47 protein-coding genes and 4 pseudogenes (1 of these 51 running past the window's edge) are annotated in these 57,335 nt (G+C 65.6%); 17 read left to right on the top strand and 34 right to left on the bottom strand.

Annotation, left to right across the window (positions count from 1 at the left end; all coding sequences use genetic code 11):
- The 3 genes from FZ983_RS11305 to FZ983_RS11295 all read left to right on the top strand — a co-directional run.
- Window positions 1-2,223, top strand: partial view of a PAS domain S-box protein gene (locus tag FZ983_RS11305; protein ID WP_149223670.1) — the 3' portion only. It extends 393 nt beyond the left edge of the window; 2,223 of the gene's 2,616 nt are visible here — the last part of the coding sequence; its start codon lies off the left edge, out of view; it ends in the stop codon at window positions 2,221-2,223.
- Between the two features lie 53 nt (window positions 2,224-2,276).
- Window positions 2,277-2,669, top strand: coding sequence for a response regulator (locus tag FZ983_RS11300; protein ID WP_149223669.1), 393 nt, complete (start codon window positions 2,277-2,279; stop codon window positions 2,667-2,669).
- A gap of 278 nt (window positions 2,670-2,947) precedes the next feature.
- The gene (locus tag FZ983_RS11295; protein ID WP_149223668.1) at window positions 2,948-4,960 is read left to right on the top strand and encodes a methyl-accepting chemotaxis protein; all 2,013 of its coding nucleotides are present in this window, start codon (window positions 2,948-2,950) and stop codon (window positions 4,958-4,960) included.
- Between the two features lie 46 nt (window positions 4,961-5,006).
- Here FZ983_RS11295 and FZ983_RS11290 read toward each other — a convergent pair whose 3' ends face one another.
- From FZ983_RS11290 to FZ983_RS11280, 3 genes and pseudogenes are all read right to left on the bottom strand, one after another.
- Window positions 5,007-5,279, bottom strand: a complete 273-nt coding sequence (locus FZ983_RS11290; RefSeq protein WP_149223667.1) for a hypothetical protein — start codon at window positions 5,277-5,279, stop codon at window positions 5,007-5,009.
- 306 nt (window positions 5,280-5,585) lie between these two features.
- Window positions 5,586-6,318: pseudogene (gene istA, locus FZ983_RS11285) on the bottom strand (IS21 family transposase); the annotation flags it as partial.
- Window positions 6,319-6,408: 90 nt separating this feature from the next.
- On the bottom strand, window positions 6,409-9,660 hold the full coding sequence (locus FZ983_RS11280) for an ATP-binding protein (protein ID WP_149223666.1): 3,252 nt from the start codon (window positions 9,658-9,660) through the stop codon (window positions 6,409-6,411).
- A 379-nt stretch (window positions 9,661-10,039) separates the two neighbouring features.
- Between FZ983_RS11280 and FZ983_RS11275 the strand changes: the two are divergent.
- Together FZ983_RS11275 and FZ983_RS11270 are read left to right on the top strand one after the other, a co-directional pair.
- A pseudogene (locus FZ983_RS11275) lies at window positions 10,040-10,559 on the top strand (IS5/IS1182 family transposase); the annotation flags it as partial.
- A 304-nt stretch (window positions 10,560-10,863) separates the two neighbouring features.
- Entirely contained in the window at window positions 10,864-12,108 is a 1,245-nt protein-coding gene (locus FZ983_RS11270) for an AAA family ATPase (protein ID WP_149223665.1), read from the top strand.
- A gap of 47 nt (window positions 12,109-12,155) precedes the next feature.
- Here the strand turns inward: FZ983_RS11270 and FZ983_RS11265 are convergent, their stop codons facing one another.
- The 7 genes from FZ983_RS11265 to FZ983_RS11235 all read right to left on the bottom strand — a co-directional run bounded on the left by FZ983_RS11265 (window position 12,156) and on the right by FZ983_RS11235 (window position 17,618).
- Window positions 12,156-12,518, bottom strand: a complete 363-nt coding sequence (locus FZ983_RS11265; protein ID WP_149223664.1) for a hypothetical protein — start codon at window positions 12,516-12,518, stop codon at window positions 12,156-12,158.
- Window positions 12,519-12,583: 65 nt separating this feature from the next.
- A complete protein-coding gene (locus FZ983_RS11260; RefSeq protein ID WP_149223663.1) occupies window positions 12,584-13,780 on the bottom strand; it encodes a S8 family serine peptidase in 1,197 nt (398 codons plus the stop codon).
- A protein-coding gene (locus tag FZ983_RS11255) for an IS5 family transposase (RefSeq protein ID WP_109095184.1) occupies window positions 13,737-14,494 on the bottom strand; the annotation gives its coding sequence in 2 pieces (ribosomal slippage) (window positions 13,737-14,161 and window positions 14,161-14,494; 759 coding nt in all). The genes FZ983_RS11260 and FZ983_RS11255 overlap by 44 nt, the downstream gene beginning before the upstream one ends.
- 70 nt (window positions 14,495-14,564) lie before the next feature.
- Window positions 14,565-15,659, bottom strand: a complete 1,095-nt coding sequence (locus FZ983_RS11250) for a hypothetical protein (RefSeq protein ID WP_149223662.1) — start codon at window positions 15,657-15,659, stop codon at window positions 14,565-14,567.
- Window positions 15,592-16,818 carry an AAA family ATPase gene (locus tag FZ983_RS11245; RefSeq protein WP_149223661.1) on the bottom strand — a complete coding sequence of 409 codons (1,227 nt, stop codon included), beginning with the start codon at window positions 16,816-16,818 and terminating at the stop codon, window positions 15,592-15,594. The genes FZ983_RS11250 and FZ983_RS11245 overlap by 68 nt, the downstream gene beginning before the upstream one ends.
- A 103-nt stretch (window positions 16,819-16,921) precedes the next feature.
- Window positions 16,922-17,230, bottom strand: a complete 309-nt coding sequence (locus FZ983_RS11240; RefSeq protein WP_149223660.1) for a hypothetical protein — start codon at window positions 17,228-17,230, stop codon at window positions 16,922-16,924.
- A gap of 79 nt (window positions 17,231-17,309) precedes the next feature.
- Entirely contained in the window at window positions 17,310-17,618 is a 309-nt protein-coding gene (locus FZ983_RS11235; protein WP_149223659.1) for a ribbon-helix-helix domain-containing protein, read from the bottom strand.
- A 442-nt stretch (window positions 17,619-18,060) separates the two neighbouring features.
- Here FZ983_RS11235 and FZ983_RS11230 point away from each other — a divergent pair, with 442 nt between their 5' ends.
- Window positions 18,061-19,962, top strand: a complete 1,902-nt coding sequence (locus tag FZ983_RS11230; protein ID WP_188092293.1) for a hypothetical protein — start codon at window positions 18,061-18,063, stop codon at window positions 19,960-19,962.
- Window positions 19,963-20,463: 501 nt separating this feature from the next.
- On the opposite strand, the gene FZ983_RS11225 is transcribed toward FZ983_RS11230, so the two are convergent.
- Entirely contained in the window at window positions 20,464-20,787 is a 324-nt protein-coding gene (locus FZ983_RS11225; protein ID WP_188092292.1) for a helix-turn-helix transcriptional regulator, read from the bottom strand.
- Window positions 20,788-20,877: 90 nt separating this feature from the next.
- Here FZ983_RS11225 and FZ983_RS11220 point away from each other — a divergent pair, with 90 nt between their 5' ends.
- Window positions 20,878-21,309: a hypothetical protein gene (locus tag FZ983_RS11220; protein WP_149223656.1), complete on the top strand. Its 432-nt coding sequence runs from the start codon at window positions 20,878-20,880 to the stop codon at window positions 21,307-21,309.
- A 3-nt stretch (window positions 21,310-21,312) separates the two neighbouring features.
- Here the strand turns inward: FZ983_RS11220 and FZ983_RS11215 are convergent, their stop codons facing one another.
- Genes FZ983_RS11215 through FZ983_RS11200 form a run of 4 tightly spaced genes read right to left on the bottom strand, consistent with a single transcriptional unit; the run spans window position 21,313 to window position 25,878 of the window.
- Entirely contained in the window at window positions 21,313-22,434 is a 1,122-nt protein-coding gene (locus FZ983_RS11215; protein WP_149223655.1) for a TniQ family protein, read from the bottom strand.
- Entirely contained in the window at window positions 22,431-23,345 is a 915-nt protein-coding gene (locus FZ983_RS11210; protein WP_149223654.1) for a TniB family NTP-binding protein, read from the bottom strand. Before FZ983_RS11210 ends, FZ983_RS11215 begins: the two co-directional genes overlap by 4 nt.
- Entirely contained in the window at window positions 23,345-25,249 is a 1,905-nt protein-coding gene (locus FZ983_RS11205) for a Mu transposase C-terminal domain-containing protein (RefSeq protein WP_149223653.1), read from the bottom strand. Before FZ983_RS11205 ends, FZ983_RS11210 begins: the two co-directional genes overlap by 1 nt.
- A complete protein-coding gene (locus tag FZ983_RS11200) occupies window positions 25,246-25,878 on the bottom strand; it encodes a TnsA endonuclease N-terminal domain-containing protein (RefSeq protein WP_149223652.1) in 633 nt (210 codons plus the stop codon). Before FZ983_RS11200 ends, FZ983_RS11205 begins: the two co-directional genes overlap by 4 nt.
- A gap of 559 nt (window positions 25,879-26,437) precedes the next feature.
- Here FZ983_RS11200 and FZ983_RS11195 point away from each other — a divergent pair.
- Window positions 26,438-27,463: a P63C domain-containing protein gene (locus tag FZ983_RS11195; RefSeq protein WP_188092291.1), complete on the top strand. Its 1,026-nt coding sequence runs from the start codon at window positions 26,438-26,440 to the stop codon at window positions 27,461-27,463.
- A gap of 78 nt (window positions 27,464-27,541) precedes the next feature.
- Here the strand turns inward: FZ983_RS11195 and FZ983_RS11190 are convergent, their stop codons facing one another.
- The 5 genes and pseudogenes from FZ983_RS11190 to FZ983_RS11170 all read right to left on the bottom strand — a co-directional run bounded on the left by FZ983_RS11190 (window position 27,542) and on the right by FZ983_RS11170 (window position 33,644).
- Window positions 27,542-28,534: an IS481 family transposase gene (locus FZ983_RS11190; protein ID WP_149223650.1), complete on the bottom strand. Its 993-nt coding sequence runs from the start codon at window positions 28,532-28,534 to the stop codon at window positions 27,542-27,544.
- Window positions 28,535-28,827: 293 nt separating this feature from the next.
- Window positions 28,828-29,928, bottom strand: a pseudogene (locus FZ983_RS11185) (IS701 family transposase); the annotation flags it as partial.
- Between the two features lie 137 nt (window positions 29,929-30,065).
- Window positions 30,066-30,902 (bottom strand): E2 domain-containing protein, encoded by an 837-nt coding sequence (locus FZ983_RS11180; RefSeq protein WP_149223648.1) that lies wholly within the window; start codon window positions 30,900-30,902, stop codon window positions 30,066-30,068.
- Window positions 30,903-30,908: 6 nt separating this feature from the next.
- Window positions 30,909-32,435, bottom strand: coding sequence for an adenylate/guanylate cyclase domain-containing protein (locus FZ983_RS11175; protein WP_149223647.1), 1,527 nt, complete (start codon window positions 32,433-32,435; stop codon window positions 30,909-30,911).
- Window positions 32,436-32,462: 27 nt separating this feature from the next.
- On the bottom strand, window positions 32,463-33,644 hold the full coding sequence (locus tag FZ983_RS11170) for an adenylate/guanylate cyclase domain-containing protein (RefSeq protein ID WP_149223646.1): 1,182 nt from the start codon (window positions 33,642-33,644) through the stop codon (window positions 32,463-32,465).
- Between the two features lie 832 nt (window positions 33,645-34,476).
- Here FZ983_RS11170 and FZ983_RS11165 point away from each other — a divergent pair.
- Window positions 34,477-34,860: pseudogene (locus FZ983_RS11165) on the top strand (ATP-binding protein); the annotation flags it as partial.
- A 190-nt stretch (window positions 34,861-35,050) separates the two neighbouring features.
- Here FZ983_RS11165 and FZ983_RS11160 read toward each other — a convergent pair.
- Window positions 35,051-36,589, bottom strand: coding sequence for an alpha/beta fold hydrolase (locus tag FZ983_RS11160; RefSeq protein WP_247883716.1), 1,539 nt, complete (start codon window positions 36,587-36,589; stop codon window positions 35,051-35,053).
- Between the two features lie 941 nt (window positions 36,590-37,530).
- Here FZ983_RS11160 and FZ983_RS11155 point away from each other — a divergent pair.
- The gene (locus FZ983_RS11155; RefSeq protein WP_149223645.1) at window positions 37,531-37,905 is read left to right on the top strand and encodes a MarR family transcriptional regulator; all 375 of its coding nucleotides are present in this window, start codon (window positions 37,531-37,533) and stop codon (window positions 37,903-37,905) included.
- A gap of 9 nt (window positions 37,906-37,914) precedes the next feature.
- On the opposite strand, the gene FZ983_RS11150 is transcribed toward FZ983_RS11155, so the two are convergent.
- From FZ983_RS11150 to rsmI, 6 genes are all read right to left on the bottom strand, one after another.
- Window positions 37,915-38,574 (bottom strand): pyrrolidone-carboxylate peptidase, encoded by a 660-nt coding sequence (locus tag FZ983_RS11150; protein WP_149223644.1) that lies wholly within the window; start codon window positions 38,572-38,574, stop codon window positions 37,915-37,917.
- 13 nt (window positions 38,575-38,587) lie between these two features.
- Complete coding sequence (trpS, locus tag FZ983_RS11145; protein WP_149223643.1) at window positions 38,588-39,586, bottom strand: tryptophan--tRNA ligase; 999 nt, start codon at window positions 39,584-39,586, stop codon at window positions 38,588-38,590.
- 433 nt (window positions 39,587-40,019) lie between these two features.
- Window positions 40,020-40,967 carry a glutathione synthase gene (gene gshB, locus FZ983_RS11140; protein ID WP_149223642.1) on the bottom strand — a complete coding sequence of 316 codons (948 nt, stop codon included), beginning with the start codon at window positions 40,965-40,967 and terminating at the stop codon, window positions 40,020-40,022.
- A 22-nt stretch (window positions 40,968-40,989) separates the two neighbouring features.
- On the bottom strand, window positions 40,990-41,832 hold the full coding sequence (locus tag FZ983_RS11135; protein WP_149223641.1) for a transglutaminase-like domain-containing protein: 843 nt from the start codon (window positions 41,830-41,832) through the stop codon (window positions 40,990-40,992).
- Window positions 41,833-41,859: 27 nt separating this feature from the next.
- Entirely contained in the window at window positions 41,860-42,228 is a 369-nt protein-coding gene (locus FZ983_RS11130; protein ID WP_149223640.1) for a YraN family protein, read from the bottom strand.
- Complete coding sequence (rsmI, locus tag FZ983_RS11125) at window positions 42,225-43,115, bottom strand: 16S rRNA (cytidine(1402)-2'-O)-methyltransferase (RefSeq protein WP_149223639.1); 891 nt, start codon at window positions 43,113-43,115, stop codon at window positions 42,225-42,227. The genes FZ983_RS11130 and rsmI overlap by 4 nt, the downstream gene beginning before the upstream one ends.
- Before the next feature lie 104 nt (window positions 43,116-43,219).
- Between rsmI and FZ983_RS11120 the strand changes: the two genes are divergently transcribed.
- Window positions 43,220-44,377 carry a penicillin-binding protein activator gene (locus FZ983_RS11120; protein WP_149223638.1) on the top strand — a complete coding sequence of 386 codons (1,158 nt, stop codon included), beginning with the start codon at window positions 43,220-43,222 and terminating at the stop codon, window positions 44,375-44,377.
- Window positions 44,378-44,590: 213 nt separating this feature from the next.
- Here FZ983_RS11120 and FZ983_RS11115 read toward each other — a convergent pair whose 3' ends face one another.
- The 5 genes from FZ983_RS11115 to FZ983_RS11095 form a co-directional block, all read right to left on the bottom strand.
- The gene (locus FZ983_RS11115) at window positions 44,591-45,280 is read right to left on the bottom strand and encodes an ABC transporter permease (RefSeq protein ID WP_149223637.1); all 690 of its coding nucleotides are present in this window, start codon (window positions 45,278-45,280) and stop codon (window positions 44,591-44,593) included.
- A 4-nt stretch (window positions 45,281-45,284) separates the two neighbouring features.
- Window positions 45,285-45,989, bottom strand: coding sequence for an ABC transporter permease (locus FZ983_RS11110; RefSeq protein ID WP_149223636.1), 705 nt, complete (start codon window positions 45,987-45,989; stop codon window positions 45,285-45,287).
- Window positions 45,990-46,149: 160 nt separating this feature from the next.
- Window positions 46,150-47,001, bottom strand: a complete 852-nt coding sequence (locus FZ983_RS11105; RefSeq protein WP_247883715.1) for a lysine/arginine/ornithine ABC transporter substrate-binding protein — start codon at window positions 46,999-47,001, stop codon at window positions 46,150-46,152.
- Window positions 47,002-47,087: 86 nt separating this feature from the next.
- Window positions 47,088-47,894 carry an ATP-binding cassette domain-containing protein gene (locus tag FZ983_RS11100; RefSeq protein WP_149223634.1) on the bottom strand — a complete coding sequence of 269 codons (807 nt, stop codon included), beginning with the start codon at window positions 47,892-47,894 and terminating at the stop codon, window positions 47,088-47,090.
- 137 nt (window positions 47,895-48,031) lie between these two features.
- Window positions 48,032-49,723: a putative transporter gene (locus FZ983_RS11095; protein WP_149223633.1), complete on the bottom strand. Its 1,692-nt coding sequence runs from the start codon at window positions 49,721-49,723 to the stop codon at window positions 48,032-48,034.
- A gap of 550 nt (window positions 49,724-50,273) precedes the next feature.
- Here FZ983_RS11095 and ccmA point away from each other — a divergent pair.
- A complete protein-coding gene (ccmA, locus tag FZ983_RS11090) occupies window positions 50,274-50,957 on the top strand; it encodes a heme ABC exporter ATP-binding protein CcmA (RefSeq protein ID WP_149223632.1) in 684 nt (227 codons plus the stop codon).
- Window positions 50,954-51,619 (top strand): heme exporter protein CcmB, encoded by a 666-nt coding sequence (gene ccmB, locus FZ983_RS11085; protein ID WP_014249273.1) that lies wholly within the window; start codon window positions 50,954-50,956, stop codon window positions 51,617-51,619. Before ccmA ends, ccmB begins: the two co-directional genes overlap by 4 nt.
- Before the next feature lie 25 nt (window positions 51,620-51,644).
- Here the strand turns inward: ccmB and FZ983_RS11080 are convergent, their stop codons facing one another.
- A complete protein-coding gene (locus FZ983_RS11080; RefSeq protein WP_149223631.1) occupies window positions 51,645-52,244 on the bottom strand; it encodes a glutathione peroxidase in 600 nt (199 codons plus the stop codon).
- Between the two features lie 417 nt (window positions 52,245-52,661).
- Here FZ983_RS11080 and FZ983_RS11075 point away from each other — a divergent pair, with 417 nt between their 5' ends.
- From FZ983_RS11075 to FZ983_RS34025, 4 genes are all read left to right on the top strand, one after another.
- Window positions 52,662-53,045: a hypothetical protein gene (locus FZ983_RS11075; protein WP_149223630.1), complete on the top strand. Its 384-nt coding sequence runs from the start codon at window positions 52,662-52,664 to the stop codon at window positions 53,043-53,045.
- Window positions 53,046-53,386: 341 nt separating this feature from the next.
- A complete protein-coding gene (motA, locus tag FZ983_RS11070) occupies window positions 53,387-54,247 on the top strand; it encodes a flagellar motor stator protein MotA (protein ID WP_014249276.1) in 861 nt (286 codons plus the stop codon).
- 29 nt (window positions 54,248-54,276) lie between these two features.
- A complete protein-coding gene (locus FZ983_RS11065; RefSeq protein ID WP_149223629.1) occupies window positions 54,277-55,236 on the top strand; it encodes a GNAT family N-acetyltransferase in 960 nt (319 codons plus the stop codon).
- A gap of 104 nt (window positions 55,237-55,340) precedes the next feature.
- The gene (locus FZ983_RS34025; protein ID WP_188092290.1) at window positions 55,341-55,517 is read left to right on the top strand and encodes a hypothetical protein; all 177 of its coding nucleotides are present in this window, start codon (window positions 55,341-55,343) and stop codon (window positions 55,515-55,517) included.
- Window positions 55,518-55,579: 62 nt separating this feature from the next.
- On the opposite strand, the gene FZ983_RS11060 is transcribed toward FZ983_RS34025, so the two are convergent.
- On the bottom strand, window positions 55,580-56,977 hold the full coding sequence (locus FZ983_RS11060) for a peptidoglycan DD-metalloendopeptidase family protein (protein ID WP_149223628.1): 1,398 nt from the start codon (window positions 56,975-56,977) through the stop codon (window positions 55,580-55,582).
- Between the last annotated feature and the right edge of the window lie 358 nt (window positions 56,978-57,335).

Here is a 57,335-nt window from a genome sequence, read left to right as displayed (position 1 = left end):
GTGGTTGCCTTCATGCGCGACATCACCGACCGGACGGCGATCCGGGCGCAACTGCAGGCCAGCGAGGCCAAGTTCCAGGCCATCGTCGACTCCATCGACCAAATGATCTGGTCGACACGGCCTGACGGGCACCACGACTATTTCAACCAGCGTTGGTACGGGTTCACCGGCGCGCCGGACGGGGCAACCGAAGGCGAGGCGTGGAACGACATGTTCCACCCCGATGATCGTGACCGCGCCTGGAGTGTGTGGCGTCGGTCGCTCGCCACCGGTGAACCCTACCACATCGAATACCGGCTCCGTCATCGCAGCGGTCGGTACCGTTGGGTTATCGGTCGGGCCCAGCCGGTTCGCGATGCGGCGGGGCGGATTGTCCGTTGGTACGGCACCTGCACCGACGTGCACGATCTGAAGGTGGCCCAGGAGGCGCTCCGCGCCAGCGAGGAGCGCTTCCGCTTTGCGCTCGATGCCGCTGGAGGCATTGGGACTTGGAGTTGGGATGTCCGGACGGACATCGTGACCGTCGACGCCACCTTTGCCACCCTGTTCGGTGTCGAGCCGGAACGGGCGGCGGACGGCCTGCCGATCGCAACCTATGTGGCGGCCATCCATCCGGATGACCGCGGTGCGGTTGCTGCAGAAATCGCGCGCGCTGTGGACGGAGGAGACGATTATCTGGCGGAGTACCGGGTGACCGGGTTGGACGGCAAGACTCGTTGGGTCCTGGCGCGGGGCCGTTGCGCCCGGAACGCCCAGGGCCTCCCGGCGAGGTTTCCGGGTGTCGTGATCGACATCACCGACCGCAAGTCGACCGAAGAAGCCCTGCGCATCGCGGTCGAGCGCATCGACCTTGCCTTGAACAGCGGAGCCATCGTCGGAACCTGGGTCTGGGACATCCCTGCCGACCGTTTTACCGTCGATGAGCGCTTTGCCCGCTCCTTTGCTCTGTCGCCGCAGCAATGCCAGCAAGGTTTGTCCCTGGGGCTTCTGATGGCATCCATTCATCCGGAGGACTGGTCGCACGTCAGGCAGGCGGTTGCGTCCGTGATGGAGACAGGAGGACCTTACAGCGCCGAGTACCGTGTGCGCCAATTCGACGGCACCTACCGCTGGGTCGAGGCGAATGGGCATTGCAGTCTCGATGCCGCGGGAAAGCCGCTCCGCTTTCCGGGCGTGCTGATCGACATCGACAGGCGCAAGCAGGTTGAAGAGGAGTTGCGGCGGAAGGAGGCGGAGGCCACCGAAGCCACCCGCATCCTCAGAACCGTCATCGAATCGGTTCCCGCCCTGATTTATGTGAAAGACATCGATGGCCGCATGCGCATTGCCAACGGTCCGGTGATGGAGCTGATCGGCAAGCCCTGGAGCGAGGTCGAGGGGCGTACCGATCTGGAATTCCTCGACGACAAGGAGCAAGGCCGGCGGATCATGGAAACCGACCGGCGGATCATGGAAAGCGGCACGACCGAGGAATTGGAAGAGGTCGTCGGGCAGGACGAACGGGGGCCGCGGATTTGGCTTTCCCACAAGACGGCGTTCCGCGACGGGACCGGACAGGTGGTTGGCCTTGTCGGCACGTCGGTCGACCTCACCAGCCGGAAGCGGGCAGAGGAAGATCGCCAGCTGCTGGTGCGTGAGCTCAACCACCGGGTCAAGAACCTGTTCGCCGTCGCCGTCGGGATGGTCGCCATGACGGCGCGCACCTCCGCCGGGGTGCGGGACATGGCCGATGCCCTCACCGGTCGCCTTCTGGCGTTGGCGCGGGCTCATGACTTGATCCGCCCGGCGGTGACCGGGGAAGCCGCCGCCACGGACGGTACCACCCTGGTGGAGCTGATGCAGGCGGTGATCGTTCCCCACCTCGCGCCGGGGACTGACAGTCTCCACCTCGAGGGCCCGCAGGTTCATGCCGGCCCGACGGCGGCGACCAGCCTGGCCTTGACGCTTCACGAGCTGGCGACGAACGCCGCCAAGTACGGAGCTCTGTCGTCCACGCAAGGAACGCTGACGGTGTCCTGGCAAACCGAGGGCGATACGCTCATCCTGCTGTGGCGCGAGAGCGGAGGACCGGTGGTTCGGACGCCTCCCGCACGGCGTGGTTTCGGCTCGCAGCTGATACAAATGAGCATCGGCAGTCAACTCGGTGGCCGCATCAGCCAGGAGTGGTGCCAAGCCGGCCTGCGCGTCACCCTGATCATTCCTTTTGGAAAATTGAGCCAGTGAACTCAGAGCCGGCAGTCGTACAACAGGCAATCCCCCGCACGATCCGTGACATCATGGTCCACACAGTCTCGTCCAGAACCCAGCCCGATCTCGGCAGCGCGCATGTTCTCGTCGTCGAGGATGAGCCGTTCATCGCCTATGACCTCATCCTTGCCGTCGAGGATGCCCACGGGTTGCCCGTCGGTCCTGCGGCAACGGTGCTGGAGGCACTCGATCTGATCGGCTCCCATAAAATCGACGCCGCCATCCTGGACGTGACGCTGTCCGACGGGACGGTCGGTCCGGTCCTTGAAGCGCTGGAAAAAACAGGAGTTCCGATCGTCCTCCACACCGCGACCCCGCAGTCGTCCGGCCTGTCGGACCGGTTCCCGCAGGTCGCGGTCTATACCAAGCCGACTGCGGTTGCGGTCCTCACACGACACCTGGCCAAGCAACTCCAGCGCTGAGTGCAGTCAGCGTCCGGCAATTGGCTTCGCTGGAGGGAACGCCCCCGCTTGCGGCGCGGAGGGGCCGGGTGATCATGCTCGCATTTTGCATCACATTTTACAAAAATATCGCATTTTGAGCGGTGGCGATGTCACGAGAGTGCCGAGAACGGGGCAATTCAGGGAGCGTTGCCGAGCGTGCCTCGAGAAAATACACGGATCGGATCATCAAGTCCGGCGCGAAATTTGCACCGCTTTGAGTGGGTGATCGACCCACTCGTTCAAATCGGGGGCAAGGGATGCGCGACAATGGACCGGTGACCGGCAGGGAAGTTCTCCTAAGCGACGACCAGCTTCTGGTCTCACGAACAGACATCACGGGCCGGATTGTCTTCGTCAATAAAGCATTCACGGACATCAGCGGCTTCACCGAAGCCGAATTGACCGGCGCTCCCCACAACATCGTGCGTCACCCGCACATGCCGAAGGACGCGTTCGCAAATCTGTGGGCGACGATCAAAGAGGGGCGCCCCTGGGAAGGTTTGGTGAAGAACCGGACCAAGAGCGGCGATCATTATTGGGTCAAGGCCAACGTCACGCCGGTCACCGAGGACGGCCGGATCACCGGCTTCATTTCCATCCGCTCCAAACCCGACCGGGCATCCGTTGAGGAGGCGGAGCGGGTTTACGCCCTGTTCAGGTCCGGCACGCCGCACGCGTATGCCCTGCTGGACGGCGACATCGTCAGCCGCGGGATCGGGCCGACGATGATCCGATGGGCCAGGAGCGTCACCGGCCGTCTGACCGCCACCTTCGTCCTTTTCATGCTCGTGATGGCTGGTCTGGGTCTGCCGCCGCTTTTCCATGCCGAGCTCACCGACGCGGTGACCCTAAGCTTGCTTCTGTTCGGAGGGCTGTTCGCCGTCGTTGCCGGCCATGTCATCCTGAAGACGGTTCGTCACCCCCTGTCCCTTGTCGAAGCCCATCTCGACGCGATCGCCCGTGGCGACCTGCGGGCCCATATCCCCAGTGCAGGCATCGCCGAATTCAGCCGCATCCGGTCGACGCTCAATGCGGTAAAGGCCAAGCTGGATTATGCCAGTCAGGAGCGGGGCGAACGACAGCGGCAAGCGGATGAGGAGCGTGCCGCCGCGATGCTCGCCATGGCGGCGACGGTTGAACGCGAGGCGGGACAGGCGGTGGAGGAGGTCGCCAGGCATACCGGCGGCATGGCCGAGGATGCCGACCGCATGGCCGCGGCGGCCGACCGGGTCAGCGAGAACGCCCGCACCGTTTCCACCGCTGCCGAACAGGCGCTGATGAACGCGCAGACGGTGGCGTCGGCGACCGAAGAACTGGCGGCCTCGATCCGGGAGATCTCCGCTCAGATCGCCCACTCGAGCACCGTCACCCGCCGTGCCGTCGCAGGGGGCACCCACACACAGGAAACGATCGTCTCGCTCTCCAGCGCCGTCAACCGGATCGGCGACGTCGTCAAGCTCATCGACGACATCGCCAGCCAGACCAATCTCCTGGCGCTGAACGCCACCATCGAGGCGGCGCGGGCGGGGGAGGCGGGCAAGGGCTTTGCTGTCGTGGCCCAGGAGGTCAAGACCCTCGCCAACCAGACCGCCCGCTCGACCGAGGAGATCACGCGCCTCATCGCCGAAGTGCAGGCCGTGACCGGCGCGGCGGTGACTGCGGTGGAGCAGATCGGCAGCACGATCGGCGAGATCGATCAGGTCACCGGAGCGATCGCCGCCGCCATGGAGGAGCAGGCCGCGGCCACCCAGGAGATCAGCCGCAACGTCGTCGAAACCTCCCGCGCCGCCCAGGCGGTGTCCACCAGCATCGCCACGGTGTCGCAGGAGGCGGCCCAGACCGGCTCCCAGGCCGCCCAGGTCCGCATCGGCTCGGAGGAGGTCGCGCACAGCATCGAGGCCCTGCGCAGAACGCTGGTGCGCGTCGTCCGGACATCGACAACCGAAGCGGATCGCCGGCGCAGCCCCCGTCATGCCATCGACCACCCGGCCCAACTCGCGGCGGCCCGAGGACAGTTGACTGTCCGCATTGCCGACCTGTCGATGGACGGAGCCAGACTGCTGACGCCCCGGCAGCACGCATTGACACCCGGAGATACCGCTCGATTGGCACCGGACGGCATGTCCGCGACGGTCACCGTTACGGTGCAAGCGTTGAGCGACGGAGCGGTGCATGTCCGCTTCAACAGACAAGAGGAAAGCTTGCCCGTGCTCCTCGAGCAAATGGCTCACCGTGCGGGCTTTGCTCCGCTTGCCTGGGCGGCGGAGTGAGGACATCTGCCAGGGATGAGGCCTGTCCTCATCCCCGTCATGATCCTTATACGGCCGGAAAGGGCATCTGACAGGCGAGGACGAGTTTGTTGGGCGGGCTGACCTCCATCACCATCGCCCCGGCGGCGGCGGTGGCCTCGATGTCGTTCGCCGTCATCCCAGCGGTGTCTCCGAGCCAAATCGGACCGTCGGGGAGCAGGACGACCAAGCATCCCACTTGGCGATGAGCGTCAAAATCCGCCTCAACCGGGTAGTTTTGCCCCACCTGATACAGAGAAAATCCATCCTTGGTGCAGGTGCAATGAACGAACGAACGCATGGATCATGATTTCCCTGACGTGAGAGTAATAAAATCCCGAGTCTGTCGTGGCGAATTTACAAAAGGAATTCCAAATCCTCTCTCTCCGTTTTAGAGGGGAAAGCGCAAAGAAAGCGTTATAATATGAGAAGCGTGCATGGTCTCCGGAGACATTATTGGCGCACATATCAGAGATCCAAAACAATGGATGTCTGTGTCGTTTGAACTCGACAGTCATCGTTGCAAATTAACAGCTGTGGTCCGCTCAGGTCTCCCAGGATGGATGCGGCAGGAACACTCTGTTCAAGCATTTTACCAAAACCAAGGCAAGCCGTTGAGTTCATCGTAGTTCTTCACCCGCAGCCGGCGCGAAGACGCGCTCGCAGACCAAGCCGACCTGGGTCTCGACCTTTCCCTGCTCCCAGCCCCAAGCCGGGGTGCAGGCGACCGGAACGACCGGATGGTGGCTGCACATCTGCGGGAAGCGCCGGTTGTGGACGCGCTCCTTGCCGGCGATCCTCGTAACGACGGCCGTTTTCATGGTGTCGCAGATGCCCCGCGTACAGGCTCCCTGTGGCAAGGCGAAGGCGCGGTCGTGGGTGTCGAACACCAGCCCCTGACTTTCGCGCGGGCAGGCCCGTACGAACAGCATCCGGCTATGGCACAGACGGACATGGGCCACCTTCACCGTGACCGTCGTTCCGTTGATCGGGACGACCTCATGGCTCCGGTCGAGCTGGGTGACCTCGCCCGGGGCAAAGCTCAACGGCATGTAGGCTTGGGCGATGGAGGGCTCCTGCTCCTGCCGGCAAACCCGGGCGTAGCGGCGGACCGCGTCGTAGCCGCCCTCATATCCACCGGATCGTAGCATCTCGAACAGCCGAACCGGCGTCAGGCGCTCCCATGGCGCCTTGCCCTCATTGGCCAGCAACAGAGCGTCGAGCTCTTCACGCCAGGGGCCGATCTTCGGCAAAGGCTGGTTCGTGCGCGTGTCGCGGAACTCCGTGGCTTCCGTCCGGATCACCGCCCTCGCGACCTTCCTGGACAATCCGAACTCCTGGCAAAACCCCTGTGCGCCAACGGTGATGAACCGTCCGCCGCAGCACTGGAGGCGTGGATGAACGCCACGTCCAAGCCGATCGGCGCACCCTCACAGCCTGGTGTCCTGGCGCGTGGAGCCGAGCAGCCGTTCCAGGGCCGCCCACAATTGGCCCGGCATGACCGGCTTGTGGATTATTCCCAGCCCATACTGGCCAACGTCGCGCGCACACTCCGCTCCGGTCTCGCCGGTCAGGATAACACCCGGAATCTCCAATCCCAGTTGGTTGCGGACATCCCTGATCGCCTCGCACCCATTCCGGCCAGCCCGAAGACGATAGTCGGCGACAACCACGTCCGGCCGGCGGCCAGCCTCGGCGACAATGGCCATGGCTTGCTCGGGGGAGCCGGAAATCAGCGTGTCATACCCCCATTCCTCCAGCAGTGTCCGCAGCGACATCAGGACGATGGTGTCGTCATCGATCAGAAGCGCAAGTCGCCCGCGGCCGATCGGACGGGCGGTCTCGTTGTGCGCGGTCACAGCCTCCCGCACATCCGCATTGAGGTCGATCGGGGCCTCGACGGAGAAAACCGATCCTTCTCCAAGCCTTGAGTGCACGCGGACCTCATGGGCAAGGATCCGGGACAGGCGCTGCACGATCGACAATCCCAGGCCGAGACCGCGGCTGCGGTCCCGCTCGGGATTGCCAATTTGGTGGAACTCGTCGAAAATCATGGTGATCTGGTCGTGAGGGATGCCGATGCCGGTGTCTGCGACGTCGATCCATGCGCTTTCCCGCTCGATCCGGCAGGAAACCGTGATCCCTCCCTGCTCGGTGTAACGAACCGCGTTCTCGACGAGGTTGCGGATGATCCGCCCAAGCATGGTGCGGTCGCTGCGGACGGTCACGCCGCAGCATGAGCCGCCGGAAGAAACGGTCAGCCCCTTGGTGGCGGCGAGCGGCCGGTAGGAGTCGGTGATTTCCTGGATGAGCGCGTCCAGATCAAAGCTGGACACCTGCGGCTTCACAACGTCGACGTCGAGACGGGAGACATCGAGCAGGCTGTCGAGGAGTGCCTTCATCGTCTCGGTTCCGCGCTCCAACATGAGCAGCATCTCCGTTCCGCGGCCATCCTTCACATGTGTGTGCAACGCGCCGCCGAACAAAGCCATCGACTGGAGCGGCTGGCGCAGGTCGTGGCTGGCCGCCGCCAGAAAGCGAGCCTTCGCCCTGTTCGCCCGATCGGACTCCTCCTTCGCTGTCCTCAGCGCGACTTCCATAGTTTTGCGATCGGTGATATCCACCGTGAGGCCCGACATTCGCAGCGGCCGGCCGGTTTCGTCATACTCGGCCTTGCCGATGCCGGCGACCCACCGAATGCCGCCATCCGGCAGCAGGACCCGATACTCGACATCGTAGGCGGTCTGCCGCGATGCCAAAGTCCTCCTGACCCTCCTTTTCGCTTCGCTCCGGTCCTCCGGATGAAGCGCAGCCACCCACTCCGAAAAGCGGGCATGTCCGTCGCCGGGCTGTATGCCATGGATCAGGTAGTTGCCCGGCGACCAATTGATTTCCCCGGATCGGATGTCCCATGTCCAGGTCCCCGCCCTGGCCGAGGCCAGGGCGGCGCTCAAGGTCCGTTCGCTCTCCCGCAACGCCTCTTCCATGGCTTTCCGCCGCGAGATGTCGTGGAAGGCGACCACGACGAGGTCCACCCTGCCGTCGGCTCCATGCACGGGCACCGCCTCGACAAGGAAAGTGGTTATCGAGCCGTCACCCCGGCGGTAGTGCATTTCCTCCTGTGACACCAGTTCTCCCCGCAGCACTCGGGCGGGAGGATACTCATCGGCGGGCAACGGCGTACCGTCGGCCCGGACGCCGCCATAGGCGCTGTAATCCGCAACGCTGGACGTAGCCATGATGCGGTGTCCGATCAGCTGCTCGGCTGCAGGGTTGTGCATGAGGAGGCGCCCCGACGGAGCCTCGACGATCAGCAACCCGATGGGCAGGCTGTCGCTGATCGCCCGCAGCAGAAACCTCTCCCGCTCCAGCTCTCCAGCCAAGGCACGGCGTTCACCGTCCGCCGCCCTTTGCTCCGTGACATCACGGAAATAGATGGCTACGCCTTTGCGCGATGGGAACACCCGCAGCGCGAACCATCGTCCGGTCCGCTGGTAGAGGAACTCGAACTCAACCTCCACGCGACGATCCATGACGGTCTTGAGGCAGGCTTCGAGGTCGGAGCCGGCGAGACAGTCGAACGCGGCCTGTGCATGATCTCCGGTGACGTCACGCTCCAGGCTCAGGAGGTCCCATGCCTGGGGATTCAGGTAGGAGACCGTCCAATCGCTTTCGATTTCCATCACTGCGTCCGACGTGCTCTCCAGAACGGACGACATCCGGGCGGCCGCGGCGGCCTCCTGGCGCCTGGCGGTGGCGAGTCGTGACGTCCCGTACGCGCCGACGGCGAACACCAATGCAAGCAGCAGCACGAACGCTGCAAGGGAACTGGCGGCCGACCGGTCGATGGGCTGCAGCGCTTCACCGGGGGCGATGGCCACCGCCAGCATCAGCCCGGCATCGGTTGCCTTCGGCGGCAGGAAGACGAAGCGCCGTTCCACCCCGTCGAGACCGGGAGATTGCCCGGAGCCGGATGCAGACCCCGCCAAGGTGTAGCGCAGCCGGTCCGGAAGCCTGGTGCCGAGGACAAGCCCCTTGTCCATCGGCGCCCGTGCGAGGATCTGTCCGTCCGGATGCACGATCGTAACCACGGCGTATGGCGGCCAGGGCAGCTTGACGACATAGTCCTTCAGCCAGTCCAAGTCGATCAAAGCGGTCATCGTGCCGTCGGGTTGTCCGTTCGCCCCTTTATAGCGTTGCCTGTACGGCAGGATCGTGCGCCCTTGGGCGGTCGGTGTCGCCCGGATCGGGCCAGGTTCGCCGACGACAACCCGGTCGTTCAGCAGCGCCTCCCGGAAACTCGGCAGATCGCCGATGTCGGTCCCAACCGATCCAGGCTGTGTTGCGCACCACACCCGGCCAGTCTTATCGGCAAGCTGAATTTCGAGGTGGCTTGGGTATGACGGCCTGAGCTTTTCCATGATGCCCAGGCAATCGGCAGGCGGCAGGTGGGGGACCCCGGTCGCCTGCAGGGTCGCGAAAATGTGGCGGATATCCTCCACGGTTTTTCGCTGTTCGGTGTCCACCAGCACAAGGAGACGGCCGGCCTCCGCCTCCAGTTCCTGTTCACGCTCCTGGCGCAGCGTGGTCAGGGAAAGAACCTCGTAGCCGAGCAGCGGAGCGGCCATCACAGCCGCACCGAGTGCGATCTTTACGTGGCTTCTGGGGATCTTCCAGCCCACGCTGACTGCCTCCCGTCAGCAATGCCCACCTCGGCGAGGCGATGCACACCGCAAGAGAGTTAAACGGAACCGAGGCAGCATTGTTTCGGAAGCCCGGAACACCCGCTGGCCGGGTTCGCGGCGGTTCCGAAAGCAGAGGCACTGGCTTGATCCCGGTCAAGGTGTAAAACCGCAATGACGTTTGGTCCTTCTGCGTTCCCGGTGCAGCGGAGTCGCTTGGATTTCGGCGGTCAGGCAGCCTCAGGCCTCCCGCAGGGCATCAGTCGGAGTGTGTAGGCGTGGCACCGATCCGCCGCCTGAATGTTCATGGTCCGGATGCATGAAAGGGCTTTTTCCAGATGGACTCGTTATGACTGGGCGCCCTGGAAAGGGACTTTCGATGAGCAGCGGTCAGTTCTGGTTGACGGTGGAGCAGCCTGGGCGGCTTGAGCTGCACCTTCCGCGCGATACCCGTGGCAAGCCGCGCGTGGATGCTCCGTCGGTCCATGGCTCCCGCAAGTCGCATCACAACCGCTTCGTCCGCTGGGTGGCCAAGGGCGCCTGGGAAGACCTCTTCCATGCTTTGGCCGCGGCGGGTGGCTCGCCGGCCCAGGTGATGATCGCCTCCACGGCAGTGCGCGTCCATCGGTCGGCAAGCGGCGGCAAAGGGGGGAGCATGCCCAGGTCATCGGGCTGTCCCATGGCGGCCGAAGCACCAAAATCCATGCCCTGAGCGATCCGCGCGGCCGGTCGCTCACCTTCCGCCGACCGGCGGTCAGGTCGCCGACTGCACCGCCGTCGACCGTTGGCTCGACCGGATGCCCGCCACCGGTCTCCTGCACGGCAGCAAGGGATAGGATAGTACCGTCGTCTGCCGGAAGATCGAGCAGGCCGGGATCGCGCCCAACATCTCGCCACGCGTCACCTCTGCTTTATGGCTGCTGTTGGCATCGCAGCCATCCTGGCCGACCGGTCATGGTTCTGGCCCCTGAGGATCGCGATGCCAACGGTTCAGGGAGCGATGGGCGTGATCGAAGCCACGGCGTTTGAGGGAGATGCTTCTGATGGATTGACGGCTCTTTTCGCTTCTGATAGGGAGACTGCGCCGTACTTCATACACACATACGCGACTTGTCGTGCTTTCCGCTCCGTGGGGCCACTGCTTTCCCGCGGCGTTGTTGCATGCCTGTATCCGGTACATCCTGTCCCCCAGGGTGACGGATCATGCTTGAGGCTCTCTCACAGGCCGTTGCGGCGCAGCTGGACAACCAAGTCTTCACCGGTGGCTTGGCTCTTGGCGCCTTTGGCGTCGCCGGTGCGGCGGCCCTGCGACTGTTGCCCTCCCTGCTGCGCTTCATCGTCGAGGCTTGGTTCATCACCACCCTCACCGTCGATAGCCGTTCGCCCCTGTTCGAATCGCTGGTCGCCTGGTTCGCCGCCCATCCCTACACTGCCCGCTGTCGCCGACTGACCGCGGCTCGGGTGCCGCAAGGAGAGGCGGAGGCTCTGCGCCTGTCTCCCGGGCAAGGCAGCCATTTCCTGTACGAGGGCGGGATGCTGCTGTGGGTCGAACGTTCGGTCGGAGTCGGCAATGCTGGGATGTCCTCATCTGGACGCCAGCCTGTCGAGACGATCACCTTGCGGGCCCTGTCCCGCAACCGGGCCATGCTGACCAACCTGCTGCGGACTGCCGACCGGCAGTTCGGTGGGCGGGACCCTGACTGCATCGCCGTGCATATGGTGGAGTCTTACGGCGAGTGGAGCGGCCGCACGACCATCCGCCGGCGGCCGCTGAGTTCCGTCTTTCTCGCCGATGGGGTGGGCGAGGCTCTCCTGGAGGACGCCCGAACCTTCCTGGCCGGCGAAGCCTGGTACAGCGCCCGCGGCATTCCCTGGCGCCGCGGCTATCTGCTGTACGGTCCGCCCGGAACCGGAAAGACGAGCCTGATCCGGGCGCTTGCCAGTGAACTCGATCTCGACCTGAGCATCGTGAACCTTGCCTCCGACCGGCTCGATGACCAGCAACTGTGCGCGCTGCTTGGCACGGCGCCGGCGCGCAGCGTGCTTCTGTTCGAAGACATCGATGCCGTGTTCCGGGACCGGGACGCCGAGACGGCGGGCCGGGGTATCACCTTCTCAGGATTGCTGAACGCCATCGACGGGGTGATGTCGCAGGAGGGGCATCTGCTTGTGATGACGACCAACCACCTGGACCGGCTCGACCCGGCGCTGATCCGGCCCGGGCGCATCGACCGGCGGCAGGAGATCGGTTTGGCGACGGGCGAGCAGATTGCCCGGATGTTCCAGGCCTTCTACCCGGACCGTGGGGGTTTGGCGGGAGCCTTCGTCGCCGCGGTCGGCGGTCGCGCTCTGGCTCCTGCGGTGCTGCAGGGCCATTTCCTGCAGCACCGCAGCGATCCAGACGAAGCAGTGCGGACGGCGGCTAGGCTGACGGCTCGCCCGCGATGATCTCGATCGGCACAGAATCATGCGCAACGGCTTGCGCTCTGTTTTTCTCAAGCCTTCGTTGTCTTCCAATTCTCTATTGTAAAAAGTATAGCGGCATCGCCTGTCTTGTTCCATATCGTTCTTCCCAAACCCCAATACAGAACATGGGTGGTCGATTTTCGATTGTTGGTCGAGGTGCTGTTCGTGCCAGCCTTGGTCATCAATTTTATCCAATCGCCTTTTTTCACTGCCTTTGGGGCAAACCAGTACATATGGCGCAGTTCATTGGATATGCTGTTGTCACCTGTATAGGTGGTATCGGTTACCATGTAATAAGCCAAGCTACTGATGTCCTCAAGAACATCAAGCCATACGCATTCCTCTTGAAGATCACCCTTTCCTTCGATGCTATTGATTTTCAATTTTTCCATTTTCTTCTACATCCTTCTGGGTGAGGAAGACCAAGAGAGTGAATGGCTGGGATGTTTGGCAGAAGCTAAATGCTGCTGTCGATTTCGATCTCGGGTTCGATCACCGCGTGCTCGACCTTCCCGTCCATCGCCTGAATGAACTCAGCGTGGACGGGGGCCTGAGCGTCGGAACTCTGCAAGGTGACGATGAAGGTCACGTCGCATTCGACCTCGTCGGTCTCCAACTCCGGGTACAGGTAGCGGTCGCGCCAGAACAGCCGTGCCGACAGGCGGAGCTCCGGGCCGCCCAGCGTGACGCCGCGCCGGGTCTGCCGGTTGTAGCAGCGCAGGGGCTGCCACTTGGCATCCTTGGCGCGGGCGATCCCCTCCGCCGTATCGGAGGGCAAGCTGCCGGCCAGACGGGCCCACTCGCCTTTCCCGTTCCGGTACTGCAGCGCTGCCTCCAGGCGGGTCGACGCGTAGTTCGTGCCGCGCATGTGCGTCACGGGTGCAAGGATGCAAACCAGCCGGACGCGACCGCGGAACAGACCTCCCGGACGCAGGCTGAGCGGAATCTCGATGCCTTCCCAGTAGTAGCGCAGCTTCGCGCTCATCCGGCCCTGCCAGCACAGGGTGACGGTGCCGTCGTCGGTCTCCCAGGGAAGCTGGGGCCGCACCGGGCTGCCATAACCGCGCCGGTAGTGGTGGCCCACGCCGTCCGCGGCGTTGATCAGCAGGGCTTTCACCAAATCAGGCGAGGGCTGGCGCAGATGGGCCCAGGTGTGGGCGGCCAGCCGGCTGACCAGGGCGGCGGCATAGCTCGAGGCACGACCGTAGCGGCCGCCGATGACCTGGACGACCGAGAACCAACTCAGTTCCGGCTTCAGCATGTCGTCGGGACCAAGCCCGACCCGGGACACTGGACAAAAATCGCCGACCTTGCCGTGCCCATTGGGAAGGCGACCGGCGACGGTCAGGGCCGCTTCGGCATCGGCAGGGGGAGCGATCCGCTCCTCGCCATCGCCGGTGCGGTTGCCGGTCGAAACGACGAACAACACCCGGTGCCGGCGGGCGAGTTGCGACAACTGGTGACCGAACTCGCTGACCCGATTCCGCTCGCAGGCATGGCGGAGGTTGGCGGAGATGTTCCACACGGTGGTTTCGGGATGCGCTTTCAGAACACTGTCGAGGAACAGGATCAGGGCGCCGAGGTCCCAGGGGCCGCTGTAGGGCTGGGACTCATAACCAGTAGCAGACGGCAGCGGCGATGCAGACGGCGGCATGGAAGTTTGTGGCCAGCCGGTCGTAACGGGTGGCGACACGTCGGAAATCCTTGAGCCGATTGAACATGCGCTCGATGGCGTTGCGGTTTCGATAAAGGTATGGCGAGAAACAGTTTTTCCAGATGCGGTTGATCTTGGGCGGGATGTTTGGCGCGGCTCCAATCGCCTCGATCTTCCGGCGCACGGCGTTGGTGTCGTAGCCCTTGTCGCCATGGATCAGATCGGCGGCGGCGACTTTGTCGAGCAGGGTGTCGGCAGCAACGCAATCCGCGACCTGCCCGCCGGTGAGTAGGAAGGCGATGGGGCGGCAGTTCCGGTCGGTCAGGGCGTGGATTTTGGTGGTGCGACCGCCGCGCGAGCGACCGATCGCCTGGTTCCGCTCCCCCCTTTTCCGCCCGAGGCGCAGCGATGCGCCTTTACGGCGGAGGAATCGATCAAAACCTCCGCGGGCGGTCCTCCGGCGGTGGCCAGAGCGTGAAACAGGTTCGACCAGACACCCTTGGCCGCCCAGCGCTGGAAGCGGTTGTACAGCGTCTTGCGCGGCCCGTAGACCGCAGGGGCATCCTTCCACCGGCAGCCGGAGATCAGGACATGCACGATACCGCTGATGACCCGGCGATCATCGACCCGGGGCTTGCCACGGGTGTCCGTCGGCAGATGTGGTTCAAGCCGCGCAAACTGCGTGTCGGTCAGCCAAAAATAGTCTCGGTCCAACAGCGGTCTCCTTCCGGAGACCTTGAATCACAACCCCGCACCCTTGGGAATCCCTTTATGGGTCCCAGCCCTAGGTCGAGCGCGGGACCGCCGGCACGATACCCAGGCGGCAGTGCAGGGGAGGAAGATCGAGATCGGTGTTCCAGCCATGGGCTTCGACGATCAGCGCCGCGGTGCAGTTGCCGTGGTTGGTGTCCAGATCGGCCGGTGCCAGGAAGGGGTCGGCTTCCCAGACCACGGCGGGGCGGTAGCGCCGCGAGGTAAAACCCCCGTCGATGTGCCCGACGATCGGTTCATCGAGCGAGATCTCGCGGTCAAGGTCAGGCTCCCGGCCACCTCCAGGTCGCGCCGGTGCCAGGGGAGTGACCGGGTCCCAGCGGACGATGAGACCGCGCTCGCTTCCCTGAAACAGCGCTTCGCGCAAACACGCCGTCACCGGCAGGCGTGGGTGATGGCCGGCGCGATAGGAGGCTTGGATGCGTCGACGCTGGTCCGCCGCGGCCCCGGGCACCAGCGGGGCGCCACCCGGCTGGCCGTTCGGCAGAACCAGATCCGAACCGCCTTCCATGGGCAGGGACTGGCCGAGCTGGATCATCGGCTGCTCGGCCATCCAGCGCCAGAGATGCTCAAGGACGGCGTCTCGTGCGGCGACGGACTGGAAGGGCGGCAGGCAGACAATGAACCCGGCGGGAACCCCCGGCCCGTCCAGGGCGGCCGTCGCCCAGGCCTGCTTCAGGCTGTCTGGGGTGATCTCCTTGTGAAGCGGGCGGAAGCTGACGATCCGTGAGATGTCCACCCGCTGCGGAGTGGTGTTGGGCTGCCGCAGGCGCTGCAGCAGAGCAGCGCGGCTGGCTAAGGGCACCTCGACCACATAACCCGTGTTCCAGGGAGCGACGAGCCGTACGCCGATGTCGGAGTGGAAGAGATCGTTTGGCGTGTAGGTTGGAGCCAGCGAGTCGAGGTCGACGCCGACCCAGAACAGCGCGTGTCCGGCGAACCAGAGCGTGTGAGGCGATGCCGGGTCGACCAGGCTCGACACCCGTTCGATAAGGGCCCGGCGCCGGTCGGCATAATGGGGAGTGATTTTGCTGTCGTCTTTACCGCCGCCGGTCACGCGCTCCCGCCGTGGGTGCACCGTCAGCCGCAGCACCGGATTGTTGGGCAAGGCCGCTCCTTCGCTTCCCCCCGGCGCGTTTCACCCGCGCGTCCTTTGCCACGGCCTCGTAGGTCACGGAGAAGAGGGCGCTGAGCTGGCCGTTGGTCAAATCGAACCGCTCGCCGACCGCGCGGCGCAGACTGAGGGTCGCGTCGCGGTCGAGCTCACCTATGGTTGGTAACGAAAATTTGCCATTCGCGCAATCCAGAAGCGCACCGGCGATTGCGGTGAAGGAAACTTTTGTCCGTTTCAGATGAGCGGTGCGCCGGGCAGCAAGGGCGATCTCGGCGACATCGGAGCCCGACAACCCGTCCGACATGCCGGCCAAGGCATCGGCAATAGGGGCCTCCGCGGGGTCGAGGCCGAGATAATGGGACCACAGGCTGGCGCGCAGCCCCGCCGCCGGCTGATCGACAGTGAGGCGGTATGGGAAGCGGCGCCACACCGCCGGATCGAGCAGGTGGCCGTGGTTGCTGGCGGCGATGACGACACAGCGATGGTCGAGGCGGTCGAGCCCTTGCAGCAGAGTGTTGACGACGCGCTTCAACTCACCGATGTCGCGGGCATCGTCCCGCTGCTTGGCGACGGCGTCGATCTCGTCCAGGAACAGCAGCCCCTGTTCGCGCTGGACGAAGTCGAAGATGCCGCGGATGTTCTTGGCCGTGTCTCCGAGCAGCGAAGACACGATGGTGTCGAGCCGGGCCACATGGAAGGGCAGCCCCAGGCGCGCTGCGATGTGGCCAGCCGTCAGGGTCTTGCCGGTTCCCGGCGGCCCGACCAGCAGCAGATTGGAGCGTGGCGCCAGTCCGGCGCCGGCGAGCTCGTCGGCCGCCTGCGCTTCGGCGATGAACCGCTCCAGCAGCTGGGAGTCCTCGTCGTCAAGGAACAGCGGGCCTGTTGGCCAAGGCAGCTCCTCAACCAGGGGGGATTTGGTTTTGACGTCGAGGGGCGCCACGGCGTGCGGCGGGCGGGTTCCGCCCGCGCCTCGGAACAGCCGCGTGAGCCGCTCCTGCGTGCTGACCCGATCCGGTTCAGGAAGGCTGCGGACCAGGGTGGTGCCGAGGCGGCGGACCGCCACGAAGTCGGAATTGAGTGCGGCTTCGATCAACGCCAGGACCGTGTCGGATGGACGCGGCTCCTGCATCGAACCGAGTGGCATGAATGACATCGACCCCTCCCAACCCGTTTGATTTTCAGTTACAACTTTTTTACTTACGCATGCAATTGATCTATTGATAAGTATGCGCGTCAAATCACTCTGTCGCAACCGCTCAAGAGATACGAAAGTTGCCTTTTTGACCCTGCGAGGATTCCATTCGGAATCCGGATGGCGCAGAGGCTGGCCCCTCGAAATTCCAGTCGTTTCCAGCAGAAGAAACAGAAATTCCGCTCGTGAGTTGCCCTCTTTCAGGCCTGCTGGGATGGATATCAGCCTGATGGAAAAACGATAAGTCCAGGGTAGAAGATAAAGACAAAATACTGGAAACCAGAATATCTGAAGACAATGGTTTCAGATCGGAAATTGTCCTGACGAGGAGCGTGGTGCCGCCGGTGAACGGACCGGCGGGGATCGTGTCCACGGACGTTCGGTCGTACCCGGAGGTCCGAGAAACGAAGGCGCCGCAGCCACGGCTGTTGGAAGGTGCAGAGTGCTGGGGCCTATCGGACCGATGCCAACCTCTCGGCAGGGAGAGTGGGTGATGGGCCGGGATCGGTCATGAACCGATCTACCGTCAATGGAAGCTCCAGGCCATGTCCGGCGGCACTGTGTCCTGCCTCGGTGGCTGCCGCCCGGTAGCAGCCGGCGATGAACGCCCGGACGTCGCTCGTCAGGGTGCGTGGAGACCGCTCTGCGAGTTGGGAAACAAGGGCATTGGCTGTCATACCCTCTCGCCGGGCAGCGTCACGGAGAGCGTCCCACATGACGGGTTCCAGGCTCATCGAGGTGCGGTGACCATCGACCGTCATGTTTTTTGAGACCAGGCACACAGCCTTCTCCGTAAAGTTGATTTCACAAGCATGTGTTTCTGCTTTCGGTGATGGAGGGTGACAGTGAGGTCCTTCACAGCTCCGGCTGGCAAATCCGGTCGCAAGCCGATATCGCTGCTGATGGAGAGGGGGGCGTTCGGCGCCATCTCCGCGTCATGCGTGTCCCGATTCGCCGGGCATTTGCATCGTTGTGGCAACGCCCTCATCCAAGGGAAAGCGTCGATACCCTCATTGCGCCAACGAAATGAGCAGCGCCGGCGCCAGCAGGGCGTGCGAAAAACAGTATCCCGGAAGCCTCGTTTCGTTTCCAAATCGATATGGCACATCCAATCATTGCTTCGGTGATGGTCCCCCACAATGCAATCGATTGCTTATGCACCAAGCGCTCGGCCACTCTGATAACCCGAATGAGCTGAGGGAGATGGGCGTGGCACTCAATTCAGTCCGTGCTTCCGCCGAGGATATAGAACTTTTCTTCGAGACCTTCCCCGAGGGCGGACCGTGGCGTCTGGTTTGGATCAATGGTCCGCATAGCAACGCGACCGATCCTTTCGATCCGTTGATCGACTGTCTGTTCGTTGGAATTGGAGGGAATTCCGTTCCCAAAAGGGCTCTGGCAGGAGCGGGATGGTTGCCGCTGTTGATCATCGGCAGCGTCTGGCATGATGGTCAGAAGATTGCCGACAGCGCTGAGACACTGGAAGACTGTACGCTCGACGTGACCGTCGGTTCCAACCGGATCCGCGAGTTCGGCGGATACGACCCGGTTTCGCCACAGCGCAAGACCGACTACATCCTGCCGCCCCATGTCTATCGGCTCCACAGCAGGGATGTCCGGTTGGTCGGCGTGCAGGTGGGCAACGATCCCTACGGCCTGATCATCCCGGCTCTTACCCTGGCCCAGTTCTACATCGGAACGTCGACGGCCCTCGCCCAAGCCTTGTTGAACGGAGCGTTCCTGCGAGACCCGGGAAGTCTGTGCGATCTCACGCGCACCAGGATGGAGATTGTGCCAGCCGATCCGTCGTCCTCGGCAACCGCTGACGCCCCTTGGCGGGTGCTCCGGATTGCACCCCGGGCTGGCTTTGGCCGGGACGATTGCTGCACTCTCGGCCGTTTCTTCGGCACCGCGGAAAACTCTGCCGAGCGTCAGGCCTTCTGCTTGCCCTTCCTGGCAGCCATGGCTGCAGCGGCAGGACGGCGGCCAGCCTCGCTGTACGCGACGTTTCCCCTTACCGGACGCACGAGGCTGACGGGGGAGGGAAAGCGATTCACGGCTACGCTGGCCGACGGTACTCCGACGGAACGGGTTCTCTTGCTCCGTCTCTTCCAATGTACGGCACCGTTCCCGTTCGATGAGCTGATCATCGAGAGGTGCGAGGACGAGCCTGCCGGAACTCATGACGAGGGCGGACGTGTGCTGATGCACAGCATCGCAGGCTATGTCGGGCCAAAGCGGGTGGTCAACAATCGCCGGCCGAACCGGCACTTGCCCCAGGAGGATCTGAAACTCCCCTCCATCGTTCCACGGTTTCCGGCACTCAGCAACCTGCCGCTCCGTGTCGAGACCATCCAGCGTGCCACCACCAGCACGCCGGTTGTGCACATCCCAGGGGAGGTGCTCGTTCCCGACGAGGTGTCGAGCGGCGTGTTGGGGGCGGACCAGGGAACCGTGCGCCGGGTGAGGCTCATCACCGGGAATGAGCAGCCTCCCGCGGACCCGCCGACCGAGCCCGAGGTCGATCTGTTCTGCGACGTCTTGCGGGCGCTGTCGTGCCACTCATCCGTGACCGGTCTTGCCGGTCTGGTGGTGCCGCCGGGAGCCGAACGGCACCATGGCGAATTCACCTTCGGCTGCCTGCCGCCGCATCCCAACGGAGGGTGGTGGCACAAGATCACCGACCGGCTGACCCGCATGGTTCTCGTGGCGGAGTTCTCCGTGTCCGGACGCTGGAGCTGTCTGATGGGCCTCGAACCACGCCCGAAGCATCCCAAGGACTGGGAGGGGGTGATGCTGATCGCTCAGCCGGATGGCAGCCGCTTGTCGGAACAGGACCTGTGCAGCGTCGTCACGGCCGTGCGCGCCCGGCGGGGGCAATGGGGGGAACGGATGAACGGCCGGGGTGTCGGCGATCTGCGTCACCATCTGCTGTTCACCAAGGTCAGAACGGAAACCGCCACGGTGGACCAGATTGTTGAGGCGGTTCTGGCAAGGGCTGAGGTGCCGTCGGCTCATAGCTCCACAGACGCCGAACATACGCATCCCGACCCAGCGGCTGGTGAAGATCGCAGCGCAAATCGTCGACCGCCAGCATCCAGATGATCGCGGCATGGGCGGCCGGTGCGGGGATGCCGAGCCGGCCGGCCCGCGCCATCAGGACGCCGATCGATATCAGCGCGTGCGGCGGGCATTCGTCGCAGAGTGCCCGTTCCACCGCGCGGGGCGGGCAGGCGGGGCGGCAGGCGACCAAACGCTCCAGATTGCCGCGCAGGACCGGTGACATCGAACGGTCGGTCAGCAGAAAATAGTCTTCCTTGCGCTGGACGGCGGCTTGCCGCGTGCTTCGCATGGTCTCGCCGATCGCTCTCCACTGCCGGCGCAACGACGTGCGCTGCATCGCGTCGATGACAACGGTGCGCTCCCTCCCGCGGTGCCGGCGCACCAACCGCAGCCGGAGCAGATCGGGAGAGGGCGACGGGCAACATTCCCAGCGATAGATCCAACGGCGGAAGGCGAGCGCCAGAGCGAGGTCCGCGGTTAACGCTCCACCGATGCGGGCCAACGCCGTCGGATCGGGCAAGGTGGTTCCCCAAGGAATAGTCTTCATTCCGCGTTCACGAACCGGATGAGCGATACGGCGATGCGCAGAGCCTCCTCCGTGCGCTTTGGCCTGCGGCCGGCTTCCACGCGCAATTCCTCCAGCAACGCTGTGCAGGCGGATGTGTACATGGAGTGTTGCTGGCTGGATGAGTGACGGAGCGCAGAAAAGCGTTCGATCACCTTGTGACCCGGCGGGTTCGTATCCTTCTCGAGCTTGCTGTACCAGCTCTGGCCGATTGCCAGAAGATGGGCCGCCTGCGTCTGCGTGAGCCCCAGATCGGTCCGCCATGCTTTGAGGTCTTGACCGAACGTCGTCTGCACCGTCATCGACTGAAACCTCGGCATTGAAGAATAAAAATAATATGATTAGAATTCTTTGATCGCAAGGGAAGATGACAGGCCGGTGGAGGGGTGCCGATGACCGCGCACACGCAATTCAGCCAGGAACTCGCCGGCAGGGTGGCTGTCATCCGACAGGAGATCATCGCGGCAACCGGGCAGATCGACCGGCTTCAGGAGCGGCTGAGTGTGCTGCGGTCGTCACTGGCCGATGCCGAAGCGGCGGCCCGCGTGCTGACGGTTCCACTGCCGCCGCCCTTGGTCGTGGCGGCCACGACGGGCCGGACGGTCGGCAAGGGGGCCTTCCAGGCCCAGGTCCTCGCCGCTTTGACCGCGGCTTACCCGAAGAGCCTGAAGGCCTCGGACATCGCACGCGAAGCCCAGGCGCGCCTCGGCCTGGCCGTGCATCCCAAGACCACCGGCATGGTGTTGAACCGCCTGAAGCACGCGGGGCGGGTGGAGCGGGATGGTCGGACGTGGCGCCTGGTGTCGGTCCCGGTTCTGCCCTGACAGTCAGGGCGCATCCGGTCTGTGCAGGCGGGCGCGGACGGCGCCCGATCCCGCCAGCTTGCTCAGAGCGCGCGTCGTGACCGGCTGACCGCTGCGGTGCAGATGGGCGGCCGCTGCTGCGGCTTCCTCGCGTGTGGGGCGGTACGGCGCATTGTGAAGCAGCCGGCGCACCGGATCGGCAAAAGCGAAGGGGGCATCGGCGAAGTGGAACATCAGCTCTCCCTGCCATGCCCCGGCTTCGGCACAGGCGCCGACGAACCGGTATGGCCATCCCGGCAGGAGGCGCGCGGCCAGGTCGAGAAGCCGGGCACGGTCGCCTGGGGAAAGCGTTTCAAGCTTGGCCAGCCCGACCGGTCGCACCGGCGGCGTGGCATCGCCGCCCCACAGGCGGCTGACGATCGTCCGCAGCCGCTCTCCGTAACGCGGCCCTGCGAGCAAGCGCAGCACATAGTGCAGCAGGTCGAAATACCGGGTGGAATAAAGACTATACTCTCCCAGTTGCGCCCAGCCACGGGCGAGGATGGCCTCATGGCGCCGGTGGAGGGCGATGGCTTCCCACGGCGCTGCGGCAGAGGGGGTGAGCGACAGATCGCCTTGGCAGGCGTGACACTGTCCAGGATGGTCCGCCCGGATGACCGTGACCGGCGCTTCGCACCGGCCGCAGCGGTCCGCCAGTACGCAGCCATGGTGGGGGCAGACCGCCGACAGCGCCAGGCGCCAGGACCGCCTCATCCAGACCGGATCTTCGGCCAGGCAGGCAGGACAGAACTGCTGTCCCGGCCAGTGCCAGATGCCGCCGGCAATCCGGGTGCGGGTGATCCATTTGGTCCCACCGTGCCGACCGTCGGCCGGAGCGTGCGCCTCGAACAGAAAGCCGCTGAAGCTGCCCAGCGTGGTGCTCCAGGCCCGTTCCGGGTCTGTGAGGGTCCTTGCCGCCATGCGCTCGACCACGTGGCTGGGACCGACATGGTCGATGTCACGAGCCGCGACCCGGACCTCAGGCCAGGCCGCGCGTATGAAATGTCCCGGAGTCAGGCCGTTCGCGATGGCGGTGCGGGCGATCCAGGACGACAGCAGTTCATCCGGCAGTGGCTTCGGTCGGCAGGGCCACGGCCGGAGCGTCATGGCAGCGCCGGCACATCGTCGATCGTCACCTTGCGGTGCGAGGGGGCCTGGTAGCGGATGCGCGACAGCGTTTTCAGCGTGATCCGCTCCTCACCCGACTCGATCGCCAGCACCGCGGCCCGGCTGACGATCTTGAAGAACTCGCCGATGACCCCTTCGCCACGGCTCAGGATGTCGCGGGCGATCGCATCGTCGTCACCCAGATACGACGGCTCTCGCAAGGGCATCAGCGCTTCGAACGAGGCCAGCAGTTCCCGAAAGGCGTCCCCATCCCGCCAGAGCCGAAGTTGGAACACGTCGAAGCGGTTGAGCAGTTGGGGGTCGCTCTGGGTGGTGATCCGGGCGCCTGGGGTTCCGGCGAAGACGAGGCTGATGCGCAAGGCCGGCTCGTTTCCCAGGGCGCGGAAGAAGGCGAGGATGGCATCGCGCTCCTGCGGGCCGGACAAGGCCAGGTTATGAAGCTCGTCGACCAGCAGAACCCGGGTGCCGACCTTCTCCAGGTTGGTAACCACCGCTCGCCTCAGCTCCGCCCGCCGGGCGCTCGGTGCATAAGGGCAGCCAAGCCGGTCGAGGATCGTCTGGTAGACGATGATCAGGGTCGGGTGCTCCGGCAGGCAGATCATCAAAACCGGGATCAGCGACTTGTCCTGGTCGGGGCGGTGCAGGGGAGGGTGATCGGCCTCGAAGCGCTCCAGCAACGTTGACTTGCCGTTGTTGGTCGGCGCTTCGATCAGGATGTTCTCGGGACGCTGCTGGCGGGGGATGTCCAGCAGCGTCCGCATCGCCGCGTAGGGGTCCCGAATTGAGGCGTAGGGGATCCAACGCTTGGTGCGAACCCGTTCGATCCGCTCCGCAGCCGGCAACTCCAGCAGCGGTACGGTGGAGGGGTGGAGGTGGTCGTAGCCGGTCATCACCAGCCCTCCAGATCACGGATCGGCCGGACGCGCCGGGTGGGCTGCTGATCGTTCCCGGCCTCGGTCGACGGCACGGTGGCCGGTATTGTGTCGTGGGCCGCAGCGGTCGTCGGGGCAGGGGCCGCATGGGCCTTCGCGTCCTCCCGCCGGCGTTCCTGCCGGCGCCGGGCCGCGGCCGACTTGCGGGCTGCCTCGGCATCGATCTGGCGGCATCGCGCGATCGCCCGGAAGATGGCGTGCTCGTCGTCGGCATCGTGCCCGAGGCGCTTCAGCTCGGCGACGGCGTCGTCGACCTCCCACAGCGCCACCGGCGGCCGGTGGCGGTCCCGCAGCGGGATATCGTAATACTCCTGCGTGTCCGGATTGTAGAAATGGATCACGCTGACGTTTCTCGGATCGTAGCGGACCACGTATTTCCGGCCGTCCTTCCGGCTGGCCAGCACCCGGAGGAGGTCGCTCTGGTAGGTCAGGTGGTTGAGCCGGATGCCGTAGGCCTGGACGGTCCGGTACTCGACCGGGAGAAAATCCTTGAGAAGGCGTCCGGGGTCGGACGGCATGCGCGGGTAGCCACGTCCGGGGATACGGTCGCTGCCGAGGATGCCGTGCTCGTACGCCTTCAGCGGGGTCGTCCCCAAGGCGGAATGCCGGCTCCGATGGTAGCGATCGACGATCATGATCGCCAGACGGCGCGTTGCCTCCTCAATCGTCAGAGCGGCGCCGGCGCGGCCGTCATAGTCTTTTCCCCGTTCGCCGATGCTGTTGAAGGTGTAGCCGGGGATCAGCCGGACATCGCCCATCATCGTGCCGACCAGGCGTTCGATGCGACCGCCGAAATAGGGCTGGCCGAGTGGCCGGAAGTCGCCGCGGATGCGCCATTGCCGGCAGCCGAGCTGAAGGCCGCGGCTGTCGAACTCCGCGGCGTTGTCGGTCAGGATGGCATCGTCGAGCCCCCAGACCGGGTAGGGCGACTCCAGGCCATGGCGGCGGCAGAACTCTTCCTTGTCGAGGATGCCGTGGGTCAGGGCCATCGCCACCGAGAGCGTCGACGGCCGGTGGATCGACAGGTAGAAGCCCTTCACCACCCGGCTGAACTCGTCGACGGCCAGCGTGAGGATCGGCCGGGTCACGGCTTGGACGTCCGGGCTGACGACGAAGAAGTCGGCGACGGTGTGATCGATCTGGATGCGCTGCAGCGGCCACCGCGCTGGATCGCCGGTGCCGTAAGTCTGGTGGTGCCGGCGTTCCGCCGCCATGCCGCCGAACCGGGCCGTGTCGACCGCCTTCGGGTCAAGGGCCTGCACCCGGGCGCGGATCGTGTTGGGCGCCACCGGCTTGAGCCCGGCGCGCTTCAGCTGGTCCAGCACCTCCGTGATGACCTCGGTCGCCCGCGCTCCGGCATTCGGCATGTAGATCGCATCGATCGCCGTGGCGATGATCTGCTCCGTCTCGGCTCCGATCCGCTTGCGCCGCCGCCGCTGGCGGTAGGCGTGCGGGATCAGGCAGGTGAGCGAGCGTTCCGATTCGTAGTCGTTGATCAGTCCATACAACGTCGAGACCCGCAGCCCCAGGCGCTCGGCGGCCAGAGACACGTCTGCCTTGGTGCGGCGGCGCAGGACCAGAAGAGCTTCGATCTCGTCCTGCCGCTGCCGGCCGACCGCCAGTTCCTCCTCGGTGAACTCGGCCAGATCGGGGATGGGGCGCTGCCTGGCGTCCGTGCCCGTCCAGGGTTTCAGCCCGACGGCCTCGTGGATGGCCCGTTCCCCGGTGGCGCTGTTCTCGATCAGCACGCTGGTCAGCGAGACGATCGACACCACGATGCCGAGGATGCCACCCAAATCGACCTCGGCATCCACTCCCAGGCGGTAGGTGAGGGGGGCTGGCATCGGCAGGGTATCGGTCATGAGGACAGCCCGACCAGCAGGTCCATGCCGAGCGGCGCCCGCGGGTCCATCCGCAGGCTGCGGTTGGCCAACATCGGCCACAGCGCCGCGTAGAAGCGTGCGCGGTCCCAGCGCTCGGGGCACAGGGTTTGGGCGAGGTCCAGCACCGTCCGTGGCCCGTGGGCGAGGCCGTCGGTGATCGCCTGGGCCATGCCGGCATCCGGCTCGATCCCCAAATAGGGGCTGAGCAGGCGCGCATTCTCGAAGCGGACGGTGCGGATGGTCAGGTCGGTGACGATGCGGAACCGCAGGCCCTGGCTGTTTGCCCAGGCTCTGGCCTGCAGGAACTTATGGCGATGGGTCGGCCACAGCTTGCGCAGCTGCTCGCGGTACTTGACCTCGTACAGGACCACCCGGTCGGCATAGGTGACCTTGAAGTCGGGCGTGTAGCGGCGCACTTGCCCGCCGGGCCAAACGATATCGATGGTCAGTGGCTGCTCGACGATCTCCCGGACATCGTCGCGCAGGCTCAGCAGGGTCAGGAAATCCCGCTCGAGCCCCGACTCGAAGCGGACGTCGCCGCTGCCGTCCGGCAGCACATGGCGTCCGGTGAAACTGCGGGTGTTGGGTTTGACGATCCGCCGCCGCATCCTGTCCTCCTCCAGCCAGCAATCTCGCCCGATCTTACCGCAGCCCAAGCTTGGCCGCACGGTCGGTTACATGGTCGCCATGGCTTGTTGGCCGGCTGGCTGGGAAATCGATAGGGGCGGGTCCAAGAGACCTGCTGCGTCCTCCGCATGAGGCGAGATCGCCTCCTGAGGTCTCTGTGCCTCTTGCAGACCGGGACCAATCGACAAGAACCGGCTGGGGGGTACCTGCGGTGTGGTCGGACGTTGGCCAGCCAACACCCTTCCGATGGTGTCGCGATGCCCAGGCGAGACCCGCTGTATGACACGGCTAGCGCCGAAAGCGCAGTGCCTCGATGACGGGGACAATGCCGGCGACGATTGGCGTCGGGCGAAAATGACAGGAAGCCCAGGGACGGTCGGGCTCCAGTCCGCTTACGCCCGAGCAGCGGGCTGTGGCGGCAAGGAAGACGGTTGTCAAGCACTGGGGAAGTCAGCAAGCACATTCGCATTCGTTCCGTTATGCTTGCTAAAGAAATTCAGCAAGCATATACCATGCTTAAGCAAGCATGGGGTATTGATCATGAGCGACGAAACCCCGCAGAGCAAAGGCGGGAAGCGCCGGGCTGAGAAGCTCACGCCCGAGGAACGCAAGCATATTGCAAGGCAGGGAGCCATCGCACGGTGGTCCAGTCAGGCCGGGGCTGGGAGCGAACCGGTACCCAAGGTGATCGTGACTGGCGTTCTTAGGGTCGGCAATATTCCTTGTGCCGTGCTGGACGACAAGGACAACACCAGAGTCCTGACACAGGCAGGGTTTCTCACCGCAATCGGCCGGGCGCCAACCCCCAAAAGCGCCTCCGGATCCGACTTCGCCGACTTGCCGGCATTCCTTCGTGCGAAGAACCTGGAACCGTTTATTGGCAATGGGTTAGCGGCTTCGTCGATCCCTATCGTTTTTGAGACGGAAAGACGCGGCAATGCCGGTGGCGGGCGTGCATTGGGGTACAAGGCGCAGCTCCTCCCTGATGTCTGCTGGGTCTACGCCAAGGCACACATGGCAGGAAAACTACTTTCCAGCCAGAAGCACATCGCAGAAGCATGTCTGACGTTGCTTGAGGCACTGACGAATGTTGCCATTGACGCACTTGTGGATGAAGCGACCGGCTTTCAGGACATGAGAGCGAAGGATGCTCTGATCCGGCTGTTGGAGAAGTATGTATCGAAGGAAGCATTCCCTTGGGTTAGGACGTTCGATAGTGAGTTCTATAAGGAAATGCATCGCTTGCATGGCTACGAGTACGATCCATCCAGCATGAAAAGGCCTTTGATTTTTGCCAGAAGAACTGAAGATATCTACAATCGGTTGGCTCCAGGTGTACGTAAAGAGCTTCAGAGAGTGGTGAAACGTGGAAAATCAGGGCGGCCTTCTGAAAAGTTGTTCACTCATTTGACTGAGACTGAAGGGTACAGGCGGCTTCAGGAGCTTTTGGTTGCATGCAAAGCGCTCATGAAAATCTCCGACACCTATGCAGATTATGAACGCAAACTCGACAAGGCTTTTCCACGGTTTGGCGATACACTTCCGCTGCCATTCGACGAACAATGAAGCATCCTTGAGACTAAGCGAAAAGGTCGTGCCGCGAGGGTAGCAGCGCGGTGCTTTCAGGGCGGACCCTGGCGATCGCTAGATGTTTAGTCCCGGCGTTTGATGGTGCGGGTTTTCGGTGAAGCTGGAGGGGTCTTTCTGCCAAGCTCTGCAGACGAACTCGTATGGTGTCAGCCCCTTCAGGGTCTTGAGCCTGCGTGCGAAGTTGTAGGCGGCCACGAAGTCGGTGAGGTGTTGCCGGAGTTGGTCGTGGCTTTCGTAGTAGAAGCGCTTGACCGTGGCGTCCTTGAGGGTTCGATTCATGCGCTCGACCTGGCCGTTGGTCCACGGGTGCTTGGGCTTGGTCGTGCGGTGGTCGATGTCGTGACGCGCACAGGCAAGTTCGAAGGCATGGGCTCGGAAGCGCTCGCCCTTGGCGATGGCTTCCTTGATCAATGGGACGGCCGATCCGCCGCCACCCGGTGTGGTGAACTGGATGCCGTTGTCGGTGAGCACCGTGTGGATTTTGTAGGGGACAGCGGCGATCAGGCGCAGCAGGAAGTCTTTGGAGGTCGCTGTCGTCGCCGTCTCATGCAGTTCGACGAAGGCGAACTTCGACGTTCGATCAATGGCGACGAACATGTGCAACTTGCTCTGTTCGGTCCGAACCTCGGCGATGTCGATATGGAAGAAGCCGATGGGATAGGCCTTGAACTTCCTGCGGACCGGCTTGTCTCCTTCGACATCAGGCAGGCGGGCAATGCCATGGCGCTGCAAGCATCGATGCAGTGATGACCGGGTCAGGTGGGGGATTGTCGGCTGCAGGGCATAGAGGCAGTCATCGAGCGGCAGCAGGGTATAGCGCCGGAAAGCGACGATGACTGCCTCTTCTTCCACCGGCAGCACCGTCGAACGAGGTGCCTTGGGACCGGTCTTCTTGTCGGTTACCGTGGGCCGCGCTTTCCACTTGGCAACCGTCTTCGGGTTGATCCCGTAGCGCTTGGCCAGAGCCCTCAGGCTCTCTTGACTATGTTGTATCGCTCGACGGATCGCCTCTGTCGTCGTGGCGCTCCCATGGAGTACTTGGCCCATAGTACATCCCTCCATTCCTGCAGGTAGGATGCACCATCAAACGCCGGGACTAAACATCTAGTCTTATAGTTGAGGTTGCCTTGACATGAGCTGGCGGCCCCAGTGATACGCGCGGGCGACGGCCTGATGCGTTCGCTGCCACACCGACCAGGCGAGGATCAGGGCGAGCCCAGGTGGACACTGCCTCTGGAGGGCGGTGATGAGGTGGCGGATCTCCGGCATGCTGTAGGCAATTGGCTCGAATGGCGTTCGGCGGCCGCCCCTTTTTCCGTAGTGAGCCGCTGGCGCATGGCGGCGAGAAAGGCGAGCGCCAGCATCGAGAGGGTGATGTGCCGGTACCAGCCATGCCAACTGCGGACCTCGTAATCGGCCAACCCGCAATCCTGCTTGGCGATCTCGAAGCATTCCTCGATCGCCCACCGCCGCCCGGCCACCCGCGCCAAGTCCGCCAAGGTGGTTTCCATCGGCCCGAAGGTGACGTAGTAGGCCTTGTCGGCGTGGTCCTTGCGGTTGCGGCGGATCAGCAGCCAATGATCCCAGGGCGGTTCCTGCAAGCGGAACAGGCGCAACCGGGCCCAGTCGTAGTAGCGCTGCCCCTTGGCGCCGACGCCGGCGCTCAGCCGCTTCCAGCCATCCTCCGGCACGAGGTCGGCCAAGGCCGAGGCCTTGAGGTGGAGGAACTCGCGCTCAGCGGTCAGGACGTTCAGCACCTCGTTGCCGCGCACCGCCAGCACGTAGGGGATCTCGCGCTGCTCCAGCAGCACGCGCAGGCTCTTGTCCGAGCCGTAGAGTGCGTCCGCGGCCACCCAGCCGCACGGCACGCCAGCATCCAGGGCCTGCGCGATCATCGCCCGCGCTATCGCCGGCTTGGTGGCGAACGCCACGTCGGCCGGGATGCGGCCCTCGCGCCGATGCGCGTCATCCAGCCAGTCCTCGGGCAGATAGAGGCGGCGGTCGATCAGTGCGTGGCCACGCTCGGTAGCGTAGGCCAGGAGCACACCGACCTGACAGTTGTCGATACGCCCGGCGGTGCCGGAATATTGCCGAGCCACGCCGACGGAATGCTCGCCCTTCTTGAGAAAGCCGGTTTCATCGACGATGAGCACACCATCGCGGCCGAGTTGCTCGACGACGTAGGCACGGCATACGTCGCGGACACGGTCCTGGTCCCACAGCACGTGGCTGAGCACCCGCTGCGTGCGCCAGGGCCGGGCGTCGCCGATCTGTTCGGCCAGCTGCCAGCCGTTCTTGCGCTTGGCGCCGCCGAGCAGCCCTTCAAGGTACTTGCGGGCCTGCTGACGCGGCTCGGCGCGCGCGAATTCATTGGAATTGCGGCCGAACAGCTCATCCAGCCGGGACGGCCAACCCGTCAACACACCCAGAGCAGCGGTCATGGAAGCCTCCTCAAGCGGAGACTCCCTTCAACAGCTCCCGCCCGTCAGCCTCACAGGCTCAACTGTAGGACTAGAGAAGGAACCCGACTGACTGAGTCATGCGCAGGGTTTGGATGCCTTGTTGGTCAAATCGCCGATCACCGCATAGGGCAGTCGTTCAAGGATCGACAGCACGCGATCCCGTCCTGGCGCAGGGACGCGACATGTGAATCCTCATGTTTTTGCATCTGATGCAGGAACTGGATGATTTTGACCAGAAGGCGGCTGTGATCTTTGCAGTTGCGACGCAGGACTGGCCGGCTGCGGCGATGTGCTCCACAGAGGCAGGGTCGACGAAGGCCAACGAGGGTTTCCGGTTTCCCCCCGTTTTTGGTGATCGACGCGATCCGCCGCCCATCGCACAGCAGGATGCGGCCGGCCTTGTCAACCTTGAGCCGACGGAACCGGATCTGCGAGGCGAGTTCCATCGATATGCCGCTGGCGGCTTTCTCCGCCAGCCATTGGGGTCGGGCAGCCAAGCCGTGCGCCCACCCAGCTTCGGCCGGCCAGCATCGGGTAATCTCGACTTTCACCTGCAGCATCAGGAAGGCGACGAGTGCGGTGAGCCACTGTCGTGCCCCGTTGTCGTCGAGAACCTCGATGGGCTCGACATCGGGCCAATGCAGGCAGAACGATCCATCCGGGTTGATATGTCGGCTCGGACAAACAGGCGGGAGCCTTGCGTCGGCCGACCGTGCGTCCTCCTTGACAACCAAGGCGCCGTTCGTGACCGTGATCATGACGTCGAACGGTATCTCACGGCCATCATTTCTTGGGATGACGATGCGCAGGCCGAGTTCGCCCGGGTTGACGAAGCGGATGGTGTGCCCATCCGCGTCGGCTGTCCGGCACAATCGGCTCAGACGGGGACTGTTGAGAAGCCCGGTCAACCCGGTGGCCACGGTGGTTGCCGCGTGATGCGCTGAAGCGCTCATCGATCCTCAACCCCGCATCGGCGTAGAATAGGGGCGGGCATCGTAGTCAGATGCGGCTTTCACGTAAGCAGGCGCAGTCACCATGGCTCTGGCAACCGCAGCCTTTGCAGTGCTGTCGCCCTGGTCGGACAGCGCGGTCACCGCGGCGGCATAATCCAGATCGGCTTTCTTGCGCTTTTTGCCGAACAGGTCCTGCACCGCTTTGGAACCCGCGCTGTAGGCGTCGGATCCCAAGGCTGTTTCGGTGCCGCTGCACCGCTTTTGTTCATCCTCCGCCTGTATTGTCGCCCGTCCGAGCGAGCAGCGGGAGCGTTTCCCTTTGATGCCAAGTCGGCTCATCGCGGCGTAACCGAGATCGAAGCCGATGGCGAGTCCGAGCTCGTCGATCTCACCGATTTTTTCCTTTGCCAGGTCGAAGCTGGAGCGCATGCCACCGGCAGCCAGGACTGCGGTGCTGACGGTCGCCTCGCGATCGGTGCTCGCTGCGCCCTCGGCCAGCTGTCCATGAATGCAGTCGCCGATGAAGCGCACTTTCATGCCGTCAAAATCAATGTTCAGGACACTGTGCAATTCCTTGCGCAGCACGTGAAGGGTCCTGACGACCTTCTCCGGCTCGTCGTCGAGGTGCGTGGCGACGAACTTCGTGAACCCATCGATGTCGGCATAGAAGGTCACGCCTTCGATCCGACGCGAACTGGCGGGACCGATCTCGGAGAAAATCGCCTCGAAGTCGCTGAGGGGAGGTGTCGGGCGGGTGAACTTGAAACTCTTCAGCGGATGGTCTGCCAGCTGATCGTTCCATGTCTCCAGCACATCGTCGATGTCGATGTCCAGGCCGGACGCGGCAACCGCCGCCTCGATCTCCGTCTTCGACAAAGGCGTCGTTGCCTGATCCTCGACCTCCACCACGTCAAGCCCAGCGGTCTTGCGGGCACCGGATGTCACGAAGATCCCCGTCCTGGCCGTCCCGGTGCCTGCCGCCAGCTTGGCTGCGATGTTGGCAGGGTTGCCGAGGAACAGGGGTTCGCGGCTTCCACGGCGGCCATTGTTGACCGCCAAAGCCATCCCGCTGTCGATGCCAACCCGCACCTTGGCGGCCGGGAGCGGGTCGTCGGGATCCGACACACTCTTCAGCAGCTTGATCACGCTGTCGCCGATGGTCACCGCCTTGTTGATCCGCTTGGCCTCGTCGTCCAGCGGCAGGACCACCACCGCGTGGAGACGCTGGTTGTGGAAATCGACCTTGACGGCGTCTGCGTCCTCCAGGATCACCTGTACCGCACGCTGGTGCAGGTTCAAGAACCGCAGCGCACGCCGGTGCTTCTGTTCCGTCTCGCTGTCTTTGCCCAGCATGTCATAGATATTGAGAAGATCGATGTAGATGTGTGCCGCATCGACCTTGTAGGCGACATTTGTCGGAAGGTTCAGGACATCGCTCTTCGACACGAGGGTCTTGACCTCGACCTTTTCCACATCCTTCAGGGCCTGATCGATGCGATCCCCGGCCCGCTTGCTGTTCCAGTTCCCCGCCATGATGTCGGCTCCTTTCCTGAGACGTGGTCAGATGGCAGCCTGCGGCGGGCCGCTGCGCAGATCGATGTCGGCCTGCTTTGCTTTGATGGTCGCTTCGAACGGCAGCAGGGCTCGGCTCGCTTCCGGAAGCGCGTTGTAGAAGGCGGTGCTGACCCGAACATCGGCCAGAGCATCCCCGGCCAGCATATCGTCGCTCCTGGCCTGCTCCAGGCGCGCTGCGGCGTTGACCTCCGGCCCGAGCAGCGTGACCTGCATCCGGTCCGGCGACCCGAAGTTGCCGGCTATGGCTTCCCCGAGATGGAGACCGACACGCAGGCCGAGCTTGTCACCCTCCACCGGAATATCCGCCATCAGCTTGACCGCGGCGATTGCCGCGCTCAGAGCCTGATCGCAGAGTTGCGCGACATCGTCAGGGGTTGCAGTCGTCGGCACCGGCCAGTACGCCATCAAGCCGTCGCCCATGAATTTATCGACATAGCCGTCGGCGGCTTCGATGGCGCCGGACTGCAACTGCATGCAGCGCCGGATGATCTCAGCGGTCTCTGCCGGAGAAATCCGCAACGCGAGCTTGGAGAAGCCGACGACGTCGCTGAAGAGGATCACGAACCGGCCGGCTTCCAGTTTGTCGGGGAAATGTCCGGCGGAGAGCGAGCCCTGGGCCAGGACGAAGCCCTGCTGATGCTGGTTGAGGAAGCGGCTGATGATGGCGGTGTTGTCGCGATCCCGGTCGATGAACTCGGACCGCTGGATCGTGGCGTAGCGCAGCTTCGCCGAGACCACGCCGGCGAGGTTGCGCCAGACGGCGGCCAGGATGCCGGGCGGCAGCCGCTCCACACAGGTGCGGCCGATTTCCAGCAGCGTGGTCGGACCGAACGCGACGAGGTCAGCCGACCGGGTGGAGTCGGGTTCGATGATGGCCTGTTCGCCGACGATGTAGGGGATCTTGCGATCGAGCAGGTTATTGCGGCCATGCTTCACCCCAACCGCCCCCTGGACGACGATCCACAGGCAGTTGGCCTTGGCACCCGCCCGGCACACGAGTTGGCCGTCGCCATACTGTCGCGGCGTCGGTTGAAGGTTGCCGATCGTCTCGTCGATGTCCTCGCCGGCGATGCCGGCCAGCAAGCCCGAGTCCTTCAGCAGTGCCAGATAGTCGTCCCGCAGTACGGGTCTCAGTTCAGCCTCAGCCATAATCGCAGTGTCCGCCATCTTACGGTGTAACCCGATCCAGATAGGAACACTTTCCCTAAAAAGCAAGGCGGATTTTAAAAAAAACGATGGAACGCGGTTTTGACACCGGATGGACAGTGGTTCGTGTACATATATTCCTCGCAATTCCGTCAGCTAAGACATGGGTGCGCGGACTGGAGCCCGATGCCGGTCCGGGACCGGACCTAGGAGTTGACGCTTGGGCATAGGCGTTAGCCGGAAGGGGCGGCGTGGTCGACCGCGTCACCCTTCCAAAGAGGGGAGCGGGAAGCAGTGTCTGCGGACAATCAAGGGGGAAAGGATATCTCCGCACCTCGATGGCGAACTCATCGAAAAACTTGAAAATCTTTTTGTTCTTCAATGGCCTGGGGTGGGGGCAAACACCACCCGAGCGCGTCGGTGTGCCGGTCCCTCCTGTCGTCTACCGCTGCTACCTCCGACTCGGCGATCTCTCCGGTGGAGATCCGCGCCACCATGGCTGCCGCCCGCATCACGGCGCCGAAGCGCTTCAGGCTGGCGAGACAGATACCCATGTGGTGGAGCGCTACAGCAGATGGGTGGCGCGCGGTCAGAAGAGTGAAGGATGCGGATATCAGCTTCCTGGTTACCGTTCAAGAACGACAGGTCTCAAGCGGGAATAGCATCGGGCGATGCCGAACCACGGCAATTCAACGATCGCAGATAAAGCGCCGTCGAACCGGTCCAGCCATTAGGTGAGGACTTCGAGCAGGTCTGAATTTTAACTGCATCAGTCTGAAATTTAGATTAACATCCGACTCGGAGAATCAATGGGTTAGCCAGGCTATAGTCTGAAATTTATTTGAAGCTAACACACATCGACGTGCCGGCGGTCAGCCCCGCCGACCTCAGCCTGCCGCCGCCGGCGGAGGGCAGCGCCGACATCGCCGCCCGCGTCGCCGTCGCCCGCGCGATCCAGGCGGAACGCTATGGCGGCTTCGGTCCTTACCCGGCCGGCCGGGCGGTGCGCACGAACGCCGAGGCGGACGGCGAACTGCTGGAGAAGGTCGCCTCGCCCGACGCCCCCGGCCGCGCCCTGCTGACCGAGGCGGCGGAGCGGCTGAAGCTGTCGGCCCGCGGCTACCACCGGGTGATGCGGGTGGGTCGGACGCTGGCCGACCTGGACGGGGTGGAAGGGGTGAGGCGCCGTCACATCGCGGAAGCGCTGAGCTACCGGCGGATCGCGCCGGGGCGGTGAGGGGACTGAGAATTCTCGGAGACGTTAGACCCCCACCTATCCTCCCCCGCTCTCGCGGGGGAGGGACTGCCGCCGCACTTTTGCAAAGCTCCAGAAGCTCCCTCCCCTGCCCAGCGGGGGAGGGAAGGGGCCCAGGCGTAAGCCTGGGAAGGGTGGGGGCAACCGTGGCCGGCGCTTCCGCCAATCCAACTCACGGCCGTTCGAACACCGGCGGCTTGGCCGCTCCCGGACAGACGGTTGCCGGCACCGACTCCTGCTCGACGAAGGTCACCGCGGCGGCCATGGCGCAGTCCTCGCTGGAAGTCACGATATGGCTGGCGGCGCGGAAGACCAGATGGCGGCTCTTGGGCAGGGTGGCGGCGGCGCGGTCGCCCCATTCCGGCGGGGTGACCGGATCGTAGGCGCCGGACAGCAGAAGGACCGGCACCGGGCTGGCGACCGGCAGCCGTTCGGCCGCTTCCTGGTGGCCGGCGGGCCACAGACGGCAGACGCGCTGGCCGGGATCGTCGGTGGCGACGAGGCCATACGGCGCATAGCGACGGGCATTGTCGGCGCGCTTCAGCGGTTCGGCACTGTTGACCGACTCCCGGCATTCGGTGGAGAAGACCAGCCCGTCGGCGATTTCCGGGTCTCCCAGCCAGTTGGTCGGCGCCCATTCCGCCAGGGTCGCATACTGGCCGCGGGCGGCGCGGTCGATGATGGTCGGCACGAGGGGGACCGCCTCGCTGATCGCCAGTGCTTCCAACCCGGCGGCGATCGCCATTCCGCCGGTCAGCCGCAGGGCGCGGCGCGTCTCGTGATCGCCGACGACGATGTCGACCGGATTGCGGTCCAGCCGCTCCACCAGATCGAGGAAGCGCTTTTCCAGATCGGGAAAGGCCGACCGGCAGCCGCGGTTGGCGGCGCAATCGTCGAACAGCCGGCGGTAGGCCCGTTGCGCCAGCCAGGCGGCCTCCTCCTGCGCGTTGACGTCGGGCGGATAGACGCTGTCGAACACGGCGGTGCGGACACGGCCGCCCTGCCGCCGCAAGATCTCCAAACCCACCCGCGTGCCGTAGGATACCGCGAACAGGTTGATGCGCTGAGCGCCCAGCGCGGTGGCGATGTCCAGCGCATCCTCCGCCGCGACGGGGGTGGAGAACTGGGTGCCGTCCAGCCCGGCCGCCGTCAGCCGGGCGGCGCAGGCGCTGACCGCTGCCCGTTCCAAAGCCGCCCGCTGTTCGCGCGTCAGCGGCCGGGTGCCGCGGGTGGGGGCGACGCCGTCCAGTTCGCGACAGTCGGTGTCCGGCTCCGCCCGGCCGACGCCGCGCGGATCGAACAGGATCAGGTTGCGGGCGCGGCGGAAGGGGGCCGACAGCTCCCACCACACCTCCATCCGCTCTTCCGTCGCCTCGCCGCTGCCGAAGGGTGAAGCACCGGGGCCACCCTCCAGGAACAGCACGGGGTCGGGGGCGGGCTGGCGGGCGGTGCTGAGCAGGACGGCGACCGGCAGGCGCAGGCTGCGGCTGTTGGGGCGGTCGCGCCGTTCCGGAACCGCCACCGTTCCGCACAAGGCCGCCTCGCCCTCCGGCACGGTGAACCAGCAGGGGCCTGGGGTGAAGCGCGCCTCCGCTGCCGCCGGACCGGTCCACAGCGCCGCCATCGTCGCGACGGCCATCGCCAGAACCGCCCGTAGCGTCAGGGCGGAGCGCACCGCTGTCGGCCATACGGGGGAGAGGGCGGTCAACACGAATGGACGGTCCGGAACCGATGGATGGGGAGCAGAGAGACGGAGTACCACCGAAGGCGTTCGCCGACGGCTTTGTTTGACCGACCAGCCCCCCGCTTGTCCAGAGATGCCCGCCGCCATCCCGCCCGCTGGTGAAACCGTGCGCGAGCGGTGCCGATTTGCCACAGGCGTGCGGCAATGGTCACGCCGCTTCCAAATGGACACGCCGATCCACTGACGGACAGGTTGACGGAACACATCCGACTGCGGAACTATTTCGCCTCCAGAGGCTCCGGTGTTCGGAGCCTCCCAGGCAAAGGAGCAGATCATGCCGACCTTGTGGACGGCGTTGCGGAGCCGCTGGCTCGATTCCGGGGCGTCCTCCGGACCGGGCCGATTGTGCGACCACCTGCGGCGCGACATCGGATTGGCGGACGGGGATGCCGGGGACGGCGAAGAGCCTCCACTTGCATGCCGTCTTCGGCCTTTTCACATCCGCGATCGGAACCTATCGGAAGCGCGGACATTTTTGACCTTGCAACCGTATCGCTGAGCGGCGATACCGGATCCGCCGGCCTCTCACGCCGGCATCACTCAACCCCTGGAGAGTATCGATGAAAGCCATCGTAACCACCGCCTGGACTCGCCGATCGGGCGATCCGGCCGCCACCGCCGTCCATATGGCCGCCAATCATGCCCAAGCCGCCCTTCTTCGTCCCGCACCCTTCGAACGTGAATTCCGGATATCGAGAGGATCCCATGTGTGTCTTTCTGGGTTTTTGCGGTCACCGTCTCTTCGTTGAACACGCCCGCTGGGCATCGCCGGCCGGGTCGTTCGACCTGCGGCGTGAAAACGGGGAAGTCATCCTATGGCTTGGACGCCTGAACATCATCTACACACCGGCCCGTTGGGGACCACCCTCCCGCGCTGCATAGCGCGCGGCGCCGCGGAGACCTGCTGAATGCCGGCCCGCGTTCGTCATGACGAGGTCCTTACCGTCGTCCAGGTGCTTGAGGCGTTCCGCAAGCTCGACCCCGACCTGCCCATCCAGTATGCGCTGAGTTTCATGACCATCGCGCAGAGCGAAGGCATTTCCATCGGCGAACTGGCGGAACGCCTGGGCATCGCCCAATCCTCCGCGTCGCGCAACGTCGCGGCGCTCAGCCGCTGGCACAGCTTCGGCAAGGCCGGCCTCGATCTGGTGCAGGCGCAGGAAGATCCGCGCGAACGCCGCCGTAAGATCGTCACCCTGACCGACAAGGGCCGTGAGTTCCTGGACGCGTTGCGCGCCATCGTGAACCCGCCCGACCAGCGCCGTCCCGCCAAAACAGCTTGATTTCCGCCTTCAGACGACTCCGTTCAGCGCCGTGCGCAGCATCCTCACCAGCGTGCGCACCGCCAGTTCCTGCCGTTCCAAACTCAGGCCGCCGAAGCGGCGCAGCGTTGCCGCGCGTTCAGGCAGCGGCGGCATGTGGAAGAAGCCGTAGGGGATATCCAGGTCGGCGCTCTCGATGATGTTGCGCGCCCGGTAGAACAGATGGTTGCCGAGGAAGCCGCCGGAGAAATCGCCGAAGGTCACCGGCAGCCCGGCCATCGACAATTCCCGCATCACCCGCGGCACCGGCAGGGTGCTGCCATAGGCGGTAGGCCCGTCGGGCACGATGTCGGCGTGTTCGCGCACCGTGCCGGCGGCGTCGGCCAGCGGGCTTTCGTCGCGGTTCCAGGCCAGCCGTTCCAGCCGGATGTAATCGCTCGCTTCCCAATAGGCAAAGCCGAGCGCCGCCAGTGGCCGGTGTTCGGTCAGCAGCTCGGCGAAGGCTTCGCCGCAGGCGTCATAGAGAGGAGGCAAGGTGGCGGTGACGACCCCCGGCTCTCCCGAAAGCCGGTCCATCAGCAGGGCGGTCGGATCGGCTGCCCAGGGATGCCCAGCGGGAGAGTGATCCGCTTCGCCGTTCGGGGGGAGCCCGAACGGCGCGAAGCCGGTGATCAGGATGGGGGCCGTCACGCGCAGGGCATCCTTACGGCCGCAGCAGGCCGATGATGTCCTTCACGTCGTTCAGGTTCTTCTCGGCGATGGCGGCAGCGCGCTCACCGCCCTTCTTCAGCAGCCGGTCGATCTCCGCCTTGTCGGCCAGCAGCTCCTTCATGCGGGTGGTGATCGGCGCCAGCTTGTCCACCGACAGGTCGACCAGCGACTTCTTGAAGTCGGAGAACTGCGCACCCGCGAACTGCGCCAGCACCTGCTCGCGCGACTGGCTGGCCAGCGCGCCGTAGATGGTGACGAGGTTGTCGGCCTCGGGGCGGGCCTCCAGCTCGGTCACGGTTTCCGGCAGAGGCTCCGGGTCGGTCTTCGCCTTGCGGATCTTCTGCGCGATGGTGTCGGCGTCGTCGGTCATGTTGATGCGCGAATATTCGGACTCGTCCGACTTCGACATCTTCTTCTTGCCGTCGCGCAGGCTCATCACCCGCGTCGCCTCGCCCAGGATCTGCGGCTCGGGCAGCGGGAAGAACTCGGTTTCATAGCGGCGGTTGAAGGCGCCGGCGATGTCGCGCGCCAGTTCCAGATGCTGCTTCTGGTCCTCGCCCACCGGCACATGGGTGGCCTTGTAAAGCAGGATGTCGGCTGCCATCAGCGTCGGGTAGGCGTACAGGCCCAGATTGGCCATGTCCTTCTGCTTGCCGGCCTTTTCCTTGAACTGGGTCATGCGGTTCAGCCAGCCCAGCGGCGTGTGGCAGGACAGAATCCAGCCCAGTTCGGCATGGCCCGACACGACCGACTGGTTGAACAGGATGTTCTTGTCCGGGTCGATGCCGGCGGCGATGTAAGCCGCGGCGACCTCGCGGATGTTGTTGCGCAGGACCTCGGGGTCCTGGTCGATGGTCAGCGCGTGCAGGTCGACGACGCAGAAGATGCACTCGTAGCTGTTCTGCAGTTCCACCCAGTTGCGCAGCGCCCCCAGATAGTTGCCGAGGTGAAGCTGCCGGGTCGGCTGCATGCCGGAAAAAATGCGGTTCACGGGTGGTCTCGCTCGAAAACTCTGGGAGGCGGCAGTTATCGCCCCCCGAAGTCCGCCGGTCAAGGCACGCCGCGCGGTTGATCGTCGTCCGCGCGGATCGTCGCGTGCAGGCAGCGGCGGTTGTATTGAATGCGCCTGTGTGCTACCGCCGCGTTCGTGTGGTTGGGAGGGGGGCGGACCCGCCGCCCCCGCCACACGAGAAGGAGAAGAAGGATGAAACGAATCCTTCCTTCTGGTCCTTGTCCTGGAGATCATCAAGCGTCTGCTTGACCTCTACCAGGGCTAAGGCTGGACCAGGGAGCGGCGGGGTCGGAGCCGCCGCTCCCACGGTTCAAGATAAGTCCGGAGCCGATTGCCCGCAAGGGTATGCGGACCTCCGCTTCCCGAAAAAATTGCACAACGCTACGCCACGCTCTCGCGCTGCAGCGTATCCTTACTTGGTCGCGCGGCGGCGCTCGATGGCGTCCCACAGCAGGGCTTCCAGCTGCACGCCGTCCAGGCGGTTGATCTCCTGGATGCCGGTGGGGGAGGTGACGTTGATCTCGGTCATGTAGTCGCCGATCACGTCGATGCCGACGAAGACCAGCCCCTTCTCGCGCAGCACCGGGCCGATGGCGGCGCACATCTCGCGTTCGCGCGCGGTCAGTTCGGTCTTCCGGGCGCTGCCGCCGGCATGGAAGTTGGCGCGGGCCTCGCCCTCCAGCGGCATGCGGCTGACCGCGCCCACCGGCTCGCCGTCGACCAGGATGATGCGCTTGTCGCCCTGGCGGATCTCCGGCAGGTACTTCTGCACGATCACCGGCTCGCGGTAGAGCTGGGTGAACAGTTCCAGCAGCGATCCCAGATTCTCGTCGTCGGGCTTCAGGTGGAAGACGCCGGCGCCGCCGTTGCCGAACAGCGGCTTGACGATGATGTCCTTGTGCTCCGCTCGGAACTCCAGGATGGCCTGCTTGTCGCTGGTGATCAGCGTCGGCGGCATCAGGTCGGGGAACTTGGTGATGAACAGCTTTTCCGGCGCGTTGCGCACTTCGGCCGGGTCGTTGACCACCAGCACCTTGGGCTGCACATGCTCCAGCAGGTGCGTGGAGGTGATGTAGGCCATGTCGAAGGGCGGGTCCTGCCGCAGCAGGATGACGTCCATTGTCGACAGGTCGGTCGGCACCGGCTCGCCCAGCGTGTAATGGGCGCCGCGCTGGCGCACCACCGTCATCTCGCGCACGCGGGCGGTCAGGCGGTTGCCGGTCAGGATCAGGTCGCGCGGGTGGTAGTGGTACAGGCGATGGCCGCGCTTCTGCGCCTCCAGCGCCATCATGAAGCTGGAATCGGTGTCGATGTTGATCGACTCGATGGGGTCCATCTGGAAGGCGACGGCGAGGCTCATGACGGGTCCCTCTGGAACGGGGTCAGTTCAGGCGGTTCTTCAACTGCTGGATCAGCGAGGCGGTCTGGTGGCGGTGATGGTCGTCGCCGGTCAGCGCCATGAAGGTCTCCAGCGCGGTGATGGCGTCCTTCAGGTTCCCGGCATGGGCCTCCAGAAGGCCGGTCTCGCGCCACAGCGCCGGCTCGTGCGGGGCGAACAGGCGCATCGCCTCCAGCACCTCCAGCGCCTTCGGCACCTCGTGCGCCGACAGGTGGCGCAGCTTGATGTTGTTCTGCAGCCGCAGCAGCACGTCGCGGTTCGACACCGGCTGGTAATGGCCGGGCTCCAGCTCGGCGGCGCTGCCGGCGGTGGCCTTCAGCAGGTCGCGCAGATCGACGACGCTGCGGGTCTGCCCCTCGTTGAAGGGATCGATGATGGCGCGCGCGCCGTCCTTCTCGATGCGGACCAGGAAATGGCCGGGGAAGTTCAGCCCCACCATCGGCCAGCCCTGCGAGCGGGCGGCGTGCATATAGAGAATGCCCAGCGCCACCGGCAGGCCGCGCCGGCGGTCGATCACCCGCAGCAGGTTGGCGTTCTGCAGGTCGTCGTAGGTGTCGTGGTCGCCGGAATAGCCGTGGCGCCCGCCGATCACCGCATGCAGATGGGCGATGCGTGCTTCCAGGCTGACATTTGCCGGATCCTGCGCCGCGACGCGGGCGGCCAGATCCTCGACGATGGCGCGGATGTGGGCGCGGTAGGGGGCGAGCTCGGCATTCGGCAGCTCCAGCGCGCCGAGCGCCAGGGCGGCTTCGGCCAGATCGATCTCGTCGTCCGGCTGGTCGCCGATGCGGCGCAGGATTTCGCGGGCTTCCGCGCGGTTGCTCAAGACTGTCGCCCCCTCAAATTCATCCCCTCACAGTCTCCAGGCATCGACCAGATGACGGGGCCAGGCCCAAGGGGTAACCAGCATCACGTCGAAGCGCAAGACATAGCCGGCATAGCGGGGGTTGGCGCCCAGGAAGGCATGGGCGGCACGGACCAGCCGGCCGCGCTGGCGGGCGTTCAGCGCCTCGTTGGCGGTGTCCCAGTCGCCGCGCGCCTTCACCTCGACGATGGCGATGGTCTTTCCGCGCCGGGCGACGATGTCGATCTCGCCCATCGGCGTGCGCAGGCGGCTGGCCAGGATGCGGTAGCCGCGCAGCCGCAGCGACAGGCGGCACAGCGCCTCCGCCCGGCGGCCAAGGCTTTCGGCACGCAGGCGCCGCGCATCCAGGTCGGTCATTTGCCCTTCTCCTCCCGCTGCAACTCCAGCGCGCGGGCGTAGACGGTGCGCTTGTGCTGGCCGGTGCGGGCGGCAACGTCGGCGGCGGCGTCGCGCACAGACAGGCGGGTCAGCGCCTCGCGCAGCAGCGCGTCCACGTCGGCTTCGCCGGGCGTCGCCTCCTCTCCCGGCGGACCGATCACCAGCACGACCTCGCCGCGCGGCGGGCCGGCCTCGGCGTAATGGGCGGCCAGCTCCGGCAGGGTGCCGCGCCGCACCTCCTCGTACAGCTTGGTCAGTTCGCGGGCGACGGCGGCCTCGCGCGGGCCCAGGATGTCGGCGAGGTCGGCCAGCGACTCCGGCAGGCGCTGCGGGGATTCGAAGAAGACCAGCGTGGCCGGCACGCCCTTCAGCTCTCCGGCGGTGGCGCGTCGCGCGCTGCTCTTGTTCGGCAGGAAGCCGGCGAACAGGAAACGGTCGGTCGGCAGGCCGGACAGCACCAGCGCCACCAGCGGGGCCGACGCGCCGGGCAGGGTGGTCACCGCCACGCCTTCCGCCACGCATTCCCGCACCAGCTTGTAGCCGGGGTCGGAGACCAGCGGCGTGCCGGCATCGGTGACCAGCGCGATGGCTTCGCCCTTTTTCATGCGGCCGATCAGGACCGGACGCATCTTTGCGGCGTTGTGCTCGTGGTAGGAGACGAAGGGGGTGTGGATGCCGTGGATGCCCATCAGCTTTGCGGTGACGCGCGTGTCCTCGCAGGCGATGGCGTCGGCCCGCTTCAGCGTGTCGAGCGCCCGCAGCGTGATGTCCGCTGCGTTTCCGATGGGGGTAGCGACGACATGGAGTCCGCCCGCGAGTTTACTTGGCGCGGCGAGGGGGCTACCTTGAGCGCCACTTTGAACCATGCCTTGGGTCTCGCCTTCGGTATTGGCGGCCGTTTCAGCAGATGTGGAGATGATTGGTGGCACGCTTGGCAACAGCTTTCTCACAGGGTCTGAAACGTCACGGCGTGGCAGCCTTGCTGGTCGCCGGCCTGTTGTCGGCCTGTTCGACTGTAAGCGCGCCGCCGCGGGTGGCACAAGCGCCGCAACCGGTCCCGGCTCCGGTGGCTCCCCTGCCCGACGCGCAGAGCCCCGTCAAGGTGGCCGTCCTGGTGCCGCTCAGCGGCCAGAGCGCGGCCATCGGACAGGCCATGCTGGACGCAGCGCAAATGGCGCTGTTCGACATGGCCGGCGACCAGCTTCAGCTTCTGCCGCGCGATACCAAGGGCACGCCGAGCGGTGCGGCCGACGCCGCGCGCCAGGCGCTGGCCGAAGGCGCCCGCCTGATCATCGGCCCGCTGTTCGCCGCCGACGTCGCCGCGGTGCGTCCCATCGCCCAGAATGCCGGCGTCGACGTGCTGGCCTTCACCAACGACGCCACCCAGGCCGGCAACGGCACCTATGTGCTGGGCTTCGTCCCGGCCGATCAGGTCAGCCGCGTCGCCGGCTTCGCCCGCTCGCGCGGGGTGACGCGCTTCACCGTGCTGGCGCCGCGCTCGCCCTATGGCGATGCGGTGGTCAACGCCTTGCAGTCCATCGGCCCGCGGCTGGGCACCATGACCACGCAGGTCGAACGCTATGACCCGGCCGTCACCGACCTGTCGGTCCCGGCCAAGCAGGTGGCGCAGGTGACGCCGCAGCCGCAGGCGGTGATGCTGGCCGAAGGCGGGCAGCGCGCCCAGGGGATCGCCCAGGCGCTGGCGGCGAACGGCGTGCAGCCGCAGCAGGTCAAGCTGCTGGGCACCGGCCTGTGGGACGACAGCTCGCAAGGGGCGCTGGGGCAGGAGCCGGCGCTGGTCGGCGCCTGGTACGCCGCACCCGCGCCGCAGACCCGCGCCCGCTTCGAGTCGCAGTTCGAGCAGGTCTATGGCCGCAAGCCGCCGCGCATCGCGACGCTGGCCTATGATGCGACCTCCATCGCCGCGGTGCTGACCCGCAGTGGCGGCCCGGTGCCCTTCGACCGTATGGCGATGACCAACCCCAACGGCTTCGAGGGTCTGGACGGCCTGTTCCGCCTGCGCGCCGACGGCATGGTCGAACGCGGGCTTGCGGTGATGGAGATCACGCCCACCGGATCGCGCGTGGTCGACCCGGCGCCGCCGTCCTTCGAGATGCTGGGGCAGTGAGAGAACCAGAACTTGCCCTCTCCCCCCTGGGGAGAGGGTTGGGTGAGGGGGATGCGCCGTGGCCGTCATTGGGACGAGCCGCGGCGTTTTCTTTTCTCAGGTAAGGATACTCGGGGATCGTCGCTGTGCGTCCCCCTCACCCTGGCCCTCTCCCCAGGGGGGAGAGGGGACAACTCCCGGGGCGGGTGAGGGCAAGCAAAACGCTATCCTTACTTACGCCCGCGCCCGCAGATAGGGGGTCAGGCGCCATTCGGCGAACTTGATCAGGCGGGTGGCGACGAAGTTCAGCACCAGATAGATCGCGCCTGCGACGATGAACAGCTCGAAGACCGCGAAGGTCTGGGCGATCATGCGCCGGGCGATGCCGGTGACCTCCATCAGCGTGATGGTGCTGGCGAGCGACGTCGCCTTGACCATCAGGATCACCTCGTTGCCGTAGGCCGGCAGCATCTGGCGGATCGCCACCGGCAGCACGATGCGGCGGAAGGCGAGCGCGCGGGACATGCCGCAGGCCCGCGCCGCCTCCACCTGCCCCTGGGGCACCGACAGGATGGCGCCGCGCAGCACCTCGCTGGTGTAGGCGCCGGTGTTCAGCGTCAGCGCCAGGATGGCGCACCAGTAGGGCTCGCGCAGGAAGGGCCAGAGGATGCTCTCGCGGATGAACTCGAACTGGCCCAGCCCATAGTAGACCAGGAAGATCTGCACCAGCAGCGGCGTGCCGCGGAAGACGAAGACATAGGCCGCGGCCAGCGTCTCCACCACGCGGTTGCCGGACAGCCGCAGAAGCGCGACGCCAAAGGCGACCAGCGCGCCCAGCGCCAGCGATCCGACGATCAACTGCAGCGTCAGCGACAGTCCGCCGAGCATGCGGGGCAGGCTGTCCCACATCAGTTGCCAGTTCATGGCCTCAGGCCCTCCGGACGCCGCGGTTGGCGGAGATTTCGGCGCGGTTGAACAGCGCCGTCGAAATGGTGGTCAGCAGCAGGTACAGCACGGCGGCGGTCCCATAGAACAGGAAGGGCTGGCGCGTGGCGCCGGCCGCCAGATGCGTCACGCGCATCAGCTCGGCCAAGGCCGTCACCGACACCAGCGCCGTGTCCTTCAGCGTCAGCTGCCAGACATTGCCGAGGCCGGGCAGGGCGAAACGCAGGGTCTGCGGCACCAGCACCCGGCGCAGGATCAGCCAGCGGCTCATCCCGCAGGCGCGCGCCGCCTCGATCTGGCCGAAGGGGACGGACTGCACCGCACCGCGGATCACCTCCGTCGAATAGGCGCCGGAGATCAGCCCGACCGCCAGCACGCCGATGGTGAAGGCGTTCAGGTCGACCCGCCCGTCATAGCCGAAGGCGGCGGCGATGGAGGTGGCGACGCTGCTGCCGCCGAAGAACAGCAGATAGATGACCAGCAGTTCGGGGATGCCGCGGACGACCGTTGTGTAGATGTCGGCCACCACGTTCAGCGCCAGGGAATGGCTGAGCTTGGCCGAGGCGCCGAGCGACCCGACGAGGATGCCGAAGGCAAAGGCCGACACGGCGACCGCGACGGTCATCGCGGTTCCCATCAGAAGCTGTCCGCCCCAGCCGTTGGGACCGAAGGAAAGGAGTTCCAGCATTGGCACGCCCGGTAAGGCCCGCCGGGCGCGGCGCGGAAGGCCGGCCGTACGGGGTCAGCTAACGGCGATCAGGGAACGAACGGCGCCCGGTTGCCGCGAAGGCCGCCGGGCGCCGTTCCGATCAGACAGGCGGACTGGAGGTCCGCCTTTCCTGGTCGCCTTACTTGGGGGAGATGTCGTAGCCGAAATGCTGCGTGCTCAGCTTCTTGACGGTGCCGTCCTTCAGAGCCTCGCCGATGGCCTTGTCGAACATCGCCTTCAGGTCGGCGGTGTCCTTGCGCAGGCCGACGCCCATGCCCTCGCCGATCACGCCGCCGATGAAGTTCGGGCCGACGACGACCATCTTGCCCGGCGTGGCCTTCAGCACCGCCTCGACCACCGACCGGTCGCCGAACATGGCGTCGACGCGGCCGGAGTTCAGGTCGATGCCGGCATTGTCGATCTTGTCGTAGGTGCGCATGGTCACCTTCGACAGATGCTTGTCCATGAAGTCGGCCTGGATGGTCGACACCTGGACGCCGACGGACTTGCCCTTCAGTGCTTCGGCCAGCTTGTCCAGCACCGGCTTGGCCTTGGCCTGGTCGTTCAGGTCGATGCGATCGGCGCCGAGGTTCAGCGCCTTGCCCAGCGGCGAGTCGGTCAGAACGGCGAAGACCGACGGCTCGGTGCCGTAGGGGGCGGAGAAGTCGATGACCTTCCTGCGCTCGTCGGTGATGGTCATCGCCGACATGATGGCGTCGTACTTGCCCTGCTGCAGGGCCGGGATGATGCCGTCCCAATCCTGGGCGACGAACTCGCAAGACACCTTCATGCGCTTGCACAGGTCGTTGGCGAGGTCGATCTCGAAGCCGATCAGCTTGCCCGAGGTGTCGGTGGCGTTCCACGGAGGATAGGCGCCCTCGCTGCCGATGCGGACCGTCTTCCACTCCTTGGCGCCGGCGGCGCCCGCCGCGGCCACAGCCATCATGGCGCCCAGCGCCAGGGCCGAAACGATCTTCTTCAACGCACACACTCCTCTGTTCGGTTCGCCCGTTCTTCCGCCCTTGTCGGCGGCCGGGCTGTTTCTGACGGTCCGGTCCTGCCCTCTGCCTCGTCCCCTCACGCCGCGCCGGACAGATGGCGCGAGAGGAACTGCCGCACCCGGTCCGAGTCGGGGTCGGTCAGCACCTTGTCGGGTGACCCCTCCTCCTCGATCCGCCCCTGATGCAGGAAAACCACCTTGGACGCCACTTCGCGGGCGAAGCCCATCTCGTGCGTCACCAGGATCATCGTGTTGCCTTCGTCCGCCAATTGGCGGATGACGCGCAGGACCTCGCCGACCAGCTCGGGGTCCAGCGCCGAGGTCGGCTCGTCGAACAGCATCACCTTCGGCTGCATGGCGAGCGCCCGCGCAATGGCCGCGCGCTGCTGCTGCCCGCCCGAGAGCTGGACCGGGTAGCTGTCGGCCTTGGCCAGGATGCCGACCTTGTCGAGCAGCATGCGGGCGCGGTCGACGGCTTCCGCCTTCGGCACGCCCAGCACATGCACCGGCGCCTCGATCACGTTTTCCAGGATGGTCATGTGGGTCCAGAGGTTGAAGCTCTGGAACACCATGCCGAGGCTCGTGCGGATGCGTTCCACCTGACGGGTGTCGGCGGGAACGGTGGCGCCGCGGCGCGTCTTCTTCAGCGCGATGGCCTCGCCGCCGATGACGACGCGCCCATCATCCGGAATCTCCAGCATGTTGATGCAGCGCAGAAGCGTGCTCTTGCCCGAACCGGAGGAGCCGATCAGCGTGATCACGTCGCCTTCGCGGGCGGTCAGCGACACGCCCTTCAGCACCTCCAGATCGCCGAACCGCTTGTGCAAATCCTCCACGACGACGGCGGCGGGTGCGGAGTCGCTGACGGGCGGATGGCGATGCATGCGTGGGAACCGGCAGGGTTGTGGGGGCTGGTTATGGTCTGACCATTGCGGCACAGGCTAGACCGGCGCGTAGGCGTTCCGCAACGCGGATTTCACACGCCGCGCACGTTGTGCCGCTTGTGTCGGAAAATGATGCGTCACCACAACAAAAGTACCAAAATCTGCGGTCCCAGGATGCGCAGGCACATCGCCAGCGGATAGACCGTGGCATAGGCCAGCGCCGGAGCCTCCGACGCGACCAGCGCGTTGGCGTAGGCCAGCCCCGGCGGATTGGTCTGGGCGCCGGCCAGCACGCCGCAGATGGTCAGGAAATTCAGCTTCATCAGCCCGCGCGCGATCAGCCCGGTCAGCAGCAGCGGCACCAGCGTCACCAGCACGCCCCACATCATCCAGGGCCATCCGGCGCCGCTGGCCAGCGTGGCGACGAAGCGGTCGCCCGACGCGATGCCCAGCACGGCCAGGAACAGGACGATGCCGATCTCGCGCAGCGCCAGGTTGGCGGCCGGCGGCATGAACCAGACCAGCGGCCCGATATGGCCGACGCGGCCCAGGATCAGCGCCACGATCAGCGGCCCGCCGGCCAGACCCAGGCGCAGCGGCGCCGGCATGCCCGGCAGGAAGATCGGGATGGCGCCCAGCGCCGCGCCCAGCGCGATGCCCAGGAACAGCGGGATCATCTCCACCTGCTGCAGCTTGCGGGCGGAGTTGCCGAAGATCTGCCCGACGGAGGCGAGGCTGTCCGGCCGGCCGATCACCGTCAGGATGTCGCCGAACTGCAGCTTCAGCGCCTGGGTCGGCACCAGCTCCACGCCCGACCGGTTGACGCGGCTGACCACCACGTCATGGGCCTCCTGCAGGTTCAGGGCGGCGATCGACTTGCCCAGCACGCCGTTGTTGGTGACGACGATGCGCTCCCATTTCAGGTCGGTGCCCTTGGTGGTCAGCGGCCGTTCGAACTCCTGCCCCAGCAGCGTCCGAACCTGCTCCAGCTTCTGCCGCGGCCCGACCACATGCAGCACGTCGCCCAGCTTCAGGCGGGTGTCGTCATGCGGGACGCAGAGCTTGCCGTCGCACAGCAGGCGCGAGGCGACCACCCCCTGGCCGCACAGCAGGTCGATGGAGCCGAGCGCCTTGCCTTCCAGTTCCGGGTTGCGCACGGCCAGATCCATCGTCTCCAGCTTCGACACCTCGGCGCGGCGGCATTCCTCGAAGCGGGCGGCCTCCGCCTCCGGGTCGATGCGGAACAGGATGCGGACGGCGGCCATCGCCAGCAGGTTGCCGGCGATGCCGAACGGGTAGGTGACGGCGAAGGCGAGGCCGGGCAGGGCCATCACCGCGGCGTCGGCCCCGACCTCCGTCAGGACCTGCTGGGTGGCGGCGAGCGCCGGGGCATTGGTCACCGCACCGGCGAACACCCCCAGCGAGGACCCCAGCGACAGCGCCCCCGACGAGACCAGCGCCGCGGTCAGCAGGATGCTCGATCCCACCATCAGCAGAGCCAGCCCGTTCAACGCCAGCCCGGTGCGGCGCAACGCCGCGAAGAAGCCGGGGCCGACCTGGATGCCGATGGTGTAGACGAACAGGATCAACCCGAAGTCGCGGATGAAGTCCATCATCTCCGGATTGAAGGCGATGCCCGCCTGCTTGGCGATGTGGCCGCCGGCGATGCCGGAAAACAGCACACCGCCGATGCCGAGCCCGACCCCTCGGATTTTGATATGGCCGAGCGCCACGCCCGCCGCCGACACGAGGCCGAGCATGAGGACCACCCGCGCGATCGGCGGCATGGCCTGGAGAATGTCTGCGAAGGCCGACGTGAAGGCCGACATGGGAGGACTCGCTTGCTGAACACGATTGGGCAGGGTTCCGGCAGGCCCCGGACGGGTTCCGGAAACGACGCGACACTCCCCGCGGATGGGGGAGCGACGGCGCCACGATGCGGCAGGGCGGCAGGGTAAGGCGTTGATTCAGAACAAGCGGTCGGGCTTTGATCCTGCCGTTCCCGGCACCCCCGCGCTGCATCCCGCGCATGGGAGCGCAGCGCTGCGATGCCGCCAGTCCGCCGCAGGACAACGTCCGATTGCTCGAACTGCATCCAAATTTTGCCACTTTCTCCCTATAGACTTTATCTCAAGCAACCGGCGACGCATGTCGCGCGCATCGGCGTCCCCCCTAGCGCCACCGCCGCGATGAACGGGCGCCGTTCCATCGAGCATCGTCCGGCCGGACCCGGCCGGGCGCGCGGCCATCGCGAGAACCCCCTCGCGGTGGCCTTTTTCTTTGCGTGGCTCATGCAGCGGCGACGCCATTCTTGCTCCGGCTTTTCCCCCGCCCTGTGCTATAGCAGCGCCTCCCTCAACCGGAGGCGCGACCCGTCCCATGCCCGTTTTTTCCGGATCCGAGCTGACCTGCCTGCGTGGCGACCGGCTGGTCTTCACCGGGCTGGAGTTCCGCATCGCTCCCGGCGGCGCGCTGGTGCTGCTCGGCCCCAACGGCAGCGGCAAGTCCAGCTTGCTGCGGGTGATGGCCGGCCTGTTGAAACCGCTGCGCGGCACGCTCGGCTGGGACGGTGTGTCGGTTGCCGACGATCCCGACGGCCACCGGGCGCGGGTGCAGTATGTCGGCCATCTGGACGCGGTGAAGCCGGTGCTGACGGCGGCGGAGAACCTCGCCTTCTGGGCGGCGCTGGCGGGAGCCGCCGATCCGGCCGCCAATGCGCGGGCGGCGCTCGATCGGCTGGGGGTGCCGCACATCGCCGGGGTGCCGGGCCGCTACCTGTCGGCCGGGCAGAAGCGCCGGCTCAACCTGGCGCGGCTGCTGGCCGCACCGGCGACCCTGTGGTTGCTGGACGAGCCGACCGTGGCGCTCGACCGTGCCGCCATCGCCCTGTTCGAGGGGCTGATCGCCGAACACCGCGCCGAGGGCGGCATGGTGGTGCTGTCCACCCACACCGACATCGCCACCCCCGGCGGCGAGGAACTGCATCTGGACGACTTCACCCCCTATGCCGACGATGAAGCGGGTGGCGAGGGCGAGTTTCAGGAAGAGGGAGCCGCGCGATGAGCCGTTTCCTGCGCCTTGTGGCGCGTGACCTGCGGCTGGCCCTGCGCCAGGGGTCGGATGCCACCATCGCCGTCATGTTCTTCGTCCTGTGCGTGGTGCTGTTCCCCTTCGGCGTCGGGCCGGAGCCGAACATTCTTGCCCGCATCGCCGCCGGCGTGATCTGGGTGGCGGCGCTGCTCGCTTCGCTGCTGTCGCTGGAGCGGCTGTTCCAGACCGATTACGAGGACGGCTCGCTGGAGCTTCTGTCGCTGTCCTCCCTGCCGCTGGAGGCCGCGGTGCTGGCGAAGACGCTGGCCCACTGGCTGGTGACCGGCGTGCCGCTGATCGTCGCCGCCCCGCTGCTGGCCGTCCTGCTGAACATGGATGCGCAAGGCTTCGGCGTGCTGGTGCTGACCCTGACGCTGGGGACGCCGATCCTCAGCCTGATCGGCTCCATCGGCGCCGCGCTGACCCTGGGGGCTCGGCGCGGCGGCGTGCTGCTGTCGCTGCTGATCCTGCCGCTCTACATCCCGGTGCTGATCTTCGGCGCCGGCGCCATCGACGCCGCCATCAACAGCCTGACGCCGCGCCCGCATCTGCTGCTGCTCGCCGGCATCCTCGCCGCCGCCCTGCCGCTCGCCCCCTGGGCGGGGGCCGCGGCGCTGCGTCAGGCGGTGGAGTAGGGGAGGTGGCCTGCGTCGACTCCCCTTAAGACTTCGGCGCCTTCTCCGGCAGCAGCTTTTCGATCGCCTCGCGCACCTTGTCCGCTTCGGGGTCGGTCATGGTGGAGAACCAGGACACCAGCTTGCCGTCCGGGCCGACCAGATATTTGTGGAAGTTCCAGCGCGGCTTGGCGAGGAAGCCCATCTCGTTCGACGCCCAGCGGTAGAACGGGTGGGCGCCGTCGCCCGACACCACCGTCTTGTCCGTCATCGGGAAGTCGATCCGATAGTTGACCTCGCAGAAGTCCTTGATCTGGGTCGCATTCCCCGGCTCCTGCCCGCCGAAGTCGTCGGACGGCACGCCCACCACCACCAGCCCGCGGTCGCGGTAGCTCTGCCACAGCGCCTGCAGCCCCTTGTATTGCGGGGTGAAACCGCATTGCGACGCGGTGTTGACCACCAGGATCGCCTTGCCCTCGAACTGCGACAGCGGCAGCGGCTGTCCGTCGATGCCCTGGAAGGTGAAGCTGTAGGCGTTGGTTGCACTGCTGCTGGCGGCCATGGCGCTGGTGGCTCCCATCATGGAAAGGACCGCCGCAAGTGCGGCGGCCAATGTGACGGTATGAAAGCGGGTCCGAACGGTCATCGCTGTGGCTCGGCGGCTGGGATCGATATCGGCGGAGTCGGCACGCGGTGGACGGCGACATCCTTACATATGTTGCCTCATACGCTCTCCGGCGCCTATCGGATCAAGCGGGTGGGGAAGGAGCTGGCATCCGCCCGCTGCATCCGGCCTACCCCCACCGGATGGGTAGCGATACCGCCCCCCGAACAACAGCTTCATAGGTAAGGATGCGCGGCGGCCAAACCGCCATCCACCCGCTTCTCCGCCGGACACCGCCCGAAAAATGTCTCACCCGGTCCAGCCCAAGCCTGAGCATAAGGGACTATCCCATCGAAATGGGTACGCGGCCCTTCGCCCCGTCCTTGTCCCCATCCCCGCCACCGTCAACATCCAGCCGCCACAAGCCCGTCCGCAAGCCCATCCGAGGAGATCAGGCCGATGAACGCCGCAGCCACCATGCAGCACCCCCGGACGCCGGAGAAAGCCGTGCGTCGGGTGGCCCGCACCGTCGCCAGGACGGCCGGTGCCGCGGCTGCCGTCCTGCTGCTCGGCGCCGCGCTGTCGACGCCGTCCTTCGCCGATCCGGGGGACCATGGCCGCGGCCATGCCTGGGGCCATCACAAGCACAAGAAGAAGCACCATCATCATGACGACGGCCCGGTCGTCATCTATGGCGCCCCGCCGCCGGTGGTGGTGGTTCCCGCTCCGCCGCCCCCGCCGCGGGTCGTCTATGCGCCATCCTATGCGCCGCCCGCCGTCGTCTATGCCCCGCCCCCCCCGCCGCCGGGTGTCAGCGTCCAGATGAACATTCCGCTCCGCTGACGATCCCCTGTTTCGAACGCCTCGGCTGCCCGGTCATGTCCGGTCGCCGGGGCGTTCCTGCGTTCCGGCTGTGACCATCCTGTGTCCTCCCTCTCATCCCGCTAACCACTCCGGTCTCCTCCGGCACCTTGCCGCCGCCCGGCCACCGGTTCGCAAAGCCTGAAAAGCCTGCACCGCCAGTCCTTTCGTGACAGGACCCATCTGCACCGGTAGGATCGCGCGGCCTGTCGCGAAGGCGGTAGACCGTTCGGGTGGTTTACGGAAACTCAACCGATCTCCGGCCTTCTGTGGGTCGGATGCATCCTGCGGTCCGTGGCGGGTAGGGGTAGGGAGAAGACCGGATGTTCGTGATCATCGGTTTGGTCATCGTGGTGGTCAGCGTGTTCGGCGGCTACATCCTCGGCGGCGGCCACATGGGCGTGCTGTGGATGCCGTTCGAGTTCATGATCATTCTCGGATCGGCCGCCGGGGCGTTCTTCATCGCCAACCCCAAGTCCGTGGTCACCCATACCGGCAAGGAGCTGGGCCACCTCTTCAAGGGTCCGAAATACAAGAAGGAGGACTTCCTGGAGGTCCTCACCATGATGTACCAGGTCTTCAAGATCGCGAAGACCAAGGGCTTGCTGGCGCTGGAACAGCACATCGAAAAGCCGGAGGATTCCCCGCTTTTCCAGCAGTTCCCGAAATTCTACGGCGATCACCATGCCATCGCCTTCCTCTGCACCTATCTCCGTCTGATGTCGCTGGGCGCCGACAACCCCCACGAACTGGTCGACCTGATGGACGAGGATATCGAGACGATGCACCACGAACACCAGCGCATCGCCGACGCCATCCAGGCGGTCGCCGACGCGGTGCCGGCGCTGGGCATCGTCGCCGCGGTGCTGGGCGTGATTCACACCATGGGTTCGATCACCGAACCGCCGGAGGTACTGGGCAAGCTGATCGGCGGCGCGCTGGTCGGCACCTTCACCGGCATTCTGGTCGCCTACGGCTTCCTCGCCCCGATCGCCAGCGGCCTGAAGAACATCTACCACGCCGAAGGCAGGTACTATCACGCCATGAAGACCGGCCTGATCGCGCATCTGTCCGGCTACGCGCCCGCAATCTCGGTCGAATACGCGCGTAACGTGCTGGAACCGGAATACCGTCCGACCTTCGCCCAGGTGGAAGAGGCGACCTCCGCCCTGCCGCCGGCCTGATCCGGCGGCCCTATTCATCGGAGGCACCGATGCCGGACATCGACATCGTCTGGAACGAGGGCACGGTCGGCGACTGGGACACATTGTTCGCCCGCGTACCCCGCTCGACCCTGCTGCAGAGCTTCGCCTATGGCCGCGCCATGGGCCGCACCTATGGCCATGTCCCGCGGCTGGGCGTGATCCGCCGCGGCGGCGAGCCGCTGGGGCTCGTCCAGACGCTCGACCGCCGCATGCTCAAGCTGTTCCACGACCGCCAGTGCTACCGCGGCCCGCTCTGGCTCGACGGCACGATCCCCGATGCCGACACGCTGGAGCCGGTGTTCCGCCTGCTGCGCCGCGCCTGCCCGCGCTCGCCGCTCAGCCGCGCCAGCCTGCTGCCGGAACTGCCCGCCGGACCGGAGACGGAGGCGCTGCTCGCCCGCTGCGGCTTCCGCAAGGTCGGACCCGGCTACCGGACCGTCTGGTTCGACCTGACCCGCAATGAGGAGGCGATGCGTGCCGGCCTTGCCCGCGACTGGCGCCAGCGTCTGCGCGGGGCGGAGAAGGCCGGTCTCGTCCTCGACGTCGATTGGAAGGCCGACAACCTGCCCTGGTTGATGAAGCAGGAGCACGACCAGGCACTGGGCAAGGGCTTCCGCGCCATGACCGGGCCGCTGGCCGTCCGCCTGCGCAATGCCATGGTCAAAGGCGGCGGCCGCGCTGACGGGGCGCTGATGGTGACGGCGCTCGACGGCCGCAAGCCGGTGGCCTGCGGTCTGTTCTTCCGCCACGGCATCTGTGCCACCAGCCAGATCAGCTGGGCCGACGAGTCCGGCCGCAAGAGCGGCGCCATGCGGCTGGTGTTGTGGAAGGCGATGCAGGAGTTGAAGCAGCGTGGTGTCCGCACGCTCGACCTCGGCGGCATCAATCCCGACACCGCCCCCGGCGTCACCGAGTTCAAGCTCGGCACCGGCGGGGAAGCGGTGGAGACTGTCGGGCAGTATCGCTGACCCTGACGCCCCTGATGATCTTTGCCTGATGATGGCCCGATCGGATCCGGCTATCCTTACCTGCGTGCCGACCCGACACAGCCTTTCCGCACGGGATGTCCGCCATGTCCTCCGACCTCGAACCGTTGAAGCCCGGCGAAGCCGACGTCGCCATCGAACGCGCGATGCAGCAGCGGCCGAAGGCGATGATCATCCGTGAAAAGCTGCAGAAGATGCTGGATGACGAGAACACCGCGCGGCAATTCGTCGGCGCCATCCGGACCATGATGAACAAGGAATAGGCGCAACCTTGCGGCCATCACCGGCGGCAATCGCCGCCGGCACGCCGATCAGGGGCCGGCCATCAGCAGCTTGTGGCCTTGTTGCAGCCCTTCTCCTCCGGGGAGGCCGGTGCAGGGGTGCGCGCCAGCTGCAGGCCGCTGCGGGAGTCCTCGAACAGCTTGTCGATCGCCCGCCGGGCCTGCTGGAAGTTCTGGAGTTCCCGCCCATCCAGCTTCTCGCCGGTCGGCAGGTCGACGGAGCGCGGGTTCACCTGATGTCCGGCCTTCAGCACCTCGTAATGCAGGTGCGGACCAGTTGACCGCCCTGTGGTGCCGACATAGCCGATGATGTCGCCCTGATCGACCCGCGCACCGCGGCGGATAGACTTGGCGAAGCGGCTCATATGGGCGTAGGCGGTGGTGATCTCGGTGTTGTGGCGGATGCGGACATAGTTGCCGTAGGAGCTGTTGCGCTCCGCCAGCTCGATGGTGCCGCGGCCGGCGGCATAGATCGGCGTTCCCGACGGCGCCCCGAAATCCACGCCCTTGTGCATCTTGCTGAACCCCAGGATCGGGTGACGGCGCATGCCGAAGCCCGACGTGATGCGGGCACCGTCGATCGGGGTGCGCAGCAGGGCGCGGCGGATGCTCTCGCCGTCGTCGTTGTAATAGTCGATCCGCCCGTCGCGGGTCTTGAACCGGTAGATCGGCATGTCGTCGCCGCTCAGCGTCAGCGATGCGTACAGCAACTCGCCTTCGCCCGCCTCGGTGCCGTCGGCTGTGACCAGCTTCTCGTACATCACCTCGAACCGGTCGCCCGGCTGCAGGTCGCGCTGGAAGTCGACGTCATAGGAGAAGTTCTGGAGGAAGGCCATCATGACCGAGATCGGAACCCCGGCCTGCGCCCCCGCCTCGAACAGGCTGGAGCGGATGACACCCTGCGCCGCGACCGGCTTGCGCGTCACCGGCTTCTCGATCTGGCTGGAGGTGAAGCCGGCATCACCCTTGCGCGCGATCGACACCGACCGCAGCGGATCGGGCGCGAACTCCAGGCCTACGAACTTGCGGGCGCCGCCGCGGCGCGGTTCGAACAGAACCGTGACGCGCTGTCCGACCTGCAGGCGGCGCGGATTGTATACCTCCCGCAGGGCGGCTACCGCATCATGGGCGTCGTTCGACGGCACCTTTGCTTCGGCGAGCAGATCCATCAGCGTGTCCCCGCGGCCGATGGACAGGGTGCGGCGGTCAACCGGACCGGCAGGACCGCCATCACTGATGCCGTCGCTGCGTTTGGCATCGTCCTTGGCCTCGGACGCGTCCTCCGCTCCCGTGTTCGGCTTGACCGCAGGCTTGTAGATCTGGGGCCCGCGGCCGTTCGGCGCATCGGCACCGCGCGCGGCAACCGCCGCGGGCGTCAGCGCACCGGCGGTCATGATGGCAAGCAAGGCGAGCGTGGGAAGGCGGGAGAGCCTCGAACGCACCGTCGTCCTCCTCCTGTAACCCCTGGGGCTGCCCAGCAGGCGGCCGGCAATGGCCATCACCGAAGGTGTTAAGCCTTTGGATCGGACGATGCTGGACCGGTCCGACCCTGTCAACCGACACAAGACCGCAGGGATGAACCCTATGGGAACACTATGGATTGGCGCGCTCGGACGGTCGCCGGCCACGCCGCGGTTGGTGGGTCGTTCCCTTACACTGAATCCGCTTCAGGCTCCGATGAAAAACGAACCGTCAGGAATTTTTCATCGAAGCGCAAAAAACTGCTTGCCAGTTTTGGGGGAGGGCGCCTATAACCCGGTCCACCGACGGCGGGGCGCTGAACGACAGCGCGGCGCCGAC

The organism is Azospirillum sp. B21 (assembly GCF_008364825.1).
Lineage (GTDB): Bacteria > Pseudomonadota > Alphaproteobacteria > Azospirillales > Azospirillaceae > Azospirillum.
Note: the sequence above shows the minus strand (reverse complement) of the source record. Positions and strands in the feature narration are given on the sequence as shown.

What these genes read in the sequence shown, in the direction of transcription:
- FZ983_RS11175 (WP_149223647.1), bottom strand. Translation starts at nt 32,435, where the DNA reads ATGGCGGGGAACTGGAACAGCAAGCGGGCCGGGGATCGCATCGATCAG.
- FZ983_RS11270 (WP_149223665.1), top strand. Translation starts at nt 10,864, where the DNA reads ATGCTTGAGGCTCTCTCACAGGCCGTTGCGGCGCAGCTGGACAACCAA.
- FZ983_RS11190 (WP_149223650.1), bottom strand. Translation starts at nt 28,534, where the DNA reads ATGGGCCAAGTACTCCATGGGAGCGCCACGACGACAGAGGCGATCCGT.
- FZ983_RS11265 (WP_149223664.1), bottom strand. Translation starts at nt 12,518, where the DNA reads ATGGAAAAATTGAAAATCAATAGCATCGAAGGAAAGGGTGATCTTCAA.
- FZ983_RS11235 (WP_149223659.1), bottom strand. Translation starts at nt 17,618, where the DNA reads ATGACGGTCGATGGTCACCGCACCTCGATGAGCCTGGAACCCGTCATG.
- FZ983_RS11225 (WP_188092292.1), bottom strand. Translation starts at nt 20,787, where the DNA reads ATGACGGTGCAGACGACGTTCGGTCAAGACCTCAAAGCATGGCGGACC.
- FZ983_RS11115 (WP_149223637.1), bottom strand. Translation starts at nt 45,280, where the DNA reads ATGAACTGGCAACTGATGTGGGACAGCCTGCCCCGCATGCTCGGCGGA.
- FZ983_RS11230 (WP_188092293.1), top strand. Translation starts at nt 18,061, where the DNA reads ATGGGCGTGGCACTCAATTCAGTCCGTGCTTCCGCCGAGGATATAGAA.
- ccmA (WP_149223632.1), top strand. Translation starts at nt 50,274, where the DNA reads ATGCCCGTTTTTTCCGGATCCGAGCTGACCTGCCTGCGTGGCGACCGG.
- FZ983_RS11210 (WP_149223654.1), bottom strand. Translation starts at nt 23,345, where the DNA reads ATGACCGGCTACGACCACCTCCACCCCTCCACCGTACCGCTGCTGGAG.
- FZ983_RS11095 (WP_149223633.1), bottom strand. Translation starts at nt 49,723, where the DNA reads ATGTCGGCCTTCACGTCGGCCTTCGCAGACATTCTCCAGGCCATGCCG.
- FZ983_RS11110 (WP_149223636.1), bottom strand. Translation starts at nt 45,989, where the DNA reads ATGCTGGAACTCCTTTCCTTCGGTCCCAACGGCTGGGGCGGACAGCTT.
- FZ983_RS11155 (WP_149223645.1), top strand. Translation starts at nt 37,531, where the DNA reads ATGCCGGCCCGCGTTCGTCATGACGAGGTCCTTACCGTCGTCCAGGTG.
- FZ983_RS11075 (WP_149223630.1), top strand. Translation starts at nt 52,662, where the DNA reads ATGAACGCCGCAGCCACCATGCAGCACCCCCGGACGCCGGAGAAAGCC.
- motA (WP_014249276.1), top strand. Translation starts at nt 53,387, where the DNA reads ATGTTCGTGATCATCGGTTTGGTCATCGTGGTGGTCAGCGTGTTCGGC.
- FZ983_RS11065 (WP_149223629.1), top strand. Translation starts at nt 54,277, where the DNA reads ATGCCGGACATCGACATCGTCTGGAACGAGGGCACGGTCGGCGACTGG.
- FZ983_RS11170 (WP_149223646.1), bottom strand. Translation starts at nt 33,644, where the DNA reads ATGGCGGACACTGCGATTATGGCTGAGGCTGAACTGAGACCCGTACTG.
- rsmI (WP_149223639.1), bottom strand. Translation starts at nt 43,115, where the DNA reads ATGGTTCAAAGTGGCGCTCAAGGTAGCCCCCTCGCCGCGCCAAGTAAA.
- ccmB (WP_014249273.1), top strand. Translation starts at nt 50,954, where the DNA reads ATGAGCCGTTTCCTGCGCCTTGTGGCGCGTGACCTGCGGCTGGCCCTG.
- gshB (WP_149223642.1), bottom strand. Translation starts at nt 40,967, where the DNA reads ATGAGCCTCGCCGTCGCCTTCCAGATGGACCCCATCGAGTCGATCAAC.
- FZ983_RS11200 (WP_149223652.1), bottom strand. Translation starts at nt 25,878, where the DNA reads ATGCGGCGGCGGATCGTCAAACCCAACACCCGCAGTTTCACCGGACGC.
- FZ983_RS11130 (WP_149223640.1), bottom strand. Translation starts at nt 42,228, where the DNA reads ATGACCGACCTGGATGCGCGGCGCCTGCGTGCCGAAAGCCTTGGCCGC.
- FZ983_RS11290 (WP_149223667.1), bottom strand. Translation starts at nt 5,279, where the DNA reads ATGCGTTCGTTCGTTCATTGCACCTGCACCAAGGATGGATTTTCTCTG.
- FZ983_RS11180 (WP_149223648.1), bottom strand. Translation starts at nt 30,902, where the DNA reads ATGAGCGCTTCAGCGCATCACGCGGCAACCACCGTGGCCACCGGGTTG.
- FZ983_RS11295 (WP_149223668.1), top strand. Translation starts at nt 2,948, where the DNA reads ATGCGCGACAATGGACCGGTGACCGGCAGGGAAGTTCTCCTAAGCGAC.
- FZ983_RS11260 (WP_149223663.1), bottom strand. Translation starts at nt 13,780, where the DNA reads ATGCCGCCGTCTGCATCGCCGCTGCCGTCTGCTACTGGTTATGAGTCC.
- FZ983_RS11195 (WP_188092291.1), top strand. Translation starts at nt 26,438, where the DNA reads ATGAGCGACGAAACCCCGCAGAGCAAAGGCGGGAAGCGCCGGGCTGAG.
- FZ983_RS34025 (WP_188092290.1), top strand. Translation starts at nt 55,341, where the DNA reads ATGTCCTCCGACCTCGAACCGTTGAAGCCCGGCGAAGCCGACGTCGCC.
- FZ983_RS11245 (WP_149223661.1), bottom strand. Translation starts at nt 16,818, where the DNA reads ATGTCATTCATGCCACTCGGTTCGATGCAGGAGCCGCGTCCATCCGAC.
- FZ983_RS11100 (WP_149223634.1), bottom strand. Translation starts at nt 47,894, where the DNA reads ATGCATCGCCATCCGCCCGTCAGCGACTCCGCACCCGCCGCCGTCGTC.
- FZ983_RS11220 (WP_149223656.1), top strand. Translation starts at nt 20,878, where the DNA reads ATGACCGCGCACACGCAATTCAGCCAGGAACTCGCCGGCAGGGTGGCT.
- FZ983_RS11080 (WP_149223631.1), bottom strand. Translation starts at nt 52,244, where the DNA reads ATGACCGTTCGGACCCGCTTTCATACCGTCACATTGGCCGCCGCACTT.
- FZ983_RS11300 (WP_149223669.1), top strand. Translation starts at nt 2,277, where the DNA reads ATGGTCCACACAGTCTCGTCCAGAACCCAGCCCGATCTCGGCAGCGCG.
- FZ983_RS11205 (WP_149223653.1), bottom strand. Translation starts at nt 25,249, where the DNA reads ATGACCGATACCCTGCCGATGCCAGCCCCCCTCACCTACCGCCTGGGA.
- FZ983_RS11215 (WP_149223655.1), bottom strand. Translation starts at nt 22,434, where the DNA reads ATGACGCTCCGGCCGTGGCCCTGCCGACCGAAGCCACTGCCGGATGAA.